The organism is Parashewanella sp. 2210YD4-3, from assembly GCF_056591735.1.
On the sequence record NZ_JBWQOG010000013.1, the window covers coordinates 1 to 57671 of the forward strand.

General features: G+C 42.7%; 43 protein-coding genes (1 of these 43 running past the window's edge). 19 read left to right on the forward strand and 24 right to left on the reverse strand.

What is annotated here, in order from left to right; genetic code table 11:
• The first annotated feature begins 147 nt into the window (after positions 1–147).
• Positions 148–693: a gamma carbonic anhydrase family protein gene (locus tag AC1EU0_RS16495; protein WP_480303663.1), complete on the forward strand. Its 546-nt coding sequence runs from the start codon at positions 148–150 to the stop codon at positions 691–693.
• On the opposite strand, the gene AC1EU0_RS16500 is transcribed toward AC1EU0_RS16495, so the two are convergent.
• The gene (locus tag AC1EU0_RS16500; RefSeq protein WP_480303664.1) at positions 684–947 is read right to left on the reverse strand and encodes a DUF1488 family protein; all 264 of its coding nucleotides are present in this window, start codon (positions 945–947) and stop codon (positions 684–686) included. The genes AC1EU0_RS16495 and AC1EU0_RS16500 overlap by 10 nt on opposite strands.
• Before the next feature lie 7 nt (positions 948–954).
• The gene (gene aroE, locus AC1EU0_RS16505) at positions 955–1779 is read right to left on the reverse strand and encodes a shikimate dehydrogenase (protein ID WP_480303665.1); all 825 of its coding nucleotides are present in this window, start codon (positions 1777–1779) and stop codon (positions 955–957) included.
• Positions 1780–1829: 50 nt separating this feature from the next.
• Here aroE and AC1EU0_RS16510 point away from each other — a divergent pair, with 50 nt between their 5' ends.
• Positions 1830–2270, forward strand: a complete 441-nt coding sequence (locus AC1EU0_RS16510) for a group II truncated hemoglobin (protein WP_480303666.1) — start codon at positions 1830–1832, stop codon at positions 2268–2270.
• Here the strand turns inward: AC1EU0_RS16510 and hemF are convergent.
• The 3 genes from hemF to AC1EU0_RS16525 are packed head-to-tail and all read right to left on the reverse strand — an operon-like array spanning position 2263 to position 4334.
• A complete protein-coding gene (gene hemF / locus AC1EU0_RS16515; protein ID WP_480303667.1) occupies positions 2263–3183 on the reverse strand; it encodes an oxygen-dependent coproporphyrinogen oxidase in 921 nt (306 codons plus the stop codon). The genes AC1EU0_RS16510 and hemF overlap by 8 nt on opposite strands.
• A gap of 14 nt (positions 3184–3197) precedes the next feature.
• On the reverse strand, positions 3198–3755 hold the full coding sequence (gene tsaC, locus AC1EU0_RS16520; protein WP_480303668.1) for an L-threonylcarbamoyladenylate synthase type 1 TsaC: 558 nt from the start codon (positions 3753–3755) through the stop codon (positions 3198–3200).
• Between the two features lie 12 nt (positions 3756–3767).
• Positions 3768–4334 (reverse strand): DNA topoisomerase family protein, encoded by a 567-nt coding sequence (locus AC1EU0_RS16525; RefSeq protein ID WP_480303669.1) that lies wholly within the window; start codon positions 4332–4334, stop codon positions 3768–3770.
• A gap of 128 nt (positions 4335–4462) precedes the next feature.
• On the opposite strand from AC1EU0_RS16525, the gene AC1EU0_RS16530 reads away from it, so the two are divergent.
• On the forward strand, positions 4463–6241 hold the full coding sequence (locus tag AC1EU0_RS16530; protein ID WP_480303670.1) for a collagenase: 1779 nt from the start codon (positions 4463–4465) through the stop codon (positions 6239–6241).
• 97 nt (positions 6242–6338) lie between these two features.
• On the opposite strand, the gene AC1EU0_RS16535 is transcribed toward AC1EU0_RS16530, so the two are convergent.
• From AC1EU0_RS16535 to AC1EU0_RS16545, 3 genes are read right to left on the reverse strand one after another with little or no spacing between them, the layout of a single operon-like run.
• Positions 6339–6812 (reverse strand): DUF494 family protein, encoded by a 474-nt coding sequence (locus tag AC1EU0_RS16535; protein ID WP_480303671.1) that lies wholly within the window; start codon positions 6810–6812, stop codon positions 6339–6341.
• A 5-nt stretch (positions 6813–6817) separates the two neighbouring features.
• A complete protein-coding gene (gene dprA, locus AC1EU0_RS16540) occupies positions 6818–7933 on the reverse strand; it encodes a DNA-processing protein DprA (protein WP_480303672.1) in 1116 nt (371 codons plus the stop codon).
• Positions 7930–9015, reverse strand: coding sequence for a LysM peptidoglycan-binding domain-containing protein (locus tag AC1EU0_RS16545; protein WP_480303673.1), 1086 nt, complete (start codon positions 9013–9015; stop codon positions 7930–7932). Before AC1EU0_RS16545 ends, dprA begins: the two co-directional genes overlap by 4 nt.
• Before the next feature lie 220 nt (positions 9016–9235).
• Between AC1EU0_RS16545 and def the strand changes: the two genes are divergently transcribed.
• The 6 genes from def to AC1EU0_RS16575 all read left to right on the forward strand — a co-directional run bounded on the left by def (position 9236) and on the right by AC1EU0_RS16575 (position 18697).
• Positions 9236–9748: a peptide deformylase gene (gene def / locus AC1EU0_RS16550; RefSeq protein WP_480303674.1), complete on the forward strand. Its 513-nt coding sequence runs from the start codon at positions 9236–9238 to the stop codon at positions 9746–9748.
• Positions 9749–9757: 9 nt separating this feature from the next.
• Positions 9758–10714 carry a methionyl-tRNA formyltransferase gene (gene fmt / locus AC1EU0_RS16555; protein ID WP_480303675.1) on the forward strand — a complete coding sequence of 319 codons (957 nt, stop codon included), beginning with the start codon at positions 9758–9760 and terminating at the stop codon, positions 10712–10714.
• A gap of 2 nt (positions 10715–10716) precedes the next feature.
• Entirely contained in the window at positions 10717–11997 is a 1281-nt protein-coding gene (gene rsmB, locus AC1EU0_RS16560; RefSeq protein ID WP_480303676.1) for a 16S rRNA (cytosine(967)-C(5))-methyltransferase RsmB, read from the forward strand.
• Positions 11998–12026: 29 nt separating this feature from the next.
• Entirely contained in the window at positions 12027–13436 is a 1410-nt protein-coding gene (trkA, locus tag AC1EU0_RS16565; RefSeq protein WP_480303677.1) for a Trk system potassium transporter TrkA, read from the forward strand.
• A gap of 57 nt (positions 13437–13493) precedes the next feature.
• Positions 13494–14939, forward strand: a complete 1446-nt coding sequence (locus AC1EU0_RS16570; protein ID WP_480303678.1) for a TrkH family potassium uptake protein — start codon at positions 13494–13496, stop codon at positions 14937–14939.
• A 380-nt stretch (positions 14940–15319) separates the two neighbouring features.
• Positions 15320–18697, forward strand: a complete 3378-nt coding sequence (locus AC1EU0_RS16575) for a hypothetical protein (protein WP_480303679.1) — start codon at positions 15320–15322, stop codon at positions 18695–18697.
• A gap of 3 nt (positions 18698–18700) precedes the next feature.
• Here the strand turns inward: AC1EU0_RS16575 and AC1EU0_RS16580 are convergent, their stop codons facing one another.
• The 3 genes from AC1EU0_RS16580 to AC1EU0_RS16590 form a co-directional block, all read right to left on the reverse strand.
• Complete coding sequence (locus AC1EU0_RS16580) at positions 18701–19156, reverse strand: hypothetical protein (RefSeq protein ID WP_480303680.1); 456 nt, start codon at positions 19154–19156, stop codon at positions 18701–18703.
• A 194-nt stretch (positions 19157–19350) separates the two neighbouring features.
• Complete coding sequence (groL, locus tag AC1EU0_RS16585; protein WP_480303681.1) at positions 19351–21003, reverse strand: chaperonin GroEL; 1653 nt, start codon at positions 21001–21003, stop codon at positions 19351–19353.
• 30 nt (positions 21004–21033) lie between these two features.
• Positions 21034–21327 carry a co-chaperone GroES gene (locus AC1EU0_RS16590; RefSeq protein ID WP_480303682.1) on the reverse strand — a complete coding sequence of 98 codons (294 nt, stop codon included), beginning with the start codon at positions 21325–21327 and terminating at the stop codon, positions 21034–21036.
• A gap of 239 nt (positions 21328–21566) precedes the next feature.
• Here AC1EU0_RS16590 and AC1EU0_RS16595 point away from each other — a divergent pair, with 239 nt between their 5' ends.
• Together AC1EU0_RS16595 and AC1EU0_RS16600 are read left to right on the forward strand one after the other, a co-directional pair.
• The gene (locus tag AC1EU0_RS16595; protein WP_480303683.1) at positions 21567–22907 is read left to right on the forward strand and encodes an MATE family efflux transporter; all 1341 of its coding nucleotides are present in this window, start codon (positions 21567–21569) and stop codon (positions 22905–22907) included.
• A 103-nt stretch (positions 22908–23010) separates the two neighbouring features.
• Positions 23011–26187 carry a protein kinase domain-containing protein gene (locus AC1EU0_RS16600; protein WP_480303684.1) on the forward strand — a complete coding sequence of 1059 codons (3177 nt, stop codon included), beginning with the start codon at positions 23011–23013 and terminating at the stop codon, positions 26185–26187.
• Between the two features lie 8 nt (positions 26188–26195).
• On the opposite strand, the gene AC1EU0_RS16605 is transcribed toward AC1EU0_RS16600, so the two are convergent.
• The 3 genes from AC1EU0_RS16605 to AC1EU0_RS16615 form a co-directional block, all read right to left on the reverse strand.
• Positions 26196–28595, reverse strand: coding sequence for a zinc-dependent metalloprotease (locus AC1EU0_RS16605; protein WP_480303685.1), 2400 nt, complete (start codon positions 28593–28595; stop codon positions 26196–26198).
• Positions 28596–28931: 336 nt separating this feature from the next.
• Positions 28932–30503 carry a sodium/sugar symporter gene (locus AC1EU0_RS16610; RefSeq protein ID WP_480303686.1) on the reverse strand — a complete coding sequence of 524 codons (1572 nt, stop codon included), beginning with the start codon at positions 30501–30503 and terminating at the stop codon, positions 28932–28934.
• Positions 30504–30830: 327 nt separating this feature from the next.
• A complete protein-coding gene (locus tag AC1EU0_RS16615; RefSeq protein ID WP_480303687.1) occupies positions 30831–31832 on the reverse strand; it encodes a LacI family DNA-binding transcriptional regulator in 1002 nt (333 codons plus the stop codon).
• Between the two features lie 138 nt (positions 31833–31970).
• Here AC1EU0_RS16615 and AC1EU0_RS16620 point away from each other — a divergent pair, with 138 nt between their 5' ends.
• Genes AC1EU0_RS16620 through galE form a run of 3 tightly spaced genes read left to right on the forward strand, consistent with a single transcriptional unit; the run spans position 31971 to position 35215 of the window.
• Positions 31971–33011 (forward strand): UDP-glucose--hexose-1-phosphate uridylyltransferase, encoded by a 1041-nt coding sequence (locus tag AC1EU0_RS16620; RefSeq protein ID WP_480303688.1) that lies wholly within the window; start codon positions 31971–31973, stop codon positions 33009–33011.
• Positions 33012–33025: 14 nt separating this feature from the next.
• Positions 33026–34180, forward strand: coding sequence for a galactokinase (galK, locus tag AC1EU0_RS16625; protein WP_480303689.1), 1155 nt, complete (start codon positions 33026–33028; stop codon positions 34178–34180).
• Positions 34181–34195: 15 nt separating this feature from the next.
• The gene (gene galE / locus AC1EU0_RS16630) at positions 34196–35215 is read left to right on the forward strand and encodes a UDP-glucose 4-epimerase GalE (RefSeq protein ID WP_480303690.1); all 1020 of its coding nucleotides are present in this window, start codon (positions 34196–34198) and stop codon (positions 35213–35215) included.
• A gap of 66 nt (positions 35216–35281) precedes the next feature.
• Here galE and AC1EU0_RS16635 read toward each other — a convergent pair whose 3' ends face one another.
• The 6 genes from AC1EU0_RS16635 to AC1EU0_RS16660 form a co-directional block, all read right to left on the reverse strand.
• A complete protein-coding gene (locus AC1EU0_RS16635) occupies positions 35282–35725 on the reverse strand; it encodes a hypothetical protein (RefSeq protein WP_480303691.1) in 444 nt (147 codons plus the stop codon).
• Positions 35726–36007: 282 nt separating this feature from the next.
• On the reverse strand, positions 36008–37126 hold the full coding sequence (locus tag AC1EU0_RS16640) for an acyltransferase family protein (RefSeq protein WP_480303692.1): 1119 nt from the start codon (positions 37124–37126) through the stop codon (positions 36008–36010).
• 29 nt (positions 37127–37155) lie between these two features.
• On the reverse strand, positions 37156–37746 hold the full coding sequence (locus AC1EU0_RS16645; protein ID WP_480303693.1) for a LysE family translocator: 591 nt from the start codon (positions 37744–37746) through the stop codon (positions 37156–37158).
• 150 nt (positions 37747–37896) lie between these two features.
• On the reverse strand, positions 37897–40044 hold the full coding sequence (locus AC1EU0_RS16650; RefSeq protein ID WP_480303694.1) for a multiheme c-type cytochrome: 2148 nt from the start codon (positions 40042–40044) through the stop codon (positions 37897–37899).
• Positions 40045–40462: 418 nt separating this feature from the next.
• Complete coding sequence (locus AC1EU0_RS16655; protein ID WP_480303695.1) at positions 40463–44155, reverse strand: response regulator; 3693 nt, start codon at positions 44153–44155, stop codon at positions 40463–40465.
• A 127-nt stretch (positions 44156–44282) separates the two neighbouring features.
• Positions 44283–45677, reverse strand: a complete 1395-nt coding sequence (locus AC1EU0_RS16660; RefSeq protein ID WP_480303696.1) for a PhoH family protein — start codon at positions 45675–45677, stop codon at positions 44283–44285.
• Positions 45678–45889: 212 nt separating this feature from the next.
• Between AC1EU0_RS16660 and AC1EU0_RS16665 the strand changes: the two genes are divergently transcribed.
• The 4 genes from AC1EU0_RS16665 to AC1EU0_RS16680 all read left to right on the forward strand — a co-directional run bounded on the left by AC1EU0_RS16665 (position 45890) and on the right by AC1EU0_RS16680 (position 52033).
• Positions 45890–46312 carry a lysozyme inhibitor LprI family protein gene (locus AC1EU0_RS16665; protein WP_480303697.1) on the forward strand — a complete coding sequence of 141 codons (423 nt, stop codon included), beginning with the start codon at positions 45890–45892 and terminating at the stop codon, positions 46310–46312.
• A gap of 235 nt (positions 46313–46547) precedes the next feature.
• Positions 46548–49469 (forward strand): RNA polymerase-associated protein RapA, encoded by a 2922-nt coding sequence (rapA, locus tag AC1EU0_RS16670; RefSeq protein WP_480303698.1) that lies wholly within the window; start codon positions 46548–46550, stop codon positions 49467–49469.
• A 567-nt stretch (positions 49470–50036) separates the two neighbouring features.
• Entirely contained in the window at positions 50037–51047 is a 1011-nt protein-coding gene (locus tag AC1EU0_RS16675; RefSeq protein WP_480303699.1) for a response regulator, read from the forward strand.
• Complete coding sequence (locus AC1EU0_RS16680; RefSeq protein WP_480303700.1) at positions 51047–52033, forward strand: sensor domain-containing diguanylate cyclase; 987 nt, start codon at positions 51047–51049, stop codon at positions 52031–52033. The genes AC1EU0_RS16675 and AC1EU0_RS16680 overlap by 1 nt, the downstream gene beginning before the upstream one ends.
• 38 nt (positions 52034–52071) lie before the next feature.
• Here the strand turns inward: AC1EU0_RS16680 and rraB are convergent, their stop codons facing one another.
• The 4 genes from rraB to AC1EU0_RS16700 form a co-directional block, all read right to left on the reverse strand.
• Positions 52072–52470: a ribonuclease E inhibitor RraB gene (rraB, locus tag AC1EU0_RS16685; protein ID WP_480303701.1), complete on the reverse strand. Its 399-nt coding sequence runs from the start codon at positions 52468–52470 to the stop codon at positions 52072–52074.
• A gap of 8 nt (positions 52471–52478) precedes the next feature.
• On the reverse strand, positions 52479–53210 hold the full coding sequence (locus tag AC1EU0_RS16690; protein WP_480303702.1) for a 1-acylglycerol-3-phosphate O-acyltransferase: 732 nt from the start codon (positions 53208–53210) through the stop codon (positions 52479–52481).
• A gap of 120 nt (positions 53211–53330) precedes the next feature.
• Entirely contained in the window at positions 53331–54881 is a 1551-nt protein-coding gene (norR, locus tag AC1EU0_RS16695) for a nitric oxide reductase transcriptional regulator NorR (RefSeq protein ID WP_480303790.1), read from the reverse strand.
• 160 nt (positions 54882–55041) lie between these two features.
• A complete protein-coding gene (locus tag AC1EU0_RS16700) occupies positions 55042–57321 on the reverse strand; it encodes a nitric-oxide reductase large subunit (protein WP_480303703.1) in 2280 nt (759 codons plus the stop codon).
• A gap of 218 nt (positions 57322–57539) precedes the next feature.
• Between AC1EU0_RS16700 and AC1EU0_RS16705 the strand changes: the two genes are divergently transcribed.
• Positions 57540–57671, forward strand: the 5' end (the start) of a protein-coding gene (locus AC1EU0_RS16705; protein ID WP_480303704.1) for a PH domain-containing protein. The gene runs 312 nt beyond the window's last position; the window shows 132 of its 444 coding nt (coding positions 1–132); the start codon lies at positions 57540–57542; the stop codon falls past the right edge of the window.

Below are 57671 nucleotides of genomic sequence, written 5' to 3' on the forward strand. Positions count from 1 at the left end.
TGCGCAAGGGCTTTTTTAAGGTTTTTTATTGATCGACGATCGCTTGCCGACAAATCCAGCGATCTGTTTATTTTTCCTGCCAAACTAGCCTGTTTTACTGCTTTTTCGGTATAGTTTGTTAATTAGAACATATTATGGAACCAACTTATGCCTTCTCCTTTACGCCCTTACCAAGGAATTTCACCTAAAATTGGTGAGTCTGTTTATATTGATCCGCTTTCTGTATTAGTTGGTGATATTCATTTAGAGAATGATGTCAGTATCTGGCCTATGGTGGCGGCTCGTGGTGATGTAAATTCAATTCGTATTGGCAAGCGTTCCAATATTCAAGATGGTACCGTACTACACGTCACCCATAAATCAGAGTCTAACCCTACAGGTTATCCACTCACTATTGGCGATGATGTTACTGTTGGTCATAAGGCCATGCTTCATGGTTGTACTATCGGCAATCGGGTTTTGGTCGGTATGGGGACACTGATTTTGGATAACGCTACTATTAGTGATGACGTCATTATCGGTGCTGGCAGTTTAGTACCGCCGGGGAAGACATTAGAAAGTGGCTTTCTTTATGTAGGTAGCCCTGTAAAGCAAGTGCGCCCATTGACTGACAAAGAGCGCGAGTTTCTGTCTTATTCAGCCGCCCACTATGTGCGTTTAAAGAATAATTATATTGCCGAAGATTATGAGTAAACCACGATACCTTTTTCATTCATAGCTTCTTGTTCAATAAGCTCCTCAAAGATATCTTCTAAATCGAAGCGCTTGTGTTCTGCTAGTTCAAGCGCTTGTTGTTTTGACTCAATGTCTGTTTTATAGATTTCATTCAACTTAGTTAAGCTAATTTGGCATGGGATCATCATGCCTTGAACTTGTGCTGTAAACACCATTACTTGGGAGTGCTCCTCCCACTCTATGTCATCAATAAAAATAATACTTTGATTCATGGTCACTTCACTTAAGTAGATCTTGTCGTAATTGATTTAATACAGCTTCTATATTTGGTTTTACTCCACGCCAACGGTAATAACTTTCGGCGGCTTGCCCTACCAACATCCCAAGCCCATCGGCACTCTGTTTTATTCCTTGTTGCTCTACCCATTCGATAAACGCTGTTTTCTTGGCATCATAAAACATATCGTAAGCTTTTATATGAGGTTGAATGAATTCACTTGAAATGCTTGGTACTTTGCCATCGACTCCAGAAGATGTTGCGTTTATTAAAATATCACACTCAATTTGATTGGATAATTCATCCAGCCCTATTCCCTGAACATTTGATTGATTCACTTCGGTTGCTAAGTATATGGCTTTCTGTTTGGTTCGGTTTGCAATCACGATTCGATTGATCTTTTTCTCCAATAAAGGGTGAATACAACCCCTAACCGCTCCACCAGCACCTAAAATGACAATATTTTTATTGGCTATTAGACCAAACTGACGCTCCAGATCTGCCACAAGCCCTAAGCCATCGGTATTATCCCCGATCAGATTTCCCTTTTCGTCCAACCACAACGTGTTTACGGCCTTGGCAAGTTGAGCCGACTTTGAGCATTGATGACATAAAGTAAAGGCTTGCTCTTTAAATGGGACGGTGACATTCGCACCTTTGCCACCTGTTTTGAAAAAATCAGTCACCGCTTCGTCAAATCCATCTAGTGGTGCTAACCGTTTTTCATAACTCAACGCTTGTTGTGTTTGCTTAGCAAACGCTTGATGAATAAAAGGTGACTTACTGTGCTTTATGGGATTACCAAATACAGCGTATCTATCAATCATAGATGTTTCCGATATAATTCAGCCAATTTTCAACTTTCTTTAACCTTACCATGAAGTGGCTCAATAAACTGTTTAATAGTAATAACGCAATGAATGAGCGTGACCCAAAACAATCCAATGCTTATGACATGATAGGTGGTGATGACACCATCAAAGTCATTGCTCAGTATTTTTATCAATATATGGAAACTGAACCCAGTGTTCGATCATTACGAGAGATTCACCCAAGTTCATTAAAAGATTCCGAACAAAAGCTGTATGAATTTTTAAGTGGTTGGTTAGGAGGACCGCAATTGTTTCAACAGCGTCATGGTAATCCAGCCCTTAGGGCGAGACATATGCCATTTGCCATTGATGATTCTATGCGTGATCAGTGGTTAGAATGTATGGGTTATGCGTTAGGGAAAAGTTTAAAATCACCCGAACATCAACAAGCGATCTTTCAGGCGATTTCAACTTTAGCCGATCATATGCGTAATCAGCCTAAATAACTTCAGCTAACCAATTCTGAGGCTTTAGATAAGTATCATAAAGTTCAGCTTCAGGCGTTCCCGCTTCTGGTTCGTAGCAATATTGCCAGCGTACCAGTGGCGGCATTGACATCAAGATTGATTCTGTACGTCCGCCAGTTTGCAACCCAAACAGGGTGCCACGGTCATAAACCAAGTTGAATTCGACATAACGGCCACGGCGATAGAGCTGGAATTGACGCTCTCGCTCACCGTATTCAGTGTCTTTTCTTCGCTCAACAATTGGCGCATACGCTTTGATAAAGCCTTCACCCACAGCCTGCATAAAGGCAAAGCTCTTATCAAACCCCCACTCATTGAGATCATCAAAGAATAATCCACCAACACCACGCGTCTCTTGACGGTGTGGCAGATAAAAATAGTCATCGCACCATTTTTTATATTTTGGATAGACCTCATCACCAAAAGACATACATAAGTCTTTTGCGGTTTGATGCCATTCAATCACATCTTCTTTAAAAGGATAATATGGAGTTAAGTCAAAGCCACCACCAAACCACCACACAGGATCGGCGCCTTCTTTTTCAGCAATAAAGAACCGAACGTTGGCATGGGTCGTTGGAATGTAAGGATTTTTAGGGTGGATCACCAAAGATACGCCCATGGCTTCGAAACTGCGCCCTGCTAACTCAGGGCGATGCGCTGTGGCAGATGCAGGCATTTGCGCACCTGTCACATGGGAAAAATTCACGCCCGCTTGTTCGAATACTTTTCCATCTGTTAAGACACGACTTTGGCCTCCGCCACCTTCTTCTCGTTGCCATTGATCGTGTTGAAACTCGGCTTTACCGTCCAAACGCTCCAGTTCTTGGCAAATATTATTTTGTAATTGCAGTAAAAACACTTTTACTTCGTTAGCATTTGCTTTTCCCATTACTTTGCCATTCCTTATCGTAAAACTTGCCCAGTTCGGGCATCAATGATGGTAGAAGGCTGTTTACGCCCTCCTAATTCGCCTTCAATCAAGGCATCAATTTGCTGTGAAAATTGTGCTTCAATTTCATTTCCACTCATAGCAGGTGGCTCACCCGCTACATTGGCACTGGTAGACACTAACGGTTTACCTATCGCTTCACATAGCGCTATCACAGTTGGATGCGCTGAAATTCTTACCGCAATCGTATCAAACTGCCCTCTTAATTTAGTACTCACGCTCTGTTTTGCAGGCATGATTTGAGTAACAGCGCCAGGCCAATGAGATTTGATGGTACTGATTTGCTCATCGGTTAACTGGGAAAAATCGACATAATCGGCCAATTGTTCAAAACGACTGGCGACAATGATCAACCCTTTCTCCCAAGGTCGTTGTTTGATTGTCAGTAAACGTTCTATGCTAGTGACATTATCAGGATCACAACCTAACCCATAAACGCCTTCAGTTGGGTAGGCGATAATCCCACCAGCATTTATCAACTCGCTGACTTGTGTAGGATGCAGATGGTGCATCTAAGATACCTTTTAAATATTTTGTTTGAATTTACACGCTTTTTGAGGGCATTCCAATCGCACTCCAGATGCGGATTTACGGCTGACTAAAATACCAAATCCACAATCAGGGCAGGCTTGCGCCACAGGTTTATGATTGACCAAAAATTTACATTCAGGGTAAGCGTTACACGCATAAAAATTTTTGCCAAAGCGATTGGTACGGTGTTCAAGTTGCCCCTGTTCGCACTTAGGGCAAGCAATCATCCCGTCATCATCTTCATGATCAGGACGTTCAATATGATGACATTCTGGATAATGGGTGCAGCCAATGAATATACCAAATCGACCCGATTTTACCGCAAGTTCATGACCACACTCAGGGCACTCTGACCCTTCAATCACTTGGGATGCTATGGCTTCATGCTGAACCAACGGCCGTGTGTATTGGCATTGAGGGTAATTATTACAACCTAAAAAGCTGCCGTGCTGACTGTGTTTAACCGATAGTTCTGAGCCACACTCAGGGCAAAGTTCATACTCTTTCTCAAGCGCATGTTCGTGCATCGAAAACAATTGTGGATCAATTTTATTAGACATAAATATCCATTACCCTTTGGCTTAAGTGCCATTTTATCGCATCCGTCCCTACGCGCCAACTGACACAAAGCTTCACTTCCCCTTAATAATGGAATATTGTATACAAAGATAAAGAATGGAGGCATATTGTGATAATACGGACATCCCTGCTTAACGGCATCATCATTGGGCTTTTGGCCCTAACGGCATGTAGCCCTTCACCAAAAGTAGCAAAGCAAGCACTGGTAACACCTGAAATCCAACAGGTGTTGGTTTCGTCTCCAGAAGATTTATTCCAGTTCAATGCCCAATTACTCACAGCGGCGACCTTTGATAAAGCCGTTGATAGCCTTGCACCTACCACTCAAGTCAGAGACATCAATCAACTGTTATATTTTCTTCGTGCTTATAGCTATTTTGGCGATATGAAAGCTCTCACGACTGAGCAGAAACACTCACTGTCAAAGCAACTGCAAAGACTCACCACGGTTTCAGAGTTACAACAAAATCCACGTTTTCAAGAACAGTTTGCCGTTACGCTTTACCGTTATTTTGATAAAGATGATGCTGTAAAATCACTACAACCTTTGCTAAAACCATTACAAATCCAGTTGGCTGAACTTACTGATGCTCCCATCAATCAAGCAACGGATTATGCCTTGTGGGAAACCTTACGTGCCTATGGTCTTTTACTCAACCAAGCCAAAAAACAACCTGATGGCGATTTGGCAAAGACCTTGATAGAACAGCGAGTGCATTTACCGCTGATCACCTTTGCTAAACACAGTAACAGCATTCGTCAACAGAGCGATTGGCCAAAACAAAATGCTTATTGGGCATTAGCATTATATCGCTTAACCTTGCCAGCTTCTGATACTGATAGCCCCACCAAACAAGAGCAAGAAATTGATGATGCGGTTGCCAGTATTGCCGATGCTGATATTAAGCAACGTAGCGAACAAGCCAAAGATGCCTATACCCTTGGTTACCACATCAATACCTTTGCACTTCGTCAAGCTTGCTTAGAAAACAAACAACGATGCCGTATTCCTGATGAATCATCACTCTTACCATTAACCCATTCTTGCTCAGATACCATTATCATTCGCCATCAAGATCTCACATCTGAACAATTGGCCGAGTCTTGCCAACGGCTTACCTCCCAAGAAAGCGATTTCCATCAATTGCTTGATTCGCAACATGCACCCACGGCGAACGATCACAATACAGCCCTTGAAGTCATCGTATTTAAGAATTGGAGTCAGTACCACATTGGCGGTCAACTGCTGTTTGATATCAATACCGACAATGGTGGAATGTATCTTGAGGGCACACCACAAAAACCAGGAAACCAAGCTCGCTTTTTGGCTTTTCGCCAATGGTGGGTCGAACCTGAATTTTCGGTTTGGAACCTAAACCATGAATATGTTCATTATCTTGATGGCCGCTTCGTTAAATACGGACAGTTTGGTCACTTCCCAAGCCATATGGTGTGGTGGGCAGAAGGACTAGCGGAATACATTTCTAAAGGCAATGAGAACCCTAAAGCGATGAAAGTCGCTAAAGAAAGTAAAGATAAACGCCCCGATCTAAAAACCATTTTTGCCACTCAATACGGTGATGGTTTAGAGCGTACCTATCAATGGAGTTACTTAGCGATTCGCTATCTATCCGAGCATCACCCTCAAGAAATGCTAAATCTGAGCCAAGCATTGAAAGCCGATATTTTTAATGATTACCAAGCCAAACTAACGGAGTTGGAACAGCACAATGATGCCTTTCAAACTTGGTTAACCGCATTATTGGAAACCAATAAGCAAACAGAGGAAAGTAAAGCGCCCGAGATCAATAAGCTTAACCGCTACAGTTATCGTGATTATCTAACCCCGAATCATTTTGTTGCTGATCAGATGCACAAGCACTATTAATATCGCAGCATAAACAATCACGAAAGATCAACAAGTCCTAACATCTATGATCAAAAAAGGAAGCAAATCGCTTCCTTTCTTTTAGTACGCTTAAACATCATGAATGTAAACGGCCATCAGGCTGTTCAAAAATCAAGTCTTCCATTTGTTCGTAGGCGGATTGGTGACCCGGTGCATTAAACAGTACCATTAAGATCACCCACTTTAAGTCTTCCAAACCAAGATAACTGTCTTCTAACTCCATGACACGATCAATCACCATTTCACGCGTTTCGACATTTAGCACCTTGATTTGCTCTAAAAACATCAGAAAGCCACGGCTTTCAACGTCCAGCTTATCCATTTCCTCAGCGGTATAAATACGAAATGATTGTGGGTTATGAGTGCGAAGATAAGAGCCCTCCTTAGTCTGTAAATCCGCTAAATTCTCTAACCAATCTAAGGCCTTGATGATTTCTGATTGATGAAAACCGGCACGAGTTAGTTCTTTCGTTAACTCGTCTTCATCCACTAACAGTTCGGTATCTCCTTGGACATAGTTCTCGAAAAGGTACATTAATATGTCGAACATCAGGCTTAACTCCTCTTCAGTTTGACGTAACCACCAGGTACCGTTGCCACCCAACCTTGTAGTTCAAGTTCAAGTAATTGCTCCAGCACCAAATCGATCGCAATTCCACTATGTTCGACAATGACATCAATTGTCGTTGTCTCATAGCCTACACTAGCCAAGAGTGACGAAAATGGCAAATCGGGTTGTGCTTCTTCTCCTATATGGTGCTGTTTTTTTGACTCTTCAAGATGGTGACTGAAAATATTTGGTAACTCTTGCAAAATATCGTCCACACAACAGGTCAGCTTTGCCCCTTGTTGGATCATGTCATGACATCCTTGGCTTTGATGGCTCAAAATACTACCCGGCAACGCAAACACATCTCGTCCTTGCTCCATCGCCATTCTTGCCGTTATCAGTGAACCACTACGACGAGAAGCTTCCACCACTAGGGTTCCTAAACTTAGACCGCTGATAATACGATTTCGTTTCGGAAAATTTCCAGCATAAGGACGAGTATCAGGCCAATACTCACTGATGATGCATCCTTGTGTTTGAATTTCTTGATATAAACTACGATGACGCTTGGGATAAATTTCATCAACACCCGTTCCTAATACCGCTAGTGTTTTATAGCTGGTTTCCGTTCTCGCGGCTAGGGCTCCACTGTGAGCCGCACCATCAATACCCGCCGCTAAGCCGCTGGTTACCATTATTCCAGCTTCAACCAACTGTTTGGCAAATTCATAGCTGTGCTTTAATCCGGCTGGCGTTGCATCTCGACTCCCCACCATCGCCACGGATGGTAATGCTAATGCCATAGGATCGCCTTTAACAAACAGCAACGTAGGAGGATCAGCGATTTCACGAAGTAACGATGGATAATCATCATCGTCAAGGCAAATAATATAATGTTCAGCTGAGGCTTCCAGCCAAGATAACGCAGAATCAACTTTAGCAGGATTGAATGTTAAAGAAGTAAGACTTTGAACTGAACGCGGTAAGTCACTAGGGCGATGTTCGATCGCCCAGCGCAGCTCAGATAAGGATAAATGCTTTAGTAATTGTTGAACCCGAGTTGGCCCTAACCCAGATACGGCACTAACAACTAGCCAATCGGCCAGTGTCGATGCCGTCATTCTCTGGCTATAGCTCCTGATGTCGGTGTCATGACTTTATCGCCGATACGTACTGGACGGTCGTCTAATAAGATCAAGCCAAAACTGACGTTATCGAACACCTTAAACACCATCAACTTTCCACGGAACGTATCAGGAACTGTGACGGCATTATCTGCTGATAAACTCGCCATCATATCGTCGTAAGCACTACGATCACCGGTTTGTATGGGTTGACCATCGGCGTCGATAACGATTTCATCGCCATCACGAAAGATATCGAAGACTTGTCCAGGATGAATCCCTGCCTGATGACCACGATCCAGATACACCACATTCAGCTGCCCTGCTTCTCGCTGATGATTGGCAATCGCTAGCACTCTTGTGGTGGCGTTTGTTGTTCCAGGAGATGGCATGTAATAAGCCGACATCATGGCTTCTTCATCAACAGGCAGTGCATAAAAGCCCGCTTTGGTTTCTCGTAAGCTATTTAGAATTTTTAATTTAGATACTTTACCAGATTCAATCACGCGACCACTGGCAGTCAACACTAACTCTTTACCTAAATCTTCACCATGTGCTTCAAGCTCTCGCCCTGGCTCATATAAGGCAAGCTTTTGACCAACTTTAAGAGGCTGATCAATGTAAATCACATCATTGAGCATATGGAAACGAGATTCTCGCTCACCACCGACGACCATAGCTTTGCCTTCAAGCCATTGATCCGTTTCAACTCGGTTTTGCACAATATAGGGTTGAATAACCCCAAGGTCGATCATCGGAATCGCATTATTTTTAGAAATAATTCGACCATGTGGTGATAGTTTTTTATGCGGTTTTTTCACCAATCTAGGCTTACCGTTAATAAAAACTAAGGTCAATATATCACCGGGGTAGATAAGATGAGGATTACTGACTTGTGGGTTAGCCCCCCACAATTCAGGCCAACGCCATGGGTTCTGTAAATAAAAGCTAGAAATATCCCATAGAGTATCGCCTTTTTTAACTACATAGGTTTGTGGGCGATCTTGCTTTAGTGCCAAAGTATCGGCTATCGCAACACTGGATATCATTGCGAACACAATTACTAATATGCGTATCATTTAACAGTCCATTTTATTGTTACAGGTTTCCCCAACTGAAAATCGTTCGGGTACTCCTCTAAGCCATTCCCTAGCTTATTATGCCGTTCTACCGCTTGTTCATAAAGACTTATTCATCTTGAACAATGGTATTCGCCATAACAAAGGATTAAAATTACCCGATTGATTCCAGAATCAGTATAACCAACTGATTAAGATTTAACAGAGTTAGAGGACATCTATGGCACTATTAACCGTTTTGCGTTTCCCTGATGAGCGTTTGCGTACTATCGCAAAACCCGTTACTCAATTTGATGACAAACTACAGACTCAAATTGAAGACATGCTTGAGACCATGTATGAAGAAAAAGGCATTGGCCTTGCTGCTACTCAAGTTGACTATCATCAACGCTTAATTGTCATGGATCTGCAAGATGAAGTAGAGCGCCCAAATGTATTCATTAATCCTGAGATTGTTGAATCCAGCGGCCATTTTGAAAACGAAGAAGGCTGTTTATCTGTTCCTGGCATATACGCCAAAGTTGAACGCGCCGAAAACGTGACCGTAAAAGCCCTTGATCGCGATGGTAAAGAATTTACTGTCGAAGCTGATGGTTTGTTTGCTATCTGTTTGCAACATGAAATGGATCACCTTGTTGGCAAGCTGTTTGTGGATTATTTATCACCACTAAAACGCAACCGCATTAAACAGAAGTTGGAAAAAGAAGCGCGTCTCTCTGCGAAAAACGCCTAAGGTACTACTTTGAAACCATTAAACATTATTTTTGCCGGTACGCCGGATTTCGCTGCTCGACATTTGCAAGCCTTGATTGACTCTCATCATAATGTGATAGGCGTTTATACCCAACCAGATCGTCCCGCGGGTCGTGGAAAAAAACTCCAAGCTAGCCCAGTAAAACAATTAGCTCAGCAACATGAAATTGCCGTTTATCAGCCTAAAAGCTTAAGATTAGAAGATGCTCAACAAGAGCTAGCCTCTCTCAACGCTGATATCATGGTCGTAGTGGCCTACGGCTTGATCTTGCCACAGGTGGTACTTGATACCCCACGCTTGGGTTGCATTAATGTTCATGGTTCTATTTTGCCACGTTGGCGTGGTGCCGCTCCGATCCAGCGTTCAATTTGGGCTGGTGATGCAGAGACGGGCGTTACCATTATGCAAATGGATATCGGTCTAGATACCGGTGATATGCTGCTAAAAACTAAGCTGCCCATTTTACCTGAAGATACCAGCGCTACTTTATATGAGAAATTAGCAGAGCAAGGGCCTCAAGCGCTACTCGCCGCCCTAGATGGGCTGGCTGCAGGCACTTTGCAAGCTGAAAAGCAAGACGATGCACTCGCTAACTACGCTGAAAAGCTGTCAAAAGAAGAAGCCAAAATCGACTGGAATAAACCTGCCAAGCAATTATGGCAAGAAGTGCGTGCGTTCAACCCTTGGCCGGTCAGTCATTTTTCACACCATGAGCAAACCATCAAAGTGTGGGAAGCAGATTTTCAAAGCGCGGAACATAATGCCAACATCGGTAGCGTAGTTTCTGCCGATAAACACGGTATTGCGATTGCTACCACTGACGGTGTTTTAATTTTAAAGACACTACAAATTCCAGGCAAAAAGCCGATGGCGGCTGTAGATGTCCTCAATGGCAAAGCCGATTGGTTTCAAATTGGACAATTGATCGGCAACAGTGAGGCTTAACCATGAATGTAAGAGCCCTCGCAGCTAAAGCCTTATACGCTGTCCTTGAGCAAGGTATTTCATTATCAGTTGCTCTGCCAGAGCAACAAAAAAAACTCACTAACGGCAAAGATAAAGGTCTGTTAGCCGAGCTTTGTTATGGTGTACTTCGTGTGCTACCGCAACTGGATAAACGTGTCAGTGACTGTTTGAGCAAGCCGTTTAAAAATAAACAACGAGTATTGCATCAATTGTTGTTGGTTGGCTGTTATCAGCTGTACTTTACCCGTATCCCTGAACACGCGGCGATTTCTGAAACCGCTGAAGCTTGCCGCCAACTTAAATTTGATGGCTTAGTTAAAGTCATCAATGGGGTACTTAGAAATATTCAACGTAGCAAAGCTGAACTCAGTACCGATAACTCTGTATTAGAGTTCAATACCCCCAACTGGCTCATTAAGCGCTTACAGCAAGCCTATCCAGATACTTGGCAACGTATCATTGAGCACAGCCACCAGCGTCCTCCTATGTGGCTGCGTAATAATCAAATATCACAAACTCGTGAGCAGTATCTTCAATCTTTGACCGATGCCGGTATTGCTGCATCAAAAGGCAATAGCAAAGATTCAATCTTACTTGAGCAAGCGACAGATGTGATGCAGTTACCAAACTTTGCTCAAGGTGCTGTTTCTGTTCAAGATGCTGCGGCACAATGGGCGGCTTGGTTACTTGAGCCAAAAGATAATGAGTTGATATTAGATGCGTGTGCGGCTCCCGGTGGTAAAACCTGCCATATATTAGAGCAAGCCCCAAAAGCGCAAGTGGTCGCCGTCGATTTTGATGACAAACGCTTAGCCCGCGTTAACGAAAACCTATCGCGTCTCAACTTAACAGCACGCACGATTCACGGTGATGCCGCGAATATTGATGAGTGGTGGCATGGAGACAAGTTTGACCGTATCTTATTAGATGCACCATGCTCAGCAACCGGTGTTATTCGTCGCCATCCTGATATCAAATGGTTGAGACAGTCGAAAGATATTGAAGAGCTTGCCAAACTACAAGCGCAGATCTTAGACCACTGTTGGCAATGGCTAAAACCGGGTGGCACTTTGTTATATGCCACGTGCTCAATTTTACCTGAAGAAAATGCCGAGCAAATCAAAGCATTTCTCGCTCGCACATCTGATGCTAAGCTTGAAAGTATTGCCGAGCAAAACGATAACCAAAATATTGGTTGGCAAATCACTCCAGGTGAGTCTGGAATGGACGGTTTTTACTATGCCCGCATTCGAAAATCATAGGGCTCGATAAAAAATCATAGGGATAGACAATGAAAATTATCATTTTAGGTGCAGGGCAAGTTGGCGGTACTCTGGCTGAAAACTTGGTCGGTGAAAACAACGATATTACCCTTGTCGATAATGATAAAATTCGGCTTCGCGCACTGCAGGATAAGTTTGACCTAAGGGTTGTTAATGGCCATGGTGCGCACCCAGAAGTACTGAAGGAAGCCGGTGCCGAAGATGCCGATATGTTGATTGCGGTCACCAACAGCGATGAATGTAACATGTCGGCTTGCCAAATTGCTTACACGCTCTACGGCACACCCACCAAAATTGCGCGTATTCGCTCTCAGCAATACCTAACCCTCAGCAATAAACTGTTTATCAATAGTGAGCGTAAAAACTCGGATAACCGATTCCGTGGTGGTTTTGTCATTGATGAGTTGATAGCCCCAGAGCAATTAGTCACCTCTTACATTCATCGCTTGGTAGAATACCCTGGCGCCTTGCAGGTATTAGAATTTGCCGAAGGTCGCTTAAGTCTAGTTGCGATTAAAGCTTATTATGGAGGCCCTTTAGTCGGTAATGCCCTTTCAGCACTGAGAGAGCACATGCCAAACATTGATACTCGAGTAGCGGCCATTTTCCGCCAAGGCCGTCCAATCATGCCACAAGGGACCACCATTATCGAAGCCGATGATGAAGTGTTTTTTGTGGCAGATAGCCGCCATGTACGTGCGGTGATGAGTGAAATGCAAAAGCTGGATAACTCGTACCGAAATATCATGATTGCCGGTGGTGGTAACATTGGTTTAGGACTCGCTAAAAAGCTTGAGCAAGACCACGCTGTTAAGCTTTTGGAATCAAGACCCGAGCGTGCGGAAGCCTTATCAGAATTACTTGAAAACACCACGGTATTTTGTGGTGATGCTGCCGATCAAGAGTTATTACTTGAAGAGCACATCGACCAAACCGACGTGTTTATAGCGGTCACCAATGATGACGAAGCCAACATCATGTCCGCTCTGCTCGCCAAAAGGATGGGAGCAAAAAAAGTGATGGTACTGATCCAGCGTGAGGCCTACGTAGACCTTGTGCAGGAAGCCAATATCGATATTGCGATTTCACCCCAGCAAGCCACCATTTCCGCACTATTAACACATATTCGACAAGGCGATATTTGTAACGTCTACTCATTACGAAGAGGGGCGGCAGAAGCCATCGAAGCGATTGCTCATGGTGATGCCAACACCTCTAAAGTGGTCGGTAAAGCCATTGGCAACATCAAAATGCCACCGGGCACAACAATTGGTGCCATTGTACGTGACCAAGAGGTATTAATGGCACATGATAAAACCGTGATAGAGCAAGGGGATCATGTGGTGCTGTTTTTGGTTAACAAGAAATTCATTGGTGAAGTGGAGAAATTATTCCAACCTAGCGCGTTCTTTTTCTAGAGGTAAAAGCATGCTGTTACTACACTTAATTGCATCTTATCGAACGTTTTTGGTTTTATGATCAACTTTCGCCCTGTTATTTTTACCTTAGGTACATTCTTATCGATGCTGTCGGGATTCATGCTTATTCCCCTCAGCTTCTCTATCATTTATGCCGAAGACACCAGCATCGCCTTTATTCAAGCTACAGTGCTGACTAGTATTGCTGCCAGTATTTGTATTCATCAAGGGCAAAAATCTCGTATCCACCTCAATATTCGTGAGATGTTCATTCTCACCAGTATCACTTGGTTTGTAGTCAGTCTGTTTGCGGCCTTGCCTTTTACCTTTTACCACGGCATTACTTATTCTGATGCTTTTTTTGAAACCATGTCAGGGGTGACCACCACAGGCTCTACGGTATTATCTGGCTTAGACGACATGGCCCACAGTATCTTGATATGGCGATCGTTACTGCAATGGCTCGGTGGTATTGGGTTTATCGTGATGGCGGTGGCGGTACTGCCATTTTTAAACGTCGGTGGCATGCGTTTGTTTCGTACCGAATCCTCTGACTGGAGTGATAAAAGCACACCTCGAACTCAAGACATGGCTAAAAACCTGTTTTTTATCTACATCCTATTAAGCGTTGCTTGCGCTCTAAGTTATCATCTTGCAGGCATGACATGGTTTGAAGCCATTAACCACGCCATGACCACCATCTCCACTGGTGGCTATTCAACCTCAGATCAGTCCATGTCTCACTTTTCCCATTCAGCACAGTGGATCAGCACCTTATTTATGCTGGCTGGCGGACTGCCTTTGATCATCTTCGTGCAATGCATTGCCCTACGCACACTATTGGTTTGGAAAGACGCTCAAGTTGTCGGGTTTGTGAAGTTTTTAGCTTTAGTTTCCATTGTATTAGCCGTTTGGTATTGGTTTACCCATGATGGCACTCACCCGCTCGATGCCCTCAGGCTGGCAGCCTTTAATGTGGTCTCGGTGGTCACTACCACAGGATATGGGCTTACTGATTATGGGGCTTGGGGCGCATTTTCTTTTGTAGTATTTTTATTTTTAATGTCGGTGGGCAGTTGCTCCGGCTCTACCTCTGGTGGCATCAAAATTTTCCGTTTTCAAATTGCCTTTGCCATTATGCGTGAACAACTGAAAGTACAATTTCATCCCAATGGTGTCTTTACCGAAAAATACAATAACCGCAGCATTCAGCCGGATATTGTGCGCTCTTTAGTGACCTTTATGTTGCTGTATGTGGCAGTGGTGATAGTTATAACCATTATTTTGGTGTTAACCCATTTAGATCCGATGACCAGTTTAACCGCAGCGCTCACTGCCGTAGCCAACGTCGGCCCCGGATTAGGAAACATTATTGGTCCGTCAGGTAATTTCTCTAGTTTGAGTGATACGGCAAAGTGGACATTATCGATTGGTATGCTGTTGGGACGATTGGAAATCTTAACCGTGGCAGTGATTTTCCATCCAAAGTTTTGGAAGTTTTAACAATGGATTATGTTCTGAATAAATTTTACCTATGTGCTAGGGGGCGTTCCCAATTAGATTTTTGATTTGAAAAGTAATAATTAATAATAAAAAGATAGTCACTGTCACGGCGTATTTATTATTCATAGAGTGCAGAAAACCATGATTTGTAAGCCGCTTTTATTAGAACTGATTGATCTCTTAGGATTGAGTTTTGAGGTATTTGATCACTTTTCGCTCAAGGAGTGAGCCGTGAAGGTTTGTTCCTAACCTGTTCTATATATTTGATTTTCCACCCCATCCATAAACTATGTTTAATCCATCAAAGATACACTCTACGCTATATTGGTGGCGTAGGAGACAACCAAAAGGAGAAGATAAATTACTAATTTGAGGTAAGCATGTTTAACCCGACTAGCCTTTTAAATAGCGCTTATTACTGGCTCATGGGCTATGCGCCTGTTGAAGCGGAAAATGAAGATTCATTATACCAAGACCCGACTGTGACCCATCCTGAGAATGTCAGTGATGAAATAAAGCAACTTCGCCTATCACCTATACAAGATACTCCTTGCCTACAGGTCGAGTCTCAATCCACACACCGACTTAACGGCCAACTTCATCGATTTTATGCTCGAGCAACCGAATTACACGCTAAGTTTGACACTCTTTACAAAGGAATCAGCAAACAAAGGGCAACGACCGAACAACAAATTGAAGCAGAGACTTTATACATAGAGAATTATTGGTTGCTCAAACATTATCATCACTATGTATCCCAAAGTCCCATCGAACAAGAATTCTTGCAATACACCTCTGACCCCGCCAGAGCATCAAACTACAGCTATGCCATGATGCATATTCTGATAATGAATCAATGCCTCCAATGTGCTGAAATAATATTTGATGGTTTCATATTGTTAAACGATATACACCGTGGCGTTTGCAAAAGTAGGCTGCCAATGGCCGCCCGCTCCATTGCTGATACTCTATTGAGTAAAGAACTCAGTAATGACAGCTTAGATTCTTTTATTGAATTAAAAATCACCTTGTTTAGGCAAGGGATTGAGCTCACAGAAAAGTCTCAATACTCGAAAGGGTTTACTAATCTGTGTAAAAATTTCGCTCAATTTATGGCAAATACAGGGAGCTTAGTTCAAGAAGCTGCACAACAAGATTTGGTTTTCACTGACAATAATTTAAAAGCCTCAAGGCAAGCTTTAAAGGAGTTTCCATTTCTTGAACGCATCCATCATGAAATCTTAACAACGGTTTTTGTAGGGAAAGATAAAGATGAACGGCAACAATATCAATATTTAATTGATTGTTTACGCTTTGCACAATACTTGATTGCACCAGCAGAGATAATATCACTATTGGCTCTGCTTAATCAGGCGCAAGGTCTTCCGGATGAGGAACAACTGCTATCGCTCATCGATTTACTCGCATTCTTTCTTAACCGTTCGCTTCCAAATGACCCCATTGTCGGCACACTGTTTATGTCTCCGCATGTAGAAACCTTAGTGTATATGATGACCGATCAAAATAGTTGGTTGCAGCAAAACCTAACAAAAGAGATTTTTTCTAGGCAGAGCAAGAAAGCAAGAGCAGCATCGGCATTAGCAAATCAAATCTTAGCTGTTCATTTTAGACATCGACTACCCCAAATTGTTGTGCCCAAAATGACTTCACAACCAATTGACACATCTACAGCCAAACCAACAACGTCAACAGATTGCGCTCAACAAGAGCCAAGTCAAAAGATAGATCAATGCGTAGAGGTGGCACTTTCTATACCAGTAATGGCCAGCTACCGTACTCCATTAACAAGATTCCGAGTTTCTAGTCGATCTTATCAAGACTTAAATGCTTTGTACTGGCAAGCCACGCCTTACGTTGCTCAACTCGAGCACCAACTACATACGAAACCAAATGAAAACATCTCGGACGAGATGCTTAAAAGTGTGGATCTAATCAATTCTCGTTATCAAACTCTATTAACAAAAACACCAGTTCAAAGACAATTATTAGTGCACACGTCACCACACATTAAATTAGATTCAGACATAAAAGATAAAATGCATGAAGTCCTTTCAAACCTTAAAAGAAATCACCATACACTTCAACGACTTAGCTGTTTACATAAACGCTACAAATATGAAACCTACCAACACCTACCGAAATTAGAAAGCTTGTACAACAACCTTGCGACCGCAAAATCTGTCGAGGTTTACCAACAACAAATTGCAGAGATAGCAAAAAAAATACGAGAAAGTCAGGTGGAACGATTGGATAGTATTATTCATTTTCTTACACGGATCGCAAATGTTAAGGAAGGAGCAAATAGTAGAGAAAAACAATCAGAATTGATCATCTTCAGTATCACAATGATGTGCGAATACTGGGAAGCGGCCTTAGAAATATATTCTAAATGTCACTCGCATAGTTATGCTTCTACAGTCATTTTATCTCCTCTCAAAAAATCAGTATTTCACGGTACTTTTTCTCAAAATAGGGCATTGTTATCGGCTGCGTTAATACCATCAGGCTTGAACATTTCCCCTGAGCTTCGACAGCGATGGAATTGTATCAAGCTGATTGTTAGTTCAGAAGATACAGTAGAAGCACTAACTCAATTAGACTCTTTTAATATTGATCTTTATACACCTAATTTCATGCTACAACTTCTGTTCAAAGAACTGACTCAAAGAGTCCATTCCGAAATAACAAAAATCGGCAGTACCAAGCGAGCTGTTAATTGCCCTATTTCAGTTGCTGTACTAAATAGCTTTAAATATGGCTGGCTAAAATGTCATTGGTCTGAACTTGAATTCATACAAAAAGGATGCGTCCCAAAAGATCAAAATGTACTTTTACTCATCAAAAAACATCAACACGATATTACTCAGCAATGGGCTGAGGCAAAAGAACAATTAGCGCAACTGCAAAAGCGTTGGTTACAACTACTTGAACGAAAAAAGAAGCCTAGGCCTGCGGATCAAAAAAAAGCGCCTCGCCCTTTAAAACCCCAACTTCAGAAAGTAATTCAACCAGTCGCTGAAACGCCTGCTCCAGCTCAATCTGAAATTGATAAGGTATTTTCTCCCATCGAATTGCTAGCAAAGACTAATGTTTCAAAGGCCATTCAAGAGTTTCAGAAAATCTATGAATTATCTCAGTCTAAACCAGACTATCAAGTTCGTGCGCAAATCGGTATAGCGTTCGCTTCAGTGCAGGACGTCACCAAAGCACTCAATAAATTTAAATCCATATCAAAAGATGCAGCAGCATTTAAACTCGAACTAGAAACAGCGATTAAAATTAAATATCATCGTTTTGGTGATGATTCACTCTACGATAGAATGATTTTACACTATGGCAAGTTAACTGAACTGTGTGAACAATTAAATGAAAGCGTCAATACATTTCAACAACGATTAGCTAACTTCAATGCCATTTCAGCTCAGGTTTCAAGTGAAGATCAACAGAACCATGACATTGTCTGCGAAGCATTAATTGAGTGCACAGAAAGAATACACTCCGTTGAACAAACATTATCACTTCTCGGTGACTGTATTGAACTACGACGACAACACAATGCACTTTTAGCCAATACTCGATTCAAACAACATGTTGACCATGATCACCGAGCCTATGTTGGAGCGACATTTATGAATGGTGGATATTCGGTGAAGAACTCTCAAGCCGTCGTAATGAAAGCAATCGATGCCTTAGTAACGGCACAAAGCCGAGAATTTAGTGACGAGTTTGAAGAATAATGTCTATTCGGTCACTTCAGATTTTGTTGAATTAACGGCTTTTTCTAAATGTTCAATTTTATCAGTTAACCTGTCGAAATTAGCCGCCATTTTCTTTTTCTCAGATGCTTTTACATCTTGCTCGTCAATCGTTTGCTCTCTTAATGACTCATACCCTTCTTCACGCCCTTTTTTCATCCTATCGAGTAAACTTACCCTCCGCTCTAAAAGATAAGCTTTACATTCGTTTTTAGTTGTTTTTTTATCTATTTTAGATGAGTGGAATGAGGCATCTTCTGCCATTTCAGTTACATAGCCATCTTGTTGTTGAATATCTTTGTCTGTAGGACAACCTCTTACCGTAAAACGTTTATCCGATAAATCAAGTACAACCCCATCCATTTCCTGTTCATAACCATAGAAGCTCATATTTTCTTCAGCTGAATACGGCTTTAAGATTGGGGCAATTGATCCTGACATAATCGAATAGAAATCTTTTATATTTTCTTTAGCTTACTCAATTTTCATTAAGCTCAACAGCTTAGTTTTAGGCTTTATTTTTGTAACTCATAGCGCTAGGTAATATAAGTTCAAGCTTAGTGAAATCGTATTTTTCAAGCAAAAAAAACCGCAGTCAATGACTGCGGTCTTATCAAGAATGCGTTAAGGGCAGATCACATCATGCCGCCCATACCGCCCATTCCACCCATGCCGCCACCCATGGCGCCCATGTCTGGAGCTGCTGCGTCTGATTCTTCTTCACCAATCATGGCTTCAGTTGTGATCATAAGACCAGCAATAGAACCTGCATATTGAAGTGCGCTACGGGTTACTTTGGTTGGGTCAAGGATACCCATCTCTAGCATGTCACCGTAAGTGTCATTGCCCGCGTTGTAACCATAGTTGCCCGTGCCGCCTTTAACGGTGTTGGCCACTACTGATGCTTCTTCGCCAGCATTGGTCGAGATTTGACGCAGTGGAGATTCCATTGCACGCAGTGCCATAGCAACACCATGTGCTTGGTCTTCGTTAGTCACATCAACATCAGTGACTTTTGACGCTGCACGGATAAGTGCTACACCGCCGCCAGGAACTACGCCTTCTTCAACCGCTGCACGGGTTGCATGAAGGGCATCTTCAACACGCTCTTTTTTCTCTTTCATTTCAACTTCGGTAGCTGCACCGACTTTGATCACTGCAACACCGCCAGCCAATTTCGCCATGCGCTCTTGCAGTTTTTCTTTGTCATAATCTGAAGTCGATTCTTCAACTTGTTGCTTTATTTGAGCAACACGAGCTTGAATTTGCGCTTCTTCACCATTGCCATCAATGATGGTGGTGGTGTCTTTAGTGATAACTACGCGCTTAGCGGTACCTAGGTCTTCAAGTTGCGCTTTTTCAAGCTCCATACCAACTTCTTCTGCGATTACCGTACCGCCCGTTAGGATAGCGATATCTTGTAGCATGGCTTTACGGCGGTCACCGAAACCAGGCGCTTTAACGGCTGCAACTTTTACGATGCCACGCATGTTGTTCACAACAAGCGTTGCTAGAGCTTCGCCTTCAACATCTTCTGCGATGATAAGCAGTGGTTTACCGGTTTTTGCTAAGCCTTCAAGGATAGGCAATAGCTCACGGATGTTTGAGATTTTTTTATCAACAAGCAGAATGAATGGGCTGTCTAGCTCTACGCTGCCCGTTTCTTGCTTGTTGATGAAGTAAGGAGATAGGTAACCACGGTCGAACTGCATACCTTCAACAACGTCAAGTTCGTTCTCTAGTGCTTGACCTTCTTCAACGGTGATCACGCCTTCTTTACCCACACGTTCCATCGCTTCAGCAATGATGGCACCTACGGTTTCGTCAGAGTTCGCTGAAATCGTACCTACTTGAGCAATGGCTTTTGAATCTGCACATTCTTGAGACAGCTCTTTAAGCTCAGCAACTGCAGCTTTAACCGCTTTGTCGATGCCACGCTTAAGATCCATTGGATTCATGCCTGCGGCAACCGCTTTTAAACCTTCAGTTACGATTGCTTGCGCTAGTACAGTAGCGGTAGTAGTACCGTCACCAGCAGCATCATTTGCTTTTGATGCTACTTCTTTCACCATTTGTGCGCCCATGTTCTCGAACTTGTCTTTCAGCTCGATTTCTTTGGCTACGGTTACGCCGTCTTTGGTGATCAGTGGTGCGCCAAAGCTTTTGTCTAGTACTACGTTACGACCTTTAGGGCCTAATGTTACTTTTACTGCATTTGCCAGTGTGTTTACGCCTTTAAGCATTTTGCCGCGAGCGTCATTACCAAATAGCACTTCTTTTGCTGCCATTGTTTTTGTCCTCTAAATTCGTGTTAAAAATTACTCAGCGACTACCGCAAGAATGTCTGACTCAGACAAGATCAATACTTCTTTGCCATCAACTTTTTCTTTTTTCACACCATAGCCTTCGTTGAAAATCACAATATCACCTACTGCAACATCTAATGGTTGAACAGTACCGTTTTCAAGAATGCGACCTTTACCTATCGCTAACACTTTACCGCGCGATGACTTTTCTGCCGCACTTCCAGTTAGCACAATGCCACCAGCTGATTTTGATTCTACTTCTAATGGCTCAATGATCACGCGATCATGTAATGGACGAATCTTCATCGATGGAGTCTCCTAACGAATAACAATCTAATTAAGATGGAATAACTGGCCATAAGCCCGTTTGATAACAGGGATATATGGCTGTATTTGTCAGTTTCAAGAGAGTGGCACAAAAAAAATCAATTTTTGTTAATGCTTGGTCTCTGCCGTTTTATGGCTATTTTTGCTAAAATACTGATTCTTTACCGCTTCGTTGCATTTTTACCTCAGAAAAGCAGCAACCTCTCTTTTGGATGTTAATGAAAGATCACCACGGCATATTGCATGCGCCAATCGCGCCCACGCTGTTAAAAATGACCCTGCCAAATTTGGTGGGAATTTTTACGGTATTAAGCTTCAACCTCATAGATACTTTTTTTATCAGTCGTTTAGGCACTCATGCGTTAACGGCCATCAGTTTTACTTTTCCTGTGACGTTATTGATTGTCAGTATTGCCATTGGTATTGGTGCGGGCGTATCCACTAACTTTGGCCGCTTGATCGGAGCAAAACAGTATGATCAGGCACGGGTACTGCTACACGATGCTTTGCTGATTAGTCTGTTAGTAACAGCAATGATATGTTTGATAGGCTTTTTTAGTATTGATGGGCTGTTTCAACTATTGGGAGCAAAGGCTGCAAGCCTGCCACTTATTCATGATTACATGTCGATTTGGTACCTAGGCGCACCAATCTTAGTAATACTTATGGTGGGTAACCAAGGAATAAGGGCTACGGGTGATACCCGCACACCAGCAACGATCATGGCATTTAGCGCCCTATTAAATTTAGTGCTGGATCCGCTATTGATTTTCGGCCTTGGCCCCTTCCCTCGATTAGAAATCCAAGGCGCTGCGATTGCTACTTTGATTTCTTGGTTAGTTGCCTTTGGATTTTCAGGTTATATCATTGCCATTAAACGCCAACTGATTGAGTTTGTAGATTTCAATCTAAAGCGGATAAAGCATAGCTGGCATCGGCTAGCACACATATCTCGCCCCGCTGCTTTTACTAATCTGATCAACCCGCTAGCCAATGCTGTGTTAATGGCATTATTAGCTCGATTGGATCATGCAGCCGTAGCCGCATTTGGTGCCGGCACTCGCATTGAATCTATTTTACTGATGGCCGTTATGGCATTGTCATCCAGCCTTGTGCCTTTTATTGCTCAAAACTTAGGCGCGGGAAATCAGGAGCGCGCTAAGCAAGCACTGACTTTATCGTTGAAGTTCATTTTTATCTTTCAGTGTGTGCTGTATATTCCTGTATTTATTTTCTCCCAGAATATCGCCATTCTCTTTACCCAAGATCCGGCCGTGCTGCATTGGTTACACTTATATTTAGTGGCATTACCTTTGGCTTATGGCGGTTTAGCCATGATCATTTTATTTGCGACCGCCCTCAATGCGTACCACCGCCCGATGAGTTCTTTGGTGATTAATGTCAGCCGTTTGTTTTTATTGATGTTGCCATTGGCACTGTTAGGATCCTACCTTGATGGGGTTAGAGGCATTTTACTTGCCTTGCCAGTAACCAATTTAACTATGGGCTTGGCTTGCTACTATTTATCCAAACAGCTGACCGAACCGAATTTAAACTAATCATTAAATTAAGTTAGTTTTATGAACAATTGTTGAGACTTTCTTGCAGTTATGCGCTCTAAGTTCTGTAGTTATTTTATAATCGCAGAAATAGGTATTTATATTGGCAGTTAATGGCAGGCCTACTCAAACGCTAAGCAGGTATGAGCAAGCCGTTCAGCAACTCGATTTTGAGGCATTACAACAAGGCAAACCGTGTGAATTAAGCATCGATACTGGTGGTTATTTTGCGCGTCGTTACACCGTAAAAAAATCTCACAACCAGTTAGTGCTGGTACAGAACCCTAAACTACCAATCAGAAAAACCGAATACACTCTTTCGGATCAATCAAATACCAACCATCATGAATATCAGCTGCTTACAGCTATTTCATCGCAGGCTTCTGTTGCCTTTTTACAACAAGAATTATTCACTACATCCTTGCCGCTTCCTCCGCTAAAAGTAGAAGTCATTAATAAGCTCGAACCCAAAAAAGCAGCAAAATTGCTTTCTGAAACCTTCGTAAACTCTACCCCACCGAATCTAGATGATCTAGCTCAAACGTTAAAACAGCTTGACGTTAAGATGGCGCTATCAATATTCAGTCAATTTAGTGCCGATTGTAGACAATCAATACTAAGCAACCAGCATTTAGAGCATTCACAGCGGCATGCACAATTGTTTTTTGAGCTCTCCATTGCAGAGCAACATACGTTTTTGGCTCAAAAAAATGAGCAAGAGCTGATTAACTTACTCGATAGCATCCAGTCACTGCTCCAAGATAAAGAATATGAAGATTGGGCCAAAGTTGATATCTCTGCATCAGACATAGACACCGGCTATTACACTGATAAATTTCTAGCATTATTAAAATCTGTGCAATCTCTACCAGAGATTAAACAAATGTTTGATGATGTGATTATTCAACTTCCCATCGATACCTTTATACATTTAGCCCACCTACTCTCACCAGAACAGCAACAGGATTGGCACCTTAGATATGCAGTAACCCGTAGCGACCTTTCTCCTCATCAAGCCATTTTTGCCAAACAAATTCTTTTGCTTCAACAAGGTGAAGCATTGTTGATATTAACTCAGCTCAAACCTCAACCTTTTATTCAGGTGTTAGCCGCAATGGAACCCGAGCAAGCACTTATTTATTTGCAGCAATTAAAATCAAGCCCCAAACTTTCACAGGCTCAAGCCTACTTGTTGAAGTACCTTACTAAAACAAAATCCCTTATCGGTACGGAATTAGGCTTAAATACTCATCAACAAGTGGCAACCCTGTGCTTCTTTTGCAGTGCCCTGCAATTAGAATCGGTGCTCAGTCAGTTACCCCCCAAAGAAGCTAAGTCGATTGTCACTCAATTGGTATTTTTAGCTGAACAGCATGGGCACGTGTGCTTACCCGAACTATTAAGCCGCCTCCCCACGGAATATTTTTTCTATGTCTCCCAAACTAAGCAATACAAGCTCTTAGAGTTACTGCAACTCAGCCCATCATTAACAGCGGCTCGCGTCTTATCCGAATGCCCTCCTCTTACATGGGATCAATTTCTACCTGCTCAAGATGGCTATTTATTAAGCTTAATAAAGGGGTTACCTTCTCAGCCTCGCCAGACACTAATAAGAAGAATACCTTGGGTACACTGGCAAGCTCTGGCTCAGAGAACCCCCAGTGACTTGTTAGTCGTAATTACAGATTTTACCTATGAATACCACTTTCAAACTTGGTGGCGTTTAACAAAAGCAGAGGATAGAGTTCAGGTATTTAATCAAGGCGCTTCGAAAATTTACAATCAATCTTATGAGGTTTACAAAGGTTGCTTGCTGTTTTTAAACGATGATGCATTGTTTGCGCTGGTCTCTCAAGTCCCAGCTTCAAATATCGCTGAAATGATAACAATGCACTCAACCCACCCTAAGCTAGTTCATTTTTTAGCTTTTATGGCCACTCAAAAAACAGGAGTATTGGAATCATCATGCCACGCCATATCAAGGCTAAGCCCTGTTTGGGGAGAAGCTGAGACTAAGGAGTTAGTGAACGCCTGTCATGCCAGCAATTTACACCAGATCACTCAAAGCCTAGCCAAATTACACCAAAGCCAACAAGCCATGATCGAAGTAAAAAAAGAAGAGGAAGATACAAAGAGTGGGAACGTAATTAAAAACGCGGTGAGTGTCATTGAAAGAGCTTATCGTAATCACAAAATCTCGGTCGCTATAGAGCATTACCTACAAAATTATCGAGCTCAAAATAAGGGTAGGAGCACTACTAAAACGCAAATTAGGCTCCCTATTTATTTCCATGATAAGAGAAAAATTTATCCTCCGATGCGTCACCCTATCGGAGCTAAAGATATCATTGGTCTACACCGATACGGCACACCTCATGGTGCAGCCAAAAGAGTGGCAACCCAAGATGATCATTATATCGAGTTTACACCTGAGCCCCTTGATTTTGCTGATGGTAGTACGCCTCTCGCGACACAATTCAGCTCAAATCATAATGCCAAAACGATGACTACTTACGAAGAAGTGCAAAAAGCGTTAGGAAGACCAAGCCTTGAAGACTCCTGTTTAGCTCCTGGGTTATTAGGTCTAGTAACGGCTAATCATAAAATGGTAGCGGCAAAGGGGGGAATAGATATCACTTGCTACATAAAATCACATGGCTCACTGCCTCTTCTTCCCTTTAAGTCATTAACAGAGCAAGTGGCCATGCTGCACAAAGCCAATATTATTCATCGTGATTTCAAACCTGAAAACATTTTGGTTAGAGATTCCGTGACGGTTCAAGGAAAAATATGTTGGCTGCCAAGCGTGAAGCTTAAAATTATTGATTTTAGTGGCAGCATCGTTAATCAGTTAGGTGCCCTGAATAAAGTTGGCGGTACTAATGCCTATATCACTCAAACACTGCACGAGAATCGCTGTCGAGAACAGCGTCGTAGTGGCTTAACCACCAATATTAGCAGTGATAATTATGCCTTATTGCTAACGATTTTTTACAGTATCAGCGAAGCATTTAGGAGGCTCCCCCTTCATTATCCGAGAGGTGCACAACATACCAATATTCTGGCTCGTTCATTCCATGACGGGATTTTAACGGAATATCAACACCATAACCCGGAAGCTGAAGCCTGTTTAATGAAGATCGTTAAACGATATATAAAACCTGAATACGTCAGAGCAGTGGAATGGTTTTTAAACAATCCGAGCCTGTACCACTTACCCGTTGTTCTCCATGAAGTGTTCAATTGGGAAGCAGAAGAGGAGGCAAGCCCCCTCATATAAATTAAGCATCAAATTGGCGAACCGGGAGGCAAAGCTAGTGGTTTAGCAATTAGCCGATGATTCTGATCCTCTATCCCCTTCTTTACTTCAGCTGCTAACCATTGCAAATGAGCCTCAATATCACCGTTATTTAAGCGAGCTTGTCGTGTAAGTTGTTTGCCACTCAACAGCAAATGTTCTGTCATCAAGGCCTTTACTTCTGGCGAAGTATTTGGGTGATGTAAACTCGCTAAAAGACTATCAGCCATCACAGCATTGGTTCTCATCCACAGTCGAACCATATTGGCTTGACTCGGCTTATTAAACCAAGTGCTATTTAAAACTTGAGTGAGTAACGCTTTTACTGATAACCGTTCAGCAGAGACTTGATTCGCTTCATCAATACGATTTAAGCGTTTTGGCTGCAAAATATTATCGCTGATATGACGACTGAGCACTTCTGCCATTCCGAGCTCATCACTTACTACACCTAAGCGAGATGCAAAACTTTCTCGGGTGCGACGATAAGCCCCACTTTTGGGTACTAATTGAGTTTTAAGTGCTGCTGGCAAGGCTAATTGTTGTGGCGATAAAGCATCAAGTAGAGCACTCAGAGCAAGGCGCTGTGACTCATTAGAGCTAAACTGCCACTCTGAGGTATAACCATAGTCATAATCGGTTCCGCCAATAAATTTAGCTGCAGCATTAATTTGATAGCGAGAAAGTAAATACATCGGCACTAAGGCATCGCTAAGCTCACCTAAAGGTTGTCCCTCTAATAACACATTAGCATTAAAGTCATTTAACGCCTGCTGACGAACCTTTTGCATATCATTCAGCTCATCAACCGCATTAGCACCGTTATCCCACAAGCTGGCATAAATATGACTAGCATCAACCGCGCGAGAGTCTGATTCACCAATATTTCTCAGGCCATCTTTATGAGCTAGGGCTATTAATGCTTTCAGGCTTTGTTTTTGATCTTGTGGGTTAGTAAACTCACCATAACCATACTTAATCGCAAATTCATCCCATTTGCCCACACCAACACCATAGGCATTACTGATATCAACCTTGCCATTATTTAAGGTTATCTTAGGGTGTGGATAATCCATCACTGATGCATCATGCGTAGATGAGGCTGCAAAATTATGAGCTATGCCAATGGTATGTCCCAATTCATGAGCCGATAACTGACGAATTCGAGCAAGTGCCATCTCCATAGCTGCTTTATCAGCAGCATCACGGTCTTTCCAGCCCGCGGTTAACCCACGGGCAATTAATAAATCTTGTCGAACGCGTAAACTCCCTAATGTCACATGACCTTTAATGATTTCACCATTACGAGGATCAGCAATTACGGCACCGTACGACCAACCACGAGTAGCACGATGCACCCATTGGATCATGTTGTAACGGATATCTTGTGGATCGGTACCTTCAGGTAATAACTTAACCTGAAAACCATCAATAAACCCTGCCGCTTCAAAAGCGGTTGACCACCAGCGAGCACCATCTAATAAAGCACTGCGAATAGGCTCCGGTGCACCACGATCGAGGTAATACACAATCGGCTTTTTAACTTTGCTTGGCGCCTTACCTGGATTCACTTTTTCTAATCGATGTCTTAATAAGTAACGTTGAGTTATGGGCTTATCAATCGGTTGTGCATAATCCATGTAGGATCCCGATAAATAACCACTGCGGGGATCATAAGCTCTAGATTGGTAACCTGCTTCAGGAAGCGCCACCATAGAATAACGTAATTTTAGGGATAGCTTTTTAGCATCAGGCGTTACTTGCCAAGCATAATTACCCGGCTTATTGCTGGTAAAAGTAAGAAGCACATCAACATCGGCATTTTTGGGAAAGATCTTAATGGAGCTTGGCTCCACCAAGGACAACCCTTTCGCCAATTGATAGCTGCCTTGCCCAGTATTTTTTAACCTAGCCGCCACTCCGTGGAGATCATTGACCACCAAATCATTTATCGCCACTTTCGGCTGTTTACCATCGATGATTTTGCCACGCCATAAGATGGAGTCAGCAAAGGCATCCTTTACCGCTTGTTGCTCAGCAGGATTATCAGAGTCGGCTCGATATTTGGTATTCAGCTGTTTAAGGACAAGATCACGGCCATATCGTTCAAATTGTACAAGACGTGTCGTGCCTAACTGACCTCTATCTAATCCTATATCGTTAGAACCAACGCCTTGAACTAGACTCGTCACCAACAAAAAAGGTTGATTGAGCTTTTCGACATTCAGCAACAAATCGCCAGTTTCGTTATCATAATTAAGCTGATAAAAGATTTGACTGGAAGCTTGTTGCTGCTGCGCCGTTGCAACATCAATAGCAGCATGAATGACGCTAGTATAACTAGCAGTGGCAATAAATAATCCGACGGCCAATCGGCTTGGTAATTTCATGTAGCGTCCTTGATCTTTTTTTACAATAGCTTACGGTCTGATTTATAGAGCGTGTTGATCTTTCAGGATTAAATTTTGTGCTATGTGAGCGTTTTTCTGTTCAAGGCGTGAGCAGTGAAGCTTAGTCATCTAAGTAAGCTGCTCACAACACAGAACAGGAAACGCTCAAAAGCATCGAAGACAGCGTAAATTGGCTACTTCTGCTGCGTTATCGCTTATTCATGTGGGGTAACCACACTTCACAAGCTCCGCCTTGCATAAGATAACCAATTTATCGCTGCAAAAACAATCACGAAAGATCAACACGCTCTAGTTATTCAATCCCCAAAAGGGACATCACCACCAAGTGGCGTATAATCCAGTTAATATCAATACAACGCCAACCGCGGCGACATTAAAACCTGATCGAGTTGCAAAACTGATTTCACTTAAATCAACACTATGGTTTTGATTAGTTTGCTTACCTAATAATGATATCGCGACGCATAATCCCAGACAGAGGAGAAAAACCAAACCAACGCGATCCATAAATGGCAGTTCAGGCCATACCAGCTTTAATAAAATTGAGAAACCCGCCGATCCTGTGGCAGCCGCTAAAGCGCCATTGGCTGTCGCCTTAGACCAGAACATTCCAAGTAAAAAAATCACCACAATGCCCGGAGTGAAGAAGCCCGTGAATTCTTGAATATACTGGAAAGCTTGATCAAATTTACCAAGCAGAGGCTCAGCAACAAACAGGGCTATCAACAGCGCTACTACAGAGGCAACTCGACCTACAAATACATAATGACGTTGGCTTTTAGTTGGTTTTAATTTAGCGTAAAGATCCATGGTAAAAATAGTGGATATCGAATTGGTCATCGACGCTAGCGATGACACAATGGCGGCCACGAGTGCGGCAAAAACCAGCCCTTTGATACCTACCGGCATTAATGACATCATGGATGGATAGGCTTGATCTGACGCTGTTAATTGTGGATATAGCACCACGGCTGCAATCCCTGGCAAGACTACGATTAATGGCATAAGCAGTTTTAGGTAAGCGGCAAACGCAATGCCTTTTTGGGCTTCGTTAACGCTCTTGGCTGCTAGAGCACGTTGGATAATGTATTGATTGAATCCCCAGTAACTGATGTTCATCACCCACATACCACCAATTAAAACAGAAATACCCGGAAGACTCATGTAATGCTCATTGTCTGGGCTTAAGATCATATCAAAATGACTGGGGAGGGTATCGGCTAAGATGCCAAAACCAGCAAGCACTCCTTGGTCTCCGGCACTTTCAGCTACGGCGTCCAATGCCAAGTAACTTAAAAATAGACCGCCGAATACCAACAGCACGACTTGTAAAATGTCCGTGTAAGCCACCGCTTTGAGTCCACCATAAAGTGAATAAGCGACTGAAAATACCGCAAGGAATACCATTCCCCACATCCAATCGACACCTGCGACGGTTTCGATAGCTAAACCACCTAACCAAAGAACGGCGGTTAAGTTAACAAAAATGTAAACCGCTAACCAAAACACCGCCAGAGTGGTTTTTACTCGGTGATCAAAACGTTGCTCTAAATATTGTGGCATGGTGTAAATGCCATTTTTCAAAAAGATGGGTAACATGTACTTACCCACAAGGATCAAGGTAATCGCGGCCATCCATTCATAAGACGCTATCGCTAAGCCAATGGCATAACCTGAGCCGGACATTCCAATGATTTGTTCAGCGGAAATATTAGCCGCAATTAATGACGCCCCAATAGCCCACCAAGGTAAGGCTTTAGAAGCTAAGAAGTAATCTTCAGTATTTTTACCTTCTTTCTTATCGTCTCTTGAGATCCATAACGCAATAAGCAAGAGCCCGACAACATAGACAATAAACACACTGGAATCGATAAAATCTAACTTCATGGTATTCACCTTTTTATAATTATTTCGCTTATTAGACATTTACCAAGCGCAGTAATCAGGTAAAACACATGTCTGTTTTTAATGGTGACCAGATCTGCTGATATCAATTTACGCAACGATAATATTCAAATATCAGTTGTAATCACCCAATCAGAATTGTATACAATGTAAAATATACACTCAGATTTAGCAACGATTTCTCAACATCATGAAAATTGAACTATGGGCTTAATTTAAGATGAAACCACACAAAGTGATCCATAAATCATGAATCACTCAGTAGTTGTAACTATGATAATGCTCTTTAAAAACATTATGGTGAAGAACTTATGCCCTGGCAGCAGACTCTCGTTTAATCAGCAATGGCACATATTTTTGATCTTGCTGGGGTGGAGTTTGATCTTTAGCCGCTAATGCCATGGAGAGCTTGGCAGCATGTTGTGCCATTTCTTCCACAGGGTAATCTAACGTCGTTAGTTTAGGGCGGGAAAACTGTGCCAAGATACCGTTATCAAAACCAATCACTGACACATCTTGCGGAACTCGAAAGCCATTATCTTCTAGAGTAGAGACAACCCCTATCGCCATGGCATCGTTATAGACAAAAATGGCAGAAAAGGACTGACCACTGGCTAATAATTCCTGCGCCGCCAACTTGCCGCCTTGTGGGTTCGGTTCAGCATATTTGACTAATTTAGGATTTAACGGAACATGACTTCCTTGCAGCACTTCTTGAAATCCTTGATGGCGATGAACCGGATCATCAATCGTAAAATTACTCATGATACAGGCACAATTTTGGTGATTGAGCATTAACAGGTGGCGACCTGCGATTCGTCCACCTTCAAGGTTATCCAACCAAATACAGCGTTCAGCAATTTCTTCGATGTAGCGATCTATCAACACAAAACCGGCAATGTCTTTGCTAAGGGCTATTAGTTCTTCTGCTGGCAATTTTTTACTGTGCATGACAATGGTGTCACAGCGTCTTTCTAATAATAAATTAATCGCTTGCCGCTCCGACTCAGCTGTATGACCACCAGTACTTAATAAGATCTGCATATTGTGTTCACGGGCAATTTTATCGATGCCATTCGCCAATACCGCAAAAAATGGATCAGAGATGTCAGGGATCACGACACCAATGGTGGTGCTTTTTTGACTGACTAAAGCTCGAGCGTTTGCATTAGGTCGATAACCAAGATCAACCATGATTTTTTTGATTTCTTCGCGCTTTTTATCGCTTACCTTGGGGCCATTGTTGACCACTCTCGAAACGGTAGCAACAGAAACGCCAGCTGCTTTTGCTACATCTTTAATTGTCACCATAAGTTTAGCTGTTGCCTTAATACGCTATTTTAAAAAAGAGCAAGGATTATAAACTAATCAACAAAAATTTAATATTATGTTGCAGAAATAAGGGTAAACGTTTAACCTTTCCCAAAGCAAAAATTTAGGAAAGCCAATATGACATCGCCATTTGATCCTACTGAGCATCCACACCGTCGTTATAACCCACTGATCAATGAGTGGGTTTTGGTGTCACCGCATCGGGCTAAGCGCCCTTGGCAAGGCCAAGTTGAAAAACTGGAGGAAACAGCAAAGCCAGCCTATGACGAAAGCTGTTTTCTGTGCGCAGGAAATACTCGTATCAATGGCGAAGTAAATGAAAAGTATGAAAAAACCTTTGTCTTTCAAAATGACTTTGCGGCTTTAAAACCTGATACTCCTATAAATGAAACCGACGATCCTCTGTTTCGCATGCGTACCGAACAAGGTGTGAGTCGAGTTATTTGCTTTTCACCCGATCACAGTAAAACGTTACCACAGCTAAGTGTTGATGAAATCGCCGATGTGGTTCACACATGGAAAGCTCAATGCGCTGATTTAGGTCAAACCTACAAATGGGTGCAAGTGTTTGAGAACAAAGGTGCGGTTATGGGGTGTTCGAATCCACATCCTCATGGGCAAGTATGGGCGCAGCAGCACTTACCGACCTTAGTTGAGAAAAAACAACAAGCACAGTCTGATTACTTTACTCAGCATGGTAGTAACTTATTAAGTGACTATGTGGCACGTGAAGTTGAATCTCAAGAGCGTGTGGTGGTTGAAAACTCTGATTGGGTAGTGGTCGTTCCTTATTGGGCAAGCTGGCCGTTTGAAACCTTGCTGTTACCAAAGTTTGCCGTTGCACGTATGACGGATCTTGATGCTGAAAAGGCTACAAGCTTGGCTGACATTATCAAACAAATCACCATTCGTTATGACAATTTATTTAATTGCTCTTTCCCATATTCAATGGGTTGGCATGGTGCTCCTTACGATGGTGAAACACACGGCGAGTGGACGTTACATGCTAGCTTCTTCCCACCGTTATTACGCTCTGCCACAGTGCGTAAATTTATGGTGGGTTACGAAATGATGGCTGAAGCTCAACGTGATCTCACAGCAGAGCAAGCGGCAGATCGCCTAAGAAATCTATCCAATATTCACTACAGCGAACAATAAAAAGAGCTAGCCCTATGTCACTTTTATTAGAGAAAACTCAAAATGCATTTGAGCAGGCTTTTGCCTCTGCACCTCAATTCACCATTAGAGCTCCGGGTCGCGTGAACCTGATTGGCGAACACACCGATTATAATGATGGCTTTGTACTGCCTTGTGCTATCAATTTTCATAGCTTGGTGTGTGCTAACCCACGCCAAGATCGCACTGTTCGCGTAGTTGCACTGGATTATAATCTTGAACAAGACGAATTTAGTCTAGATACCCCTATCGAACCCGTCGAAAAGCAATGGGCTAACTATGTTCGTGGTGTTGTTAAAGTGCTTGTGGAGCGCGGTTATGAGTTTAACGGTGCCGATATTGCGGTGTGCGGTAACATCCCTCAAGGCACAGGTCTATCGTCATCAGCCTCATTAGAGGTAGTCATGGGTCAAACCTTTAAGACATTATATTCACTCGATATTTCGCAGCAAGAAGTGGCCTTAATTGGTCAGGAAGCCGAAAACAAGTTTGTCGGCTGTAATTGCGGGATCATGGATCAATTAATTTCAGCCAAAGCCGAGCAAGGTCATGCCTCATTAATCGATTGTAAAACCTTAGAGCTTTCTTCGGTGTCCATTCCTGAAGGTCTGTCGATCGTCATCGTGAACTCCAATAAACAGCGTGGACTAGTGGACAGTGAATACAATACCCGTCGCCAACAATGTGAAGCTGCTTCTGCTTATTTCGGAGCAAAAAGCTTACGAGAAGTTGATTTGGCTACACTAGCAGCTGGTATTGATGGTTTAGATCCAGTGATCGCCAAACGGGCTCGTCATGTTGTCACTGAAAACCAACGTGTACTGGAAGCCGTTGAGGCCATGAATAATGGTAACATTCACAAACTGCAAGCTTTGATGGCGGCCTCTCATGCTTCTATGCGTGATGATTTTGAGATTACGGTCTTTGAAATCGACACTTTAGTCGACATCATTAAAGAAGCCGTTGGCACTCAAGGTGGCGTGCGCATGACTGGTGGTGGATTTGGTGGTTGTGTGGTTTCTCTTATCCCAGATGAATTAGTTGCAACAGTTGTGAAAACCATTAAAGATAAGTACCCTGCCTCAACAGGCTTAACGCCGGATGTTTTTGTTTGCTCAGCCGAAGCTGGTGCGGGTGAGTTAAAGGAATAAAATTAAGGTAGTAAAATGGCAATTTTAGTCACAGGCGGTGCGGGCTATATCGGTTCTCACACTGTTTTGAATTTATTAGAAAATAACTACGATGTCGTCGTGTTTGATAACCTATCAAACGCGAGTGAAACCTCACTTAAGCGAGTCGAACAGCTCACGGGAAAATCAGTCACTTTTGTTAAGGGTGATATTCGTGATAAAGCTGCGTTAAGCCAAGTGTTTGAGCAGCATGACATTTCAGCCACCATTCACTTTGCCGCTTTAAAAGCCGTGGGTGAATCAGCACAAATTCCATTGGCTTACTACGACAACAACGTTTATGGCACCATTACCTTATTAGAAGTGATGAAGCAGCATAAGGTTTTCGACTTTATTTTCAGCTCATCAGCGACCGTTTACGGCGAAGAAGCCATTCCTCCTTATGTTGAAACTATGAAGCTCGGTACACCTAGCAGCCCTTATGGCGCAAGCAAGGTCATGGTTGAGCGAGTGATGGAAGATTTTGGCAAATCCGATGCTAATTTCCGTGGTGTTTCTCTGCGATACTTTAACCCGATAGGTGCTCACGAAAGTGGTCAAATTGGTGAAGATCCTAAAGGTTTGCCTAACAACCTATTGCCATTTGTAGCTCAAGTAGCCGTTGGTAAACGCGAGAAATTAAGCGTGTTTGGTGACGACTACCCAACTCAAGATGGATCATGTGAGCGTGATTATTTACACGTTGTCGATTTAGCCGAAGGTCATGTAGCAGCATTACAATGGTTAGAGAAAACCCGTGACTTTACGGGTACTGAAGCCTTTAACCTTGGCACTGGCAGTGCTATTTCGGTATTTGCTATCATCAAAGCTTTTGAAAGTGCTAATAATATTCAAATTCCATTTGAGGTTGCACCACGTCGTGCAGGTGATCTGCCTGCGTTTTGGGCGAATGCCGACAAAGCGGCTCAGGCACTTAACTGGCAAGCTAAACGTAGCCTAGAAGCCATGATGGAAGATACATGGCGCTGGCAGTCGAATAACCCTAATGGGTATTAATATTTAGCCGTAATCAGAATATTAAAAGCCGCTTTTTTGAGAAGCGGCTTTTTAATTTCAACAGGATTAACCGATCACTTTAATTTGATTCAGCGAGTTAATTTTGATTTGAGTTTGGAAATAATACTTGTTGGTCATTTTGCCATTCGATAAGAAATATATCTTCACTCTCTTCACTTCACCTTTTACCTCAACCGTTTTATTTAAAAAGTACTTTTCCGGTGAAGTGCCGTATTTTTCATCAAGCTCAAAAGCGAGCATAGGAGTAATATGCACAGAAATATTGCGTCTATCTCGATAGTCATTTTGTGTGTTTAAATAAACGCGCTCTGACTGCATGCCCGTGGCTTTAATCGGTAACTTGAACGTCCCTTTTACTCCTTCTGGCGCATTTTCCTCTGATAATGCAATTAAATTCATGATACTTGCTGTATCAGAATTTACTATTAATTTTGGCGTAGAACCACAAGCCCCCAAAAACAAACAAAAAGCAACAACGGCTAATCTCATTTCAATCTCCATATAGTATTTTTATTCAATGAGTTATCTAGGGCGTGTTGATCTTTCAAGATTGAATTTTGTGCTATTTGAGCACTTTTCTGTTCAAGGCGTGAGCAGTGAAGCTTAGCCATCTAAGTAAGCTGATCACAACACAGAACAGGAAGTGCTCAAAAGCATCGAAGACAGCGTAAATTGGTCACTTCTGCTGCGTTATCGTTTGTTTATGTGGAAGAACCACACCTCACAAACTCTGCCTTGCATAAGATAACCAATTTATCACTGCAAAAACAATCACGAAAGATCAACACGCCCTAATTTCAATCCAAACAAATACCGTGTCAATTTGAAAGGTTTAATCACGAAATAACAAGTTGCTACACATAAAGAAAAAGCAGCAGCCAATAAACTAATTGATTTCACAGCAATCCCCGCATCCCATTGCACGATGTAATAGGCAAACGCGACAATAATGGTTTGATGCAAAATATAAAAAGGGTAAATCAACTCATTGGCCGTCTTTAGCCACCTTGGTGTGGTTTTACACATGACACTGGCGTAACCGACTAGCGTCAGTAAGCCTGACCATGACACTAAGGTGCAGACCAACCACCATAATTGCCAGCGTATATCTAATGACACGTAGGCGCTGATATCGGGCTTGAAATAATAGCCGTAAAACAATACTGAACTGAAAATAAACCACTTGAGGTTGGTACTGCGATTGTCAGCGAGTGCTTTCCAACTACTGGGACTCTTTATAAAACACATCCCTGCCATAAAGAACATCAGGAAAAATACCGACACCGATAAGTTCTCAATATTATGGCTTTGCGATGGCATTATCCATTTAAGGCTCAACCTAACCGTTAACACTAAAATCACTAACGAAAACAGCCCATGCTGAGTAGTGGTCAATCGACTGAGTTTCTTGATAAAGCGTTCACCGAGGTTACTGTTTAAAACACGCTTTAATGGCACGGCAATAATCATAAAAATGATCAAAAATTCGATAAACCACAGATGATTGACATCAAATGACAAGACTAACTTTTTATAAGCGTCGACTAAGCCTTGATAATCATCGATATTTTCGTAGTAATTTTGCGGAGGGACGATGAACATCATTGCAATAATGAGCGGCACAAATAACCGATGAAACTTACTGAGTAAAAACGATTTAATACTGACTTTTTGCAATAGGAGATAACTTCCAGCTCCTGCGACAAAGAACAAAATTTGCAGCCGTAATTGCTCAAAATACACCATGATGTCATCAAGTAACTTGCTCGACTCTTGGTTCATTACATGCCAGCCATCACCATTAAATGGCATAAACACATGGTGAAGAAATACCGCCAAAATCAACAAAACTCGCAGCCAATCTAACTCTGAATATCGTATTTGTTCCATCTTCTTCTGTCGTCCATGTTTGATTTTATTTATAGGAACAACGCCGCTGCAACACTAATCACCATCAGCAGGGCAAAGAGAATGCGAATAAACTGAGCACGCTTTGGTGTCGCGAACACCGGCTTTAATAGCCCACCTGCACCCAGCCAGATAACATCAACAACACAGGCTACAATAAACCCAGTAATGCCAGTTAAGACGTAACTTAGAATGACATTATCGATAGGGAGTAGAAATTGAGAGAACAAAGCCAAAAACGCGGCATACACTTTCGGATTAAACAGATTCAGTAAAAAACCGTCTTTAAAATCAGGTGTTTCATCCCCCTGAGCCACACCGCCTTTTGCGGTCGCAATTTTATAAGCGATAAACAACAGATACCCTGTCGCAAGCAGCTGACAAACTAATCGAACTTTAGGAAAGGTTTCAAATAAGGTCGCTAACCCAATCGCCGCAATGGTAATGGCAACCGCGATGCCCGATAAAATCCCAGCCAGAAATGGTAAGCCTCTTTTAAACCCTGAACTGGCACCTACTGCCGCTAACGCCAATGGTGCTGGACCGGGCGATCCTAAAAACGCGGCCGTAGTTAATACTAAGGTGATCCAACTTTCTAACATGCCTGTACTTCCTTTTAATTCACCAAAGAACTTAGTTTGGCGGGTTATACTATCATCCTGATTTAACGATAAAAACCACAATGATGTAATGGAATGTTTATGAATACAGGCGTGAATCTGATGTGGAATTACGTCAAAGAAAGTTAGCTATTACCAACTCCCTTGAGTGCTAAAAAACTCGTATGACTCTACGTCTTGTAACTTTTGTGATAATTGTCGACCTAGATTTAATAAATTCGGATTGTGCTGGTAATGAGCAACCACCTTTTTAAGCTCGGAAAGCGCTTGTCGCGTTCTGCCTGAACTATCAAGGGCAATGTAATACACATAGGCATATTGAGCATTATCGGGCGCTTGATGAACAGCTCGTTTAAAGTAGGTTAACGCTTGTTGGTGCTGTTTTTGACGAATTAAAAACAGTCCAAAACTGTAACTCACAACAGCCGAATTAGGGACATGTTGAAGCGCTTCAGAGTACACTTGCTGCTCTTTATCAATTTGACGTAAGTTGCGATAAATATCCGTCAAATTGATATATGATTCAGCAAAGTAAGGATCAACCTTAATACTGTGATTGAGCGCAACAATAGCCGCATCATAGTTTCTCATCCTTACCAATTCTTGACTGGCATTTAAGCTGCCTTCTCCTCGCCATGAATTAATATCATGAGATTGTACAAGTTCGTCATACGCTGCTTTAAGTGCGTTCATATCGGTGAGATGTGAATCTAATAATGCCGTTGCCGCTGTGACTCGAATAGCGCGGTATTTGTCTTTAAGCAATTTTGGCAAAGATAATTGGCGTTGCCCCTCTGGCAATAATTGCCCTATCTTCGCTACCGCTAATCGGATCAATGGCTCTTTCGAGTGTAACCAAGGCTCAACAGTAGCATTGTCTATTTGCCTTGTACTGTTGGGCAGCAGTGCTATTGCACTGGCACGTTTGATCACCGCCAAACGGTGATCATTGATAACCGCTAAGTGCTGAGATAAAGGTAACCCACCTTGCTTTTGTAGCCGGATATAATCCAATTCAACCTGAGTTAAGGTATTCGATTTACCGTACCAAGTCGCCACTTTACCACTCGCCCAACTGACAGGCTTATCTTTATGGCAAGTGCTACAGGCATTGGGAATTCCAAACTGCTCAGTCAAGCTCGGTCTTGGAATGCTAAAGCTGTGATCTCGCCTATCATCCACACCCATGTAACGCGTTTCTGGCATATGACAACTGACACATTGTGCGCCTTCACTGTCAAACGGATGGTTGAGATGAGCTTGTGTTTGATAGGCGTCGGCTTTATGGCATTGCAAACACAAGCCATTATTCTGAGCTTTTACCTTCATGGTGTGTTTGTCGTGACAGTCTAAACAATTCACTCCAGCTTCATACATCTTGCTCTGTGAAAATGAACCGTAAACATACACTTCTTCTTTGATTTGGCCATCGGCATGATACAAAGGTGCGGCGAGTAGATCAGGCGTAAATTGATCTAAAAACGGTTTCGCTGGGTCAATACCATCCGTCAAAGGCGTTCGCAGTGCATGACAAGCAAAGCAAGTATCCATAAAGCTGTTGTCACGCGGGCTGTTTGTGCGGCTGGCAATTTTTTCGCCCGGCCTAAACATCCAGTCTAGCTGTGAACCGACTTTAGGTTTTGGAGCTTTAACATGATCATCTTTTACCGTATGACACGACTTACAATTGACATTGATGCCTTCAAATGTGGTGTTAAAGTTATCACTGGTTTTATCGTAGTTTCGAGTTAACCCTTGTGAGTGGCAATCAGCACACATGCCGTTCCAGTTTTGCAGCGGTTGCTGCCAATGAAAGCGATCGTTGGGTTTCACATCTTCATCAGCATAATTAGGATACCAACGCTGTCCACCTTCAGATTTTGGGCGACTGTCCCATGAAAACGAAAAGGTTTGGTAACGGCCATTATTGGTTTTGATCAAGTACTGTTGCAGTGGATAGTGACCAAAAGTGTAAGCGATTTGATAACGATGCGTTTTGCCACCTTCAGTAAGCTCAACCCAAAATGTCTTCCCTTTCATAAAAAAACGGGCTTTTTGAGTGTGGTGCTCCACTGTCACATTATTAAAATCCCCCAAGACACTTTGGTCATTAGGCAACATCATAGCTTTGGCGTGATCGGACTTAAGCCAATCTTTGTGCTCGGTTTTATGGCAACTGGTGCAGTTATCTGAATTGGTCGGACTCGCGTTGGCGATACCAATACAAAGCGACATCAAAAATAGAAAGGGGCTTAATATTATCTTTAATTTCGAAGTCATTCTGATCCCGCTTTTTATTGTTATTTTCCGAACAGTACTGACTTTTATAAGCCATCAGTAACGCTTATCTTACCTCAAGGGTTACTGACTACAAATCAATTATCATATTTATTAAAAATAAAGGGAAGAAATGGAATTAAACCTAAAAACATCAGTTGGGCACGTTCTCAGGCTTAGATAAAATTGTTGATAACAAGGCGAAACTTGTAGCAAGTAGTTGTGCTACTTGCAAAAGGTTCAACGCAGTTAGGGGCTATTTTAGTAAGCTTGTGAGCGTGAAGCGATTCACCTAATGGGTGAACCAATAAAAAACGAAATGTCTTTATCATTTATCAGGTTAATATCTAGCTTAGCGTTCAACTAATGCTTTTAGGTTAAAGCATCACGACCTAAAACAATGGCCGTGATGCATAGAGGATTAGCTGGATTTGATCCACTCTGCAAGCGTATCAAATAACTCATTGAGGATAATCGGCTTAGTGATATGCGCATTCATTCCGGCAGATAAGCTTTTTTCTCTGTCTCCCGACATGGCATGGGCTGTCATGGCAATAATAGGCAGCTCCGTTGTACTGTAAGTTTCACGTAACTTTTTCGCCGCTGTCAAACCGTCCATGACAGGCATTTGAATATCCATCAATACAGCTTGATAATTATTTTCGGCAATCATATCCAACGCTACTTGACCATTTTCAGCAATCTCAACTTCGTAATCCGCACTCTTTAGTAACTCAGAGGCTACTTGCTGGTTGATCAGGTTATCTTCAACTAACAGCACCTTGCCTTTGCTGGTTGGGATTTCGACTGGAGTTTGTAATTCTAATGAGTCTTGGGACTCTTTTTGTGCAAAAGCATCGACAATAGAATCAAACAAGGCTGAAGCTTTAAACGGCTTTTGTAAAAAGGTGAAGACTTTAGTGTTGTCTACTTCGTCTTGAGTCGGCTCTTGGGCATGAGCGGTCATCATGATGATAACGGGTCGATGTTGAATGCGCCCATCTTCAAGCATACGTTCAACTTCTTCAATCACTTCACCGCCATGCATATTCGGCATCATCCAATCAATCAGAAGTAAATCAATATCTTGCTTTTGCAGCTGTTCCAATGCCGCTTCACCGTTATCTACAGTTTCCACATCAAAATTAAAATCTTGCATGATATTAGAGTAGATTTGTAATGCTGTTGGGTTGTCATCTACAACTAAGGTTTTCATTGAAGACAGTGATTCAGGCAAGGCTTTTAATTCAGGCTTGATATCGTCGGCGATTTCAAAGCTTAAGGTAAAACTGAATGTGCTGCCCTTAGCTGGCTCGCTTTCAATTTCCATTTTTCCGCCCATCATCGACACCAAGTGTTGGCTAATGGATAGCCCAAGCCCTGTGCCACCATATTTACGGGTCGTTGAACCATCAGCTTGAGCAAAGGCATCAAATAAGGTTTCTTGTTTGGTTTTTTCGATGCCTATTCCTGTATCTCTCACCCAAAAACGTAAAGTGATACGGTTATCTCGCTCTCCAAGATCTTCACAACCTAGCTCTATTTCCCCTTCTTGAGTAAACTTCACCGCATTAGACAGTAAATTAATCAACACTTGCCCTAAACGCAGCGGATCACCTTGCAACGTTAGCCCCGCTGTAACAGGAGCGTATAGCAATAACTCCACTCCTTGTTCTTGAGCTTTGATGACATTGAGATCAACAGCGTGATCAAGAACCTTATCGAGGGTAAAGGACACTTTTTCAAGCTCCAGTTTACCGGCCTCAATTTTTGAAAAGTCCAAAATATCATTAATGATCCGCAATAAAGACTGAGCCGAAAATCCAGCTTTATGGAGATAATCACGCTGCTGTTCGGTCAATGATGTACGCTGAGCTAGTTCCAACATGCCAATTACCGCATTCATCGGAGTACGGATCTCATGGCTCATATTGGCTAAGAACTCACTTTTATAGAGGTTCGCTGATTCCGCATCTTGCTTGGCTTCTAATAACGCCACTTCGTTTATTTTCTGGCGAGTAATGTCTTTATGGGTACCCACCATCCGCTTGGGTAAACCTGATGCGGTAAACTCTACTACCCGACCACGAGAAAGTAGCCAATAGAACTCACCATTTTTCGCCTGCATGCGATATTCAATTTCATAAACAGAATCCGGAGCTTGAAGATAATGCTCACGGTATTCCTGTACCCGCTGCTGATCATCTGGATGGATCAAATCATCAATCGTGGACACTAATGCTGGAAATTCGTTAGGTTTGTAGCCCATCATGGTATAAAAAGCGGGATTACAGATGATCTGCTCTGAATCTAAATACCAGTCCCAAAGCCCATCCTCTACAGCATCCATCGCCAGATGATAGCGCTCTTCTGATAAACGCAGCTGCTCAGCAGATTCATGCTCACGAGTAACATCGCGCCAAACAGCAATCAAGCCTAATAATTCATTACGTCGATTATAAAAAGGCAGTTTTAGGGTATCGAGCAATACTTGCTTACCAAACAATTCAACTTTTTCTTGATAACGCATTGGTATTTTATCTTTAAGGATCTGTTCATCTTCAGCACGAATACGTTCGCCCAGTTCCGGATTGGTCAAGGTCGCCGAAGTTTGCCCTATCAATTCATTTTCGGTGTACCCCAGCATGCGCTCCGCTGCCTTGTTACAGCCGAGATACTTGCCTTCTTTATCTTTGAAAATAATGGCTTCAGGGATCGAGTCAATCAGTGATCTTAACAGCGCATATTCACGCTCGCGACGCTCTGTGGTTTCTTTCAGTTTCTCGGTACGATTCGCCACTAGCTTATCTAAGCGTTTGTTTTGCTCTGACAAATTACGGGTATATTGTTGGTTCTCATCAAAAATTCGACTCACGAGTTGAAACCATGGAACCCAAGCTGGAGACATTTTTTCGGGAACAGGTCTAGGTATTTGTGAACAATTCTCGAGGTGAGATAAAAGTTGTGACGCAGGAGCCACAAATGAACGACGAGTCAGCCAGTGAACAATGGTAACCAATACTGATAAGGCAATGACCACAAAAATAAAGGTCATTTCTACTTCAGTTCTCGCATCCTGAAACATCGCTTCTACAGGCTGCATATACAACAATCGCCACGGTACATTTTGCAGGGCTACAGCCTGAATGTAGTAACCGTTTCTAATAAAACCTTCATCGGCATCAAACAGTTCTGACTCAGAAATATCATGTAATTTTGCTGGTATACGCTGACTTAAGTGAAACACCCGATTCATGCCGCCCGCTTCCATACTGCTGTCAGATAACACATTGTTTTTCTGATCCAGCAAAATAACCGTTCCCGGCATTTTAAAGTAATCATCAATCTGTTTTGACAATGAAGACAGCGTCATATCCAGATTAATAGACCCAATAAACTCATTATCCAGATAGACAGGGACACCAACGGTAGTCAGTAACTCTTTGCTCACGCCACCTAAATAGCCTTCAGACCAAAACACGTTACGCTGTGGGTTCATCCTTGGACCCGCCAACTGGAATTGTTTGTTATTCAGTAGCTCTTCTCTAAAACGTTGTTCATTTGATGGCCACGGATAATAAGACATCATTTTGCGTTTTGAGATGTAATAGATTGAAGATGATTCAGGTGCGGCTTGCTTAGCCACAGGAAAGGACAGTGACAATTCAAACAACATTTCTAATTCTTGGTAGAACCGATCACTGCGATGCTCCAACGACCCTGTGCCCGTGATCCGCCCCATGTTGGTAAAAGGCTGCCCACTTTTGGCATACTGTGGTTCTAGAGTAAAAAACTGTCTGGTTTCGTTAAACTTTTCGTATTCGGATAATCGGTCTTTTCGAACTAACTCACCTCGTCGCAAATGGTCTACTGCTACATTACGTAAGCTGCTAATGGCTCGAATACTCGACTCTAACAGTAAATCCACTTGGCGAACATGCTGCTCAATCTGTAACTCTCGCTTTTGAATAAGTTCTTTTTTTTGAGCATCATACGCCGACCATGACAGCAACATGGCAATGATAATCACCCCAAAATAGGTGTATAACACAGCCCAGTTATAGTTTTTTTGAATAGAAGATGTCAGTTGCTGAACAGGTTCAGTGGGATTCATGTAGAGCCTTTTTGAAACTCATCAGTGGCAATGCTGAACTAATTATACTCACCAAACCAACACTGTCACTGATTCTCATAACAAAAACGCCCACTTAGGGCGCTTTTTTATGATGAATAATATCAAATTACATATATTCTTCGGCAAACTCAGCCAATCGAGAACGCACCACTCCATTTAGGTAAATATTGGCACTACCATCAAAGTTTTTAAAACGTTCAACAATATAGGTTAAGCCTGATGTTACTGGCGTGAGATAGTTAGAATCAATTTGCGCGAGATTACCGCAGCAAATCAGTTTAGTGCCTTCACCCATGCGTGTGATCATGGTCTTCAATTGTGAGGCGGTTAAGTTCTGACACTCATCCAACAATACGATGGTATTTTGAATCGAGCGTCCTCGCATAAAGTTAATGGACTTTAACTGAACGTTAGCTTTTTCCATGATGTAATTTAGGCTACCAGCCGGATTAACATCATGTTTATGCAACACTTCGAGAGTATCGGTTATGGCCGCGAGCCAAGGACCCATTTTTTCCTCTTCGGTACCGGGTAAAAAACCAATGGATTCCGCAATTTCTGGAGTATTGCGCGTTACAATGATTTTCTCATACTGATTTCGTTCCACCACCAACTCAAGTGCACTCGCCATCGCCAATAGGGTTTTACCGCAACCAGCAGGACCGGTTAAAATCACCATATCTATATCTGGATCCAGTAAAGCTTGCAGTGCCATGCCTTGGTAGACATTTTTAGGTCTGATGCCCCACGCTTCAGCATTCATGACCCGTTCACGGTTTAAGTCCTGAAAGGTGACATAATCTTGATCAAGCTTAGTCACTCGACCACAAAAATCTGATTCTTCATCAATCAGGTATTGATTGACGTAAAGAAGATCAGTATCAACCTCTGAAAGTGGCAACTGATGCATAGTCTTGCGACCTAAACGCTCAGTTTCAATGTTATCGACATTTTTCCAAAAGCTACCTTGAAATTGATGAAAGCCTTTGGTCAAAAAGCGTACATCATCGATGATTTGATCGCGGCGATAATCTTCAACCAGCTCAATACCCACCCCTTTAGCTTTCAGGCGCATATTGATGTCTTTGGTCACCAAAATCACATCGCGATTAGGGTGCTGCTGTTGTAAATGCAGCGTCGTGTTAAGGATCAGGTTATCGTTATTATCGCCAGTTAAACTGCCGATAGTAAATTCAATTAGATGGTCGGGGAAAACGGCAAGGTGTCCGGTTGCGTCTTCGTTTCCCGGTCTGACAGGAAGTGGTACACCGTGTACCAATTGCTCTGGGGTAATATTGCCACCTAACGTATCTTCGAGAGTACGAATGGCAACTCGGGCGTCGCGACTCACATCGCGTTTTCTATCTTTGATGGTATCGAGTTCTTCGAGTACCGTCATGGGGACTATAACATCATGTTCTTTGAAAGAATAAATTGCGAGTGGTTCATGCAATAACACGTTAGTATCTAATACAAACAGCTTGGTGTCGTCTCGGTCCATGGCGCCTCCATTCATGCGATTGGTATAAGAAAAATTGGTTTGAAGCCCCCTTTGTTGAAGTAATGATGATGGTTCAAAATTATGTCCATTCCATGACAATATTTCGACTTGTTGATACCACTAGTAAAGCGTAAGCTGACCAAAAAAGATACGGAAATTTGTGTAAAATTTTAATGAATGCATTTAAAGCCTTATATAGGCTGGGGTGACGTATGAAAATTTTTTCTCTTCGACTCGTATTATCGATCATTTTTGCTTTCAGTGGGGTGGCTCACGCTAGTGACCCCTGCCAACATCTATCCGATACCGTAAGCATTAATCAATGCAAGCAAACACGTCTTAAACAGATACAAGCCACTTTGAAGCAATATTGGCAACAAGCCCTCACACAACATTCTCAGCCAGCTGCTCTCAAACAAGCTTTAGACAGTGAACAGAAGCGCTGGCAGCAATACGCTGATGAACACTGCGATACGGTATACCAGCTATACTTACCTGGCACTATTGCCCCTAGCATGATGCTGGACTGCAAAACTCGACTGACTCAAACAAGAACCATGGAGATTTGGCAAGCTTACATACAAACTTTATCCGGCGATAAACCCGCACTGCCAAAGCCTGATTATAAACCATAATAAATTCAGATTGAGTTTCTGTTGGGCGAGGTATAGGCTAAAGCCTTTGTTGTATCAGACTGGCTAAAAGACTGTCCAATCTCGTTGAGCTTGATGCTAACCTGCTATTGCCTCAAATTTGAACATAAAAACGAAGATCGCCATTAACTTACCATCGGCAATTGCAATTTTGTTTGCCAAATGTGTAAGATACGCGCCTTTTTGAGTCAGCCTAGAAGATAGAGTAGAAATTCACATGCCATTTGCTTTGGGTCAACGTTGGATCAGTGATACAGAAACTGATCTTGGTTTAGGTACAGTTGTTCAAGTTGAAGGCCGCATGGTCACCGTGTTGTTTCCCGCTACTGGTGACAACCGCATGTTTGCCCGAGAAGACGCCCCTTTAACTCGAGTTATTTACAATCCCGGAGATACCATTGAAAGCCACGAAGGTTGGCAGCTAACGGTTTCTGAGATTGAAGAAAATAACCAGTTGATCACCTATCATGGTACTCGTCTCGACACCAATGAAACCGCTGAGTTGCGTGAAACGCTACTGAACCATAATGTGCGTTTTAACAAGCCTCAAGACCGCTTGTTTGCCGGTCAAATCGACCGTCTTGATCGCTTTGGTTTGCGCTATAGAGCCCAACACTTACGTCATCAACTCGCCACATCAGATATCCTCGGGCTGCAAGGTCCTCGAGTCGGCTTGATCCCGCACCAAACTTGGATTGCTCATGAAGTCGGTCAGCGTTTTGCACCACGGGTGTTATTGGCAGATGAAGTTGGCTTAGGTAAAACCATTGAAGCGGGTTTGATCTTACATCAACAACTGTTAACGGGTCGTGCCGAACGTATTCTTATCATTGTACCTGACTCATTGCGCCATCAATGGTTGGTTGAAATGATGCGTCGTTTTAACCTGCGCTTCTCTGTTTTTGATGAAGAACGCTGTGTAGAAGCCTACGCGGATAACGACAATCCATTTTACACTGAGCAATTAGTCATTTGCTCAATGGAGCTGCTTCGCAAGAAGAAACGCTTAGAGCAAGCTGTTGATGCAGACTGGGATTTACTGGTGGTCGACGAAGCCCATCATCTTGAATGGTCAGAAGATAATCCAAGCCGCGCTTATAAGATTGTTGAAGCATTAAGCGACGTGGTGCCGGGTGTACTTCTACTCACAGCAACACCAGATCAACTCGGTCATCAAAGTCACTTTGCCCGTTTGCGTTTACTTGATCCTGATCGGTTCTACGATTACGAAACCTTCTTGGCCGAAGAGCAAAATTATCGTAGTGTCGCTGAAGCAGCCGAAGCCTTGCTAGCTGACAAAGCGTTATCAGATGATGCGATGAATAGCATGACTGAGCTATTGTCAGAAAAAGACATCAATCCTCAGATCCAAATGATCCAGTCCAGTGATGTTGATGCCGAGCTGCGTGAGCAAGCTCGAGATGAACTGCTACAAGAATTGCTCGATAGACACGGCACTGGACGCATTCTATATCGCAATACTCGTGCGGGCGTTAAAGGCTTCCCACAACGCATTTTGAATGCTCACCCGCAGGCTTTGCCTGAGCAATATCGCACCGCCGCTCGCGTTAGCGCCATGATGTCCACAGGTACAGCGACAGGCGTGGCTCAACTTGAGCTCAAAGTAAAAAAAGCTCTGAGTCCTGAAAAAATCTACCAAGAATTTGATGCTGGCAATTCTGAATGGTGGAAGTTTGACCCACGGGTTGATTGGCTTATCGACTTTCTAAAAAACAATCGCAGTCAAAAAGTACTGATCATTGCCAGTCAGGCTGAAACGGCGCTTAGTCTTGAAGAAGCACTGCGTACTCGTGAAGGCATTTTAGCGACCGTCTTCCACGAAGGTATGTCGATTATCGAGCGTGACAAAGCAGGTGCTTACTTTGCCCAAGAAGAAGCAGGCGCTCAAGCCCTGATCTGCTCTGAAATTGGCTCAGAAGGTCGTAACTTCCAGTTTGCCAGCCACTTAGTATTGTTCGATTTACCGTTAAATCCAGATCTATTGGAGCAACGTATCGGTCGTCTAGACCGTATCGGTCAGCAGCATGATGTAAATATTCACTTGCCATATTTTGCTGACACAGCCCAAGAGCAGTTGATGCAATGGTATCACCATGGGCTTAATGCTTTTGAGCTAACCTGTCCAAGCGGTCATGTGCTGTATAAAGAGTTCGCAGAGCCACTATTATCGGCGCTCGTCTCTGGTGACACTGACGAGATGATTCAGCTGATGAATCACACTCAGCAGCGTTATAAAGAACTAAAACAAGCCATGGAACAAGGCCGTGACAAGCTGTTAGAGATCAACTCTCATGGCGGTAACAAGTCAGCGGCGATTGTTGAGCGTTTACAGCAAAAAGATCAAGACGTGAATTTGATTGGCTCAGTGATCCGACTTTGGGACATCATCGGTGTCGACCAAGAAGATCATGGCGAAAATACCATTATCCTCAAGCCATCTGAAAATATGCTGTTCCCCACTTATCCAGGATTACCTGAAGATGGCATGACAGTAACCTTCGATCGTGATATAGCCTTGTCTCGTGATGATATTGCGTTGATCACCGAAGAACACCCACTGGTACAAACCGGTTTAGATTTGATCACCAGCTCAGAAACTGGCAGCGTCAGTGTCGCAATATTGAAGAATAAAGCACTTCCAGCTGGTACTCTATTCCTTGAGCTGATCTACATGGCCGATGCTTCTGCACCGAAAGCCAGCCAGCTTTATCGTTATCTGCCACCAACCCCAATTCGTGTACTACTGGATAAGAACGGTAACGACTTATCAGCAAAAGTGGACTACGACAGTTTTGACAAGCAGCTAAGTGCTGTAAACCGTCATATCGGCAGCAAATTAGTTACTGCGTCTCAAGCACAAATCGCCCCACTGTTGCCTAAAGCAGAGCAAGTGGCGCAAGTGGCACTAGAAACGCTAGTAACTGAAGCGCGTGAAACGATGACCCAAAAAATCAGTGCTGAGCTTACAAGGCTTGAGTCTCTAAAAGCGGTAAATCCAAATATTCGTGAAGATGAATTGGATTACCTTAAAGACCAAATGACCGAGCTTAATGGCTACATGGATGATTGCCCGTTGCAGCTTGATGCAATTCGTCTGGTTTTAGTTAGCCACGCTTAAACCTAAAAACATCAGTTGGCTACGTTCTCAAGCGTAGAAAAAATGATTGCTAGTAAGGCGTAGCTTGCAGCAAGTAGTTGCTCTACTTGCAAAAGTTACAACGCAGCTAGCGGCCATTTTAGCAAGCTTGCGGGCGTTGAGCGTTTCATCCATTCGGTGAATGATTAAGACATTGAAATTATTGCTAACTCAAATAGATATTAACTTATTGAGCGTTCAACTGATGTTTTTAGGTTAAACTACTCTCAAATACCTCTAGCCGAGATAACATTATCTCGGCTTGTTTTCACAAATCTAATTGATAGCTATTTTTGTTGCCATTTTTAGTTGATGAAAAATTAGAACATTTACACCCCTGACCACTCCAATTAGACTGAAATTTCTTCAATATCAAATTCAAATCCACATCAAATGTGGTAGTATTGTTCCCGTCAAAAAACATTGAACTGTCAGCAAGTTGACGTCAATAATTGATACAAAGCTCAATAATTCAACAACTAAAAGAACGCCTAAGAGCGGTAAAAACATCACCAAAGAGTGATGAATTTTTAAGGATGAAGTAACGTAATGACCACTCAGGTATTAATCTGTGATGACTCAGCCATGGCAAGGAAACAAATGGCGAGAATATTACCCTCAGATTGGAATGTCAGCGTAACCTTTGCCACTAATGGCGTAGAAGGATTAGAAGCCATCAAAGCTGGACAAGGTGAAGTCGTATTTTTAGACCTCACCATGCCCGTTATGGATGGCTACCAAGTGCTGAAAACCGTTCAAGAATTAGATCTTCCTGCTTTAATCATTGTGGTATCAGGTGATATTCAGCAGCAAGCTTATCAAACAGTAAAAGCTCTCGGGGCCGTAGAGTTCATACAAAAACCTGTCAGCCCTGATTCTGTACAACATATTTTGCAAGAATATGGCATCTACCAAGGCACTGACGTCATTTCAGCGTTTGACACTCCTGAGATTAAAGTAAATCTGAGGGACGCTTGTCAGGAAATCGCTAATGTCGCGATGGGGCGTGCAGCCGATCTACTGGCAACCTTGCTTGATGTTTATGTTCCACTGCCGATCCCCGCTGTTAATGTACTCGAAGTGAGCGAGTTAACCATGGCGTTAAAGGCAACCGAGAATTGCCGCCAAGTGTCTGCACTATGCCAAGGTTTTATCGGCCCCGGAGTCGCTGGAGAAGCGTTACTGTTATTCCATGATTCCAGCTTTGATGACATGGCTAAGCTGATGAATATTTGCCATCCAGACTCATCTCAAGCTGAAATCGAAGTCATGGTCGATACAGGTAACATCCTTATTGGTGCTTTTTTAAATGGCATTTCTGATCAGCTAAATATTTCTTTTAGCCAAAACCATCCCGTAATATTAGGTCGACATTGCACGGCTGATGAATTGATCCACGATAATGCAGAAAAGTGGCAACGAACATTAGCGATGGAAATCAACTATCATATTAAAGATCATAATATTCAATGTGATCTGTTGTTGTTGTTCACCGAAGACTCTTTGCCTGCTTTAAATAACAAACTGAGCTACCTGATTAATATTGAGGGTGAATCGTGATGACCAAAAATCCAAACACAATTAACGAGTTTCACTGGTTGCTCGATCTAGTACAAACGGTAGATGTTGGTATCGTGGTAATAAACAATGACTATGAAATTAAACTCTGGAATGGGTTTATGGAAAATCATAGTGGAACAGCGCCTTCAGAGTTGCTCGATAAGAACTTATTTCATGCTTTTCCAGAATTGGATGCGAACTGGCTAAAACAAAAAATTGAGTCAGTATTCCTGCTTAAGAACCGCTCCTTTATCAGTTGGGAACAACGCCCTTATGTGTTCAAATTCAAAAATTATCGCCCCATCACTGGCCGCGCCGAACACATGTACCAAAACGTAACATTACAACCACTATTATCCCCGACAGGTAAAGTGACCAGTATCAGTATCATTATTTACGATGTTACTGACATGGCCATCAAGAAATTACAGCTCAACCAAGCTAACCAGATACTTGAACGCCTAAGTCAAACCGATGAACTGACTCAACTGCAAAATCGCCGTCATTGGCAGCAGTGTCTTGAACGAGAATTTGAACGTTTTGCTCGTTATCAAACGCCCGCAAGCTTAGTTATGTTAGACATTGATCATTTCAAAGCCGTTAATGACAATTACGGTCATCAAATGGGTGATACGGTGATCCAGCGAGTGGCGCACACCATAACTCAAACATTAAGAGAAACCGATTTTGCTGGACGATATGGCGGGGAAGAGTTTGGGGTGATCTTAGCCGGTACTTCAGCAGAAGACGCTTTACACTTCACCGAGCGGCTGAGAAAAAGCGTTGAAACACTGACTTTTACCACCGACGATGAGCAGACTTTTAGCGTTAGCATCAGCCTTGGTATTTGTACCATCAATGATAATATTCGTGATATCAGCCACCTAATCTCACTGGCCGATAAAGCCTTGTATCGAGCAAAATTAAGTGGCCGCAACCGCTGTGTTATCTACCGAGATACTGACAGCGAGAAGAACCTGCATTAACTTTCTTTATCTACTGCCAGTTGAAGTTGCACTAGTAATTAGTGCAACACCTCGTCCTCATCGTCATATACAGGCTCACCATTTTCATCAACAAAATAAGTGCCCCAACCGTCATAATCAATATTGTGTTTGGTAGCCAGCTGGATCAATTGTTCACACGCGTGATCTATTAACTCCACTTCTAATTGATGATTCGCAATCGCATCAAAACAAAATAAAACAGTGCCATCTTCGAGCTCAACTTCTTCTGCATCCGTGACTTCAAATCCAAGTTTGAATGCATCAACCGCCGCTTTTTCTAGGCGATCAAAATTGCTACAGGCAAAGTGATGCTCAATAATGTATTCCGCTGTAGGGTGTGAACCATCGGCTAATATCGCTTCTACAATTTCGCGATTTTCAGCGTATTGTTCTTGCAGTAAAGTTTGACGTGACATGACCGTTCCTATTGAGTTTGAGGGCGCATCATCTGCTGCGCTTCTTGGTTTAATTCTTCTAGCTTATGCTTCATTTTTTGATGAACCTTATCGGCTAATTGTCGAACATCGTTTTTTTCAAGTCCATTCGTTGCGATAGGCTCTAGCATTTCAATGATCACTACACCATTGTTCCAACGGTTGAGTTTTATATGATCCTGACAGCTAGCCACAACTGGCACGATAGGCGCGCCAGATTGAATCGCGGTATGAAACGCACCTGATTTTAATGGCAATAAGCCACGTCCTCGCGAACGAGTACCTTCTGGAAAAATCCATACAGAAAGCCCAGTTTGTTTGATTTTTTCCGCCACTTTACTCATGGTGCTGACGGCACTGTGGCGATTGCTACGGTTAATCAGAATATTACCTGACAGCCAATAAATTTGCCCAAAAAAGGGGATCCAAGCTAAGCTTTTTTTCCCTAAGCTCACTGTCCCTTTAGGTACTACAGCCGTGTGAGTAAATAGGTCGAAATTATTTTGGTGATTGCCGACAAACACTTGTGGCTTAGCATCATCGTGCTTTTTATCACGAATGATCAACTTGATGCCAAGAATGGGGGCAACCTTAGAAAATATAGAGGCCATGAAGTGAACATTATTGCGGTGACGAGGGCGCAATAAACAATATAAGCCTCCACCAATCGTCACTAACACCAGCAGAAAAGCTAAAATCAAACTACGAAAAACTAACAGCACGGACACACTCCGAAAACAAATTCGCGCCTAGTATACTTGAGTTTGTTCTCTAAAATAAGCGGCTAAGAATACCGCTTTGTGAGTTTCGACACAAAAGTTGAGCAAAATTCAACCGCAAAATTATTTTAACCCTAAGCGCTTAGCTAAACGGTGCAAATTACCAGGATCCAATTTTAAACCACGTGCTGTTGCTGCCCAGTTCCCTTTATTGTTTGCTAAAACGCGGCGAATATAATCTGACTGAAACTCATCTACCGCCATTTTTAAACTGAGATCTTTCATCGGTAGCAATGATGGCGAATGCGACGTCGCCTGCGCTTGTCCTGTTAGTCCTTCCATCTCGCCAGCAAGCTCAAAATATTGTGGTTTGATGGTACAGATTTCATCTTCGGTATGAGCATTGGCAAGAATTGCTGCACGGTGCAGAGCATGATCCAACTCTCTGACATTCCCCGGCCAACGATAGCCATTCAGCAGTAGCAGGCTACTTGGGCTAAGTTTTAGGTGTTTTAAGCCTAATTTTTGACGATAGCGCTCAACAAAAAAACCACTGAGTACGGTAATGTCCCCTTCTCGTTCTCGCAATGGTGGAACCAGAATCGGAAACACACTTAAGCGATGATACAAATCGGCACGGAACCGGCCTTCCATCACTTCCGTTTTTAAATCTTTATTGGTAGCGGCAATAATGCGAACATCAACATGCTGACTGTGATCATCACCAATTTTTTGGATATCACCATACTGTAATACCCGTAATAACTTAGCTTGCAATGCTAACGGTAGTTCGCCGATTTCATCTAAAAATAATGTGCCGTTATCGGCCGTTTCAAATTTACCACGGCGATGACCGATGGCACCTGTGAAGGCTCCTTTTACGTGACCAAATAACTCACTTTCCGCTACTGACTCAGGCAAAGCCGCGCAATTCAAATACACTAATGGCTTATTCGAGCGAGAGGACTGACCATGAATACTGCGGGCCACTAATTCTTTACCTGTGCCTGTGTCTCCACTTATCAGCACATTAAGATCGCTTTTCGCCACTACCGAAATTTCTTGCTTTAAAGCATTCATTAAAGACGATTGACCAATGAGGTCAATTTCAGAATGACGAGAATGATGATCGGCATCGCTACGATGTGCTTGGTCACGTACTGCTCGCTGCTCAAGCTTCTCCATCATCAGGGCATTATTGAGAGATACTGCAGCAATGGCACTGATGCTTCTCAATTCGAAATCAGTGAATTGATCAAATTGCATCGGGTCGAAACCATCAATCGTCACCGCACCAATTAAACGTTCTTCGGCAAACAGCGGCAAACCAATACAAGCATGAACTTTCAACTCATCTTGTTGATTGGGGATCAGACCATCATAAGGATCGTCTAACTCGCTATCAGCAGGAAAACGAACGATATCTCCAGCGCGAGCAATGGCTTCAAGACGTGGGTGCTCGTCCAACATAAACCGACGGCCTAGCACATCATCGTGCAGTCCATTTATAGCAAGAGGGGTAAAGTAAGTGCCGTTATAGGATAACAACGCTGCGGCATCACAATGTAAATTTTGTCTAAGGGTGTTAAGCAAACTCGAGAATCGATCACGGCTCGCCAAACCTGAGGTTATATCCAACGCTAGGCGAGTTAGATCAGATTGACTTAACGCCATAACTGCCTCCTGAGTGTACTGAGACTGGGCGGCCATAGGAATTCTCCGTTACATGCTATTGTCACTATTACATCGTCACTTTAACACTCTGTTGCCGACCAGAACTTGATCCATATTAAAAAAGGAGCCTCAAGGCTCCTTTGCATTACAAATTAATATTTTATGCAGGCTCACCTTTAACAGGTACAGCTTTGGGTTGCGAAATAGCTTTTTTGATTAAGTCAAACAAGAACATCGCAATGAATAAGCCACCCAGCGCGAAAATAACATCGCCAATCATACGAGACCATACTAAGTTCTCAACCAAAGTACTGTGGATCACCTCTGGTGAACGAGCGAACCAGTAACCGTGCTCAATAGCTGCGAAGAACTGAACCAGACCCATTGGCAGTAATGAGATGAACACCATCGCCGCTAGACCAATGTTTAAGCTCCAGAACGCGCCTTTTAATAAGCCATCATTCCACTCTAAACGACCAGTTAGTCCACGTAGGCAGAACAACATCAGACCAATCCCTAACATGCCATACACACCCATGAATGCAGCATGGCCGTGAGTTGCCGTAGTGTTTAGACCTTGTACAAAGTACAGTGAAATCGGTGGATTGATGAGGAAACCTAAGATACCAGCGCCTACTAAGTTCCAGAATGCGGTTGCCACGAAGAACATGATCGCCCAGTGATAACGCTGCATCCAAGGACTTGCTTTACGCATACGATACGTTTCTACCGCTTCGTAACCAATTAGCGCTAACGGTACTACTTCTAATGCTGAGAAGATTGCGCCCCAAGCGATAACGGCAGTCGGTGCACCAGTGAAGTAAAGGTGATGCAAAGTACCAATCAAGCCACCCGTTAAGAAAATAACCGTTGCGAACAATACTGCACCGTTGGCACTTCTTGCTCTGATAAGGCCAAGACGAACCATCATCAATGCGATAACTGAAGTCGCAAAGGTTTCAAAGAAGCCTTCTACCCATAGATGAACCACCCACCAACGCCAGTATTCAGCAATCGCAAGGTTAGTGTGTTTGCCCATCATCAGACCTGCACCATAGAACAGACCAATGGCCACACATGATGCGTAAAGGATCCAAATAACAGGGCGCATTTCACCTTTATCGCCCAATGCTGGTTTGATAGCCGCAGTGACTAATGCCAACCAAATTAATAGACCACCGAGTAGCAGAACTTGCCACACGCGACCTAAATCAATGTACTCATAGCCTTGGTGACCGAACAAGTAGTTCATGTCTAGGTCGAAGTACTGTTGTACACCTAACCATTCACCTGTCATAGAGCCAAGTACGACAACAACCAACGCCACCCAAAGAACGTTGACACCGATTCTTTGGAACTTAGGTTCATATTTAGATAATGCTGGTGCGATATATAAACCCGTACCTAACCATGCAGTGGCAATCCAGAATACGGCCAACTGCGTATGCCAAGTACGTACGACTGAATAAGGTAGAATTTCAGCTAGAGGAATACCATAGAAATCTTGACCTTCTACCGCATAGTGCGCCGTAATTCCTCCTAAAAAGATTTGCAATAAGAATAAACCTATCGCAGTTACAAAGTACTTATAAACCGCTTTTTGTGATGGTGTAGGGTTTGTGAAAAAGAGAGGATCTTCTTTTGCAGGCTCTGGTAGTGGATCATGCTTAACGCTAGCGTGATACCACACTAGTGCACCGATACCCGCAATCAACATAACAATACTTAGAATTGACCAAACAATATTGTCAGAAGTCGGCGTATTCCCTAATTGAGGATCAAACGGCCAGTTGTTAGTGTAAGTATGGTCAAGCCCCGGACGCTCAGTGATTGCCGCCCATGCGCCCCAGAAAATGAAAGCCGAAAGCTTTTGACGATTTTCAGCGGTATTTACTGTTCCTTCTTTCATTGCGTATTGTTCACGCAATGGTTGCAGCGCTGGATCATCGCCAAATAAAGCGATGTAATGAGTTTGAAGTTGCTCAATCGCCTTGATACGAGTATCTGATAAGCGCACGAACTCTCGACCATTAGCATCTTTTTCAATGGTATTTTTGCGAATGTCTTCACGCAGTAACTGCTCAAGACCAGCTTGTTGAGAACTGCTCAATAATGAGAAGTCTTTACCATATTTCTGATTTGCAGTGATATTTAACCAAGCTTGTGCTTCGCGGTGTAGCCAGTCTGCCGTCCAGTCGGGAGCGACATACGAACCATGTCCCCAAATCGAACCTAACTGATGTCCGCCCATTGAGCGCCATACCAGCTGACCTTGTTCAACATCATTTTTACTGTATACCACTTGGCCATGGCTATCGGTATAGGCCTCAGGTATGGGTGGTTTTTCACGATAAATGTCACTGCCCAAACTGAGCAGTACGGTAAATGAAGCCACCAGCACCATAAGCAATGCGATGGCAGTGAGTTTTTGTTTATTCATAACAGCCCCTTGCGTTCCACTTCCCAAAAGCGATTTTCGAACTCTTGTTTGCGTAACTATTGCGGCTTTCATGCCAAGCTGTTAACTTATTGTTTTAAAAGGGTAACAATGAAATGCAACATAACGTTATTGTCAATTTAACACCCACTTAAACACTGTCTCTTTGACAGCTATGTCATATTGACAGCATTAAGTGATTTCATATTAGGGAGAATAAAATGAGCCACCAAAAGCAGTTAATTTTCCGATCAAAAGTCGATGTATGGCTGATGTTAGTGTTACTCATTACAGTGGTGGTTTGTACATTTGGTGCATTGCAATTAGCCATCTCTCAGTATTCATTAACTAAC

Excerpts from the sequence above, each read along its gene's own strand:
- AC1EU0_RS16645 (WP_480303693.1), bottom strand. The coding sequence starts at position 37,746 with ATGTTAGAAAGTTGGATCACCTTAGTATTAACTACGGCCGCGTTTTTA.
- AC1EU0_RS16580 (WP_480303680.1), bottom strand. The coding sequence starts at position 19,156 with ATGTCAGGATCAATTGCCCCAATCTTAAAGCCGTATTCAGCTGAAGAA.
- AC1EU0_RS16620 (WP_480303688.1), top strand. The coding sequence starts at position 31,971 with ATGACATCGCCATTTGATCCTACTGAGCATCCACACCGTCGTTATAAC.
- AC1EU0_RS16575 (WP_480303679.1), top strand. The coding sequence starts at position 15,320 with ATGTTTAACCCGACTAGCCTTTTAAATAGCGCTTATTACTGGCTCATG.
- galK (WP_480303689.1), top strand. The coding sequence starts at position 33,026 with ATGTCACTTTTATTAGAGAAAACTCAAAATGCATTTGAGCAGGCTTTT.
- AC1EU0_RS16525 (WP_480303669.1), bottom strand. The coding sequence starts at position 4,334 with ATGTCTAATAAAATTGATCCACAATTGTTTTCGATGCACGAACATGCG.
- rsmB (WP_480303676.1), top strand. The coding sequence starts at position 10,717 with ATGAATGTAAGAGCCCTCGCAGCTAAAGCCTTATACGCTGTCCTTGAG.
- AC1EU0_RS16660 (WP_480303696.1), bottom strand. The coding sequence starts at position 45,677 with ATGGACCGAGACGACACCAAGCTGTTTGTATTAGATACTAACGTGTTA.
- dprA (WP_480303672.1), bottom strand. The coding sequence starts at position 7,933 with ATGACGGCATCGACACTGGCCGATTGGCTAGTTGTTAGTGCCGTATCT.
- tsaC (WP_480303668.1), bottom strand. The coding sequence starts at position 3,755 with ATGCACCATCTGCATCCTACACAAGTCAGCGAGTTGATAAATGCTGGT.
- AC1EU0_RS16495 (WP_480303663.1), top strand. The coding sequence starts at position 148 with ATGCCTTCTCCTTTACGCCCTTACCAAGGAATTTCACCTAAAATTGGT.
- AC1EU0_RS16590 (WP_480303682.1), bottom strand. The coding sequence starts at position 21,327 with ATGAAGATTCGTCCATTACATGATCGCGTGATCATTGAGCCATTAGAA.
- AC1EU0_RS16680 (WP_480303700.1), top strand. The coding sequence starts at position 51,047 with ATGACCAAAAATCCAAACACAATTAACGAGTTTCACTGGTTGCTCGAT.
- groL (WP_480303681.1), bottom strand. The coding sequence starts at position 21,003 with ATGGCAGCAAAAGAAGTGCTATTTGGTAATGACGCTCGCGGCAAAATG.
- rapA (WP_480303698.1), top strand. The coding sequence starts at position 46,548 with ATGCCATTTGCTTTGGGTCAACGTTGGATCAGTGATACAGAAACTGAT.
- galE (WP_480303690.1), top strand. The coding sequence starts at position 34,196 with ATGGCAATTTTAGTCACAGGCGGTGCGGGCTATATCGGTTCTCACACT.
- norR (WP_480303790.1), bottom strand. The coding sequence starts at position 54,881 with ATGGCGTTAAGTCAATCTGATCTAACTCGCCTAGCGTTGGATATAACC.
- AC1EU0_RS16500 (WP_480303664.1), bottom strand. The coding sequence starts at position 947 with ATGAATCAAAGTATTATTTTTATTGATGACATAGAGTGGGAGGAGCAC.
- hemF (WP_480303667.1), bottom strand. The coding sequence starts at position 3,183 with ATGGGAAAAGCAAATGCTAACGAAGTAAAAGTGTTTTTACTGCAATTA.
- AC1EU0_RS16635 (WP_480303691.1), bottom strand. The coding sequence starts at position 35,725 with ATGAGATTAGCCGTTGTTGCTTTTTGTTTGTTTTTGGGGGCTTGTGGT.
- AC1EU0_RS16545 (WP_480303673.1), bottom strand. The coding sequence starts at position 9,015 with ATGATACGCATATTAGTAATTGTGTTCGCAATGATATCCAGTGTTGCG.
- aroE (WP_480303665.1), bottom strand. The coding sequence starts at position 1,779 with ATGATTGATAGATACGCTGTATTTGGTAATCCCATAAAGCACAGTAAG.
- AC1EU0_RS16650 (WP_480303694.1), bottom strand. The coding sequence starts at position 40,044 with ATGACTTCGAAATTAAAGATAATATTAAGCCCCTTTCTATTTTTGATG.
- AC1EU0_RS16655 (WP_480303695.1), bottom strand. The coding sequence starts at position 44,155 with ATGAATCCCACTGAACCTGTTCAGCAACTGACATCTTCTATTCAAAAA.
- def (WP_480303674.1), top strand. The coding sequence starts at position 9,236 with ATGGCACTATTAACCGTTTTGCGTTTCCCTGATGAGCGTTTGCGTACT.
- AC1EU0_RS16640 (WP_480303692.1), bottom strand. The coding sequence starts at position 37,126 with ATGGAACAAATACGATATTCAGAGTTAGATTGGCTGCGAGTTTTGTTG.
- AC1EU0_RS16605 (WP_480303685.1), bottom strand. The coding sequence starts at position 28,595 with ATGAAATTACCAAGCCGATTGGCCGTCGGATTATTTATTGCCACTGCT.
- AC1EU0_RS16570 (WP_480303678.1), top strand. The coding sequence starts at position 13,494 with ATGATCAACTTTCGCCCTGTTATTTTTACCTTAGGTACATTCTTATCG.
- rraB (WP_480303701.1), bottom strand. The coding sequence starts at position 52,470 with ATGTCACGTCAAACTTTACTGCAAGAACAATACGCTGAAAATCGCGAA.
- AC1EU0_RS16595 (WP_480303683.1), top strand. The coding sequence starts at position 21,567 with ATGAAAGATCACCACGGCATATTGCATGCGCCAATCGCGCCCACGCTG.
- AC1EU0_RS16665 (WP_480303697.1), top strand. The coding sequence starts at position 45,890 with ATGAAAATTTTTTCTCTTCGACTCGTATTATCGATCATTTTTGCTTTC.
- trkA (WP_480303677.1), top strand. The coding sequence starts at position 12,027 with ATGAAAATTATCATTTTAGGTGCAGGGCAAGTTGGCGGTACTCTGGCT.
- AC1EU0_RS16535 (WP_480303671.1), bottom strand. The coding sequence starts at position 6,812 with ATGTTCGACATATTAATGTACCTTTTCGAGAACTATGTCCAAGGAGAT.
- AC1EU0_RS16615 (WP_480303687.1), bottom strand. The coding sequence starts at position 31,832 with ATGGTGACAATTAAAGATGTAGCAAAAGCAGCTGGCGTTTCTGTTGCT.
- AC1EU0_RS16700 (WP_480303703.1), bottom strand. The coding sequence starts at position 57,321 with ATGAATAAACAAAAACTCACTGCCATCGCATTGCTTATGGTGCTGGTG.
- AC1EU0_RS16610 (WP_480303686.1), bottom strand. The coding sequence starts at position 30,503 with ATGAAGTTAGATTTTATCGATTCCAGTGTGTTTATTGTCTATGTTGTC.
- AC1EU0_RS16510 (WP_480303666.1), top strand. The coding sequence starts at position 1,830 with ATGAAGTGGCTCAATAAACTGTTTAATAGTAATAACGCAATGAATGAG.
- AC1EU0_RS16675 (WP_480303699.1), top strand. The coding sequence starts at position 50,037 with ATGACCACTCAGGTATTAATCTGTGATGACTCAGCCATGGCAAGGAAA.